This is a genomic window from Algicola sagamiensis DSM 14643, assembly GCF_000374485.1.
Taxonomy (GTDB): Bacteria; Pseudomonadota; Gammaproteobacteria; order Enterobacterales; family Alteromonadaceae; genus Algicola; species Algicola sagamiensis.
In genome coordinates, this window is sequence record NZ_KB894494.1 from 230687 (window position 1) to 288357 (window position 57671).

The window sequence follows — 57671 nt, forward strand, 5'->3', positions numbered from 1 at the left end:
TTTCACCCCACACATACAATTCGCCGAAAGCACTTCGTGCAAACACATGGAACGTATCCACCTCATCAAGTGGCGTTTCTACTAACCAAAGATCCAAGACAAACTCATAGTCTTTTGGGTTGACGAACCAGATCAATCCTTGAGCAAAGGAAGTCTGACCGAATTCCTCCCAAAATTTAAGAAGCATCGGGGGCATGACCCCCGAGTAGGCTTCCAAAACTTCTGGCGCAACCTGTTCTGCATGATCTGGTTCGCCGAATTCTTCTAAAAAGCAATTGATTTCTTCAATCTGCATCAATTTGGTCCTCTGGACACTTCTAATTTGACATTCATTCTTGCACCGCCCTGGCCATTTTTCATCGCGTTTGCAACCGTTTGATCAATGTCTGGCAGTCGAGATCGCCAGCTAGAACCAATTGCTGAATTAATCGCGGCTTCTATGTTTATTCCTCTCATTTTATAGGTTGTGCGTGTTTATTGGAACACTGTAACGATCAGACCATTGATTGTCGTTTGCTGATTTTAGAACTGAGGTTGATATCCATGCAAAAATCAATACTTTGAGTATTAAGGAATCAGATTCAACTGAAGTGATTAAAAATGAAGGTTTTTCAAAGAGAGAAGCGCACACTATGTTTGTTCAGGTGCGCTTATTTTGTGACTCAATTCAAGGCTTAATCGCTAAAATATCCGTTTTGAGTAAGCCTAAAATTTCTTCTGCGGTGTTGCCTATCACTGAGCCTTCCAGACCACGGCGTCCCATCATGCCAAGCACGAGAATGCCAATTTTATGTTTTGCGGCATTACTGAGCAGTACTTTGTCTGGCTCACCGACCGTAATATGGAAGTTTGCCATATCAATACCGAATTCTTTAGAAATTGCTTCGAGTTTGGGTTGGATCTCTTGCTTGACTTCTCTTTCTTTTTCATCTGGATACACAATCCCGAGATCACGTAACAACCTTGGCACGGTGATGGTATAACAAGCGTGCAGATCAACCCCCAGGACTTTGGCGATCTGCTGTGCCTCAGTCAGGATTTTTTGATTGAGCCCTTCTTTTTCTTTATTTGTGGTTTCCAAGTCAATCGCAGCCATCACATGTTTTGCTTTGCGCCATTGCTCTTCCACAGCAATAAAGACTGGCGCGCCGCATTCTCGCAACAAATGCCAATCTGTTGGAGTATACGTCATTGACTCTGAACGATGACCTGTCTTGACGACCATACTCACATCATGAATGTCGACATAATGATTGACCCAGTTGTGAATATGTTTTTCCCAAACCAACTCATGAGTGACCTTGATGTCTTTTGTAATTGTTTTGGTGAGGATCTCGCTCGATTTATCTTCCAGTCCTTTGAGCACCTGCTCTTTGATGGCCGCAGCGTTACTGCCCCACTCTCGCAATCTGGCATAACAAAAGAAGACAACATGGATCGGCACCTGATAGGCCAAAGCGAGTTGCTCAGCGTGTTGAATAGCAATAGGGTTATGATCAATTTCATCTGCGATAACAAGTATGTGTTGCACGCCGCTTTCCTCGCTTCTTGGTCGAAAAATCTAGGTATCGTTTTAAGTGTAACCAAAGATGACTGCACTATTGGTGATATTCATCAAACTTGGCTCAATCTCTCTTCATTAAGAATCAATTGCTTAGCATCAACATGCAATCCATTAACTCGCTGAATTTTAGAAAATTTCTTCAAAAATACCCAACTAAAGACTGAAATTAAGCAAAAACAATCCATAGTTTGTTGACAAACGTAAAAGTAAGCGTTAAGGATAGTATCAATTGAACAAACTACGGGCAGTCCGCCGTGGAACAACTGGAGATCTTTCCTGTGCCAAGTCCATGTAAAGGAATATGCCAAACAGATAATCAAGGGTACTGTATCGGGTGTTTCCGCTCCCGAGACGAGCGTTTTCATTGGCAAACGCTCAGTGACCCGGAAAAACATCAAGTTTTGATGCGCTGCCAACGCCGTGCAAAGACAAAAACACGTCAGGTCAAAGCACAACCGATCTCTCTTACACCACAACCGGTTCAAGCTAGTTTATTCGATTAGAATAAACTTATCTGACCCCCAGCATTTTCTGCACTTGGCTGCCATAGTAATCCATGACCAGCTTGTTAAATTGCTTCATAAAGTCTGGGTTATTCTTTAAATAATCCTTAGAAATATAAACACCAAAGGGTTTGGCCCGTTGCACATGAAAATTAAACCACTTTTCATCAAATCCCTGCTTCCGGTTTGCTTCTAAAAATACACCTTCCGATAAAAACACCGCATCCAGCCGTCCGCGCTTTAATAGTTTCACTAACGTCATCGAATCTGAGTTACCTTCTACATTCGCATAGCCTTTCTTTTTTAACCACAAATATGTATTCGCTTTCAGATGACTGGCAACGCGGATCCCTTTGTCTTTGAGATCAATGACCTTACGACCTTCTTGCGGAGGAAGAAAAAACCAGTTCCAGCGATTGACGGTGACAGGTGCAGAAAATACAGCGACTTTGTCCCGCTCATCATTCTGTGTCGCCAGAAAAAATCCATCAGAACGTCCTTTCTCAATCTCATTGAGCGCTTTGCCGTAATTCGGGACAACCCTAAAATCAAAAACGACCTTCATTTCCTTCAATACTCTAGAAACCTCTTCAACACCTTCCCCGATGATTTCCCCTTTGTCATTCAGGTAGGAGTAAGGCGGGAAGTTCGGCAGCGCAAAATGCAACTCCTGATTTGCAGCGCAATTTCCGCTTAATAATAGAAGTAATAAAAGCAGTCTTCTCATCATTCATATCAATTGATGGCAATATCCTCAGACTAGCACAAAAACAAAATTCTCCTTGATTGTGAGCATGTTGACAAAATATTCGTTCCGAAAGAAGAAAACAGGTTAACTTCCTTAATGATAATGGTTATCATTAGCATTATTTTCTAAGGACCACAAAAGGAAACGCGTTTTGCAACGTTCGTATTTGGCTCTCGTTGTGCTTAGCAACTTGGCGCTCACCCCGTTTTATTCATCCGCAAATGATAATAAAGAAGAACCGACAGAAGTCATCGTCGTCACTGGGACCAGAACCGAGAAGCCACTGTTGGAAACCCCGGTTCGTACAGAAGTGATCACACAGCAAGAGCTGCAAAAGATCCACGCCGCGAACTTGGAAGAGGCACTGAGATTTTCACCCGGCGTCGTGTTAAGAACGCTTCGTGGAAAAACCAGCTCCGAGGTCTTGCTACAAGGCTTTAGCGGAAACCGCGTGTTGATCCTTATTGATGGTGAACCTGTCATTGGCACCGATGGTGGTGCGGTCGATCTCGGCCAAATCCCAACTTCCACAATTTCGCATATCGAAATCGTCAAAGGCGCCTCCTCAGCCCTCTACGGCAGCGCTGCAATGGGCGGTGTGATTAATGTCATCACAAAACGCCCAGAAGATAACCCAGCAGCCATCGTCAACCTCACGGGCGGACGATTCGATAATAATGTCGCTTATAAAGAACGTTTTGGCGCACACAAATGGCGTGGCTTTACCCAGTTGTCCGGCAGCGTTGGCGCACACCAAGCTTCTATTTCCTTTGATTACAAAGATATCGGTGGGTTTGATTATTTGCACCGAGATAACATCAAGCTGCCAGAAAACCATCCTTTGTATAATCACTATCGCACCATGACGTTTGGAAATAATGGCGAATATGGCAACAAACGTCAGTGGTCTGGAAAATACTATTACACACACAGCGAACAATTCGAGTGGTTTGTGAAGTCTTCCTATTATGACCAACAATTAAGAACCGATTATGCCCGTCAGGTCCCAGGTTTTGGTATCTTCCGTGTTCGTCAAAAGACATTCGATATGGAGCGGACACACTTTACTGTCGGGAATAACTTTGACGCTGGTGACTGGAACGCACAATCAAAAATCATTTGGGAACAAGCGAAAGACCATCAGCCGGATGATGATATTCAAACCGCATTTATTGATTTATCGAATGACGCAACCCACGAGACTAAAAAGCTCGAGACAAACTGGAGCTACTTTGGTTTCAAGAATTTCGAAGTCGTTTATGGCCTGAGCTGGCAAGAAAAAACGCTCAAAACGACCAAATCAACATTGGATACGGTCAACCAAACCATCAAGTCGAAGAGTCAGCTCTCTGATAAAGCAAACCGTTCAACAGAAGGTTATGTCCAAGTCGAATGGGATATTTTGCCAGAATTTACCCTACTTACTGGTGGGCGTTACCAACATGACAGTCAGTTTGGTTCACATTTCAGCCCGAAGCTCAGCCTACAATACCGCTTAGAAGATGTCGCCGGAGCATTATGGAACTTCCGCCAAAGCATCGCGCAGGGCTATCGTACCGCAACACTGCGTGAGCAATACTATCTATTCGATCACCGTGAAGCAGGCTACTTAATTGCAGGGAACAAAAACCTTGAGCCGGAAGAGAGCCTGAACTTTCAACTCGGTGCAGAGGTGATTTGGGGTGCAGTCACTGTTGATGTGAACTACTTCTATAACGAGATAGAAAAGCTGATTTCCGCTGAGTTTGATGCCAACTTATCCGCAAATTCCGTTAATTTGTATCATACAGATACCCCTGTCACGGTATACCATTACAAGAATATTGACGAAGCAACGACACAAGGTGTTGAAGCAAATATCACTTGGCGGATCACCGATAAGCACAAACTGCGTGTCGGACAAAGCTATCTAGACAGCGAAGACAAGTCCACAGGCAAGCCACTGAAGAACCGACCAAAACATCAAATCCAGGTCGCATTCGATACAGAGCCGTTTTCCTTTCCGCTCAACTTGAGTTTGCGATACACCGCAGAGAAAGACTCATTTGATAGCGCAAGGACAAAAAACAACGGCATGCAAAACTGGAACCGCCTCGACTTCAAAGCAAATTACCAACTCGATGATGCGTGGCGCGTGTACGGCGGCATTGATAATGTCGGCGATCAACACAGAGACTACCTGGATTCTACCGATATTCGTCCAGCCCAAGGTCGTTACTACTACCTTGGTGTGGAATTTAAATGGCTTTAGGGGAAAAGCAAATGAAAAACGTACTTCTATTTTCCATCTTGTCATGCAGCCTGCTTAGCGGCTGCGGCCAAAGTGGCGGAGACTCAGCAGGAGATCTCCTCAATGATTCACCAACAGCGCCAGATCATAAGGCGGATGAGAATGGGGTGTATACAGTCTCAGCCAAGCCTCAAGGTGAAGATTTTGTTTATTTTAACTTTGAGACTGGAGAACAGTGGCCAAATGAGCCAACCGATCAAGATTGGCACATGAAAATTCTTGGTACTAATGTCCTATTAAACGTCGACTCAAATGTATCAGGTGCATTTATCATGCAGCCAGATGGTTTTTATGATGAAGATGGAAAAGAAGTTGATTACACCTTCGCAACAGAAACAGCCCAATCTCAAGAAGAAAGCTTTCTTGCAACAACGATCGACTCAAAAAATTTAAAATTCCAACGTGACCAGCTTGAGCCAATACTGAGCACACACTATTGGCAAAACAACCTAGAGCAATACCCTAATGCGTCTGTTAACCCTGATCATTGGTTTATGGTCACCACACCGCTCAATAACTCAGGAAACCATTCTGACTATGGAATAAAATTTCATGTTAGCGAATTTGATTTCATTTCAGCAGACAAGTCATTGACGATTGAAGGCTATCACACATTAGAAGACAAGAATTTCGATCATTCAAATATTAAAGAAATTACCTTCAATTGGTCTGGGGAATCAACATCTCAATGTGTCAATATCCAAACATGGCAAATTGTTGATTGTAATGAAGCAGATGCTATTTGGCATATTCAGATGAAAGCAACACCAGAGAGAGCCGACTTCTGGCTTGGTAGGCCTGACAGCACTATTGCAAAAAATACTATCACAGGAGTGTTAGGGACCTATTTACCAGGTCACCAAGGAGGCTATCCAAACATTACTGAAAGCCAAGACACGAAGTTAAGCTCTTTCCTCAGACAGGATAAAATGAAAAGTGTCTTTGGCTCACACTCATGGTATTGGTATACAGGCTCTTACACTTCTGAATATATCAAAGCTGGTATTCGTATTTTTTCTAATTTCAGTCTTTACGCTGTAAAAACAGAAAATGCCATCTATAAAGTTCAGGTGTTATCTTATTTCAATGCTGAAAACCAGCCTGCACACCCAACATTCCGCTACCAAAAAGTTGCTGATCTAAAGGACGAATAATATATGAACATTAGACAAACACTATGTGTCCTAGCATCGGTGACGCTCCTTGCTGCCTGCAATGGCTCCACCCCCGATGTCGGCAGTGAGCAAGATCAGCAAACACAAACGCTTGAAAAATTTAATGTTTCGGTGTCACTTAAAGATGTTGAAATAGTTGAGCAACATAGCCTTGAACTTAATCCTGTTATTGCAAAGGATGAACGTATTCAAGGATATTCTTGGAAACAGCTTGGTGATAACCCCACAGTAAAGCTCATACTTGAAAATACAGACCAGCTCAATGTAAAAATCTCAGCACCTGAGATCGACTTTCTTACTGCAGTACCGGTTCAATTACAACTCACCGTAAAGGGACCAAGAAACTCTGAGGTCAAAAAGAAAGTCAACGTTGTCGTTCATCCAATATATCAAATTTCGGTAAAGGTAAACGAAGATACAATCACTTATGTCGATCTGAAAAATCAGAAAACATACGCTCCTAGCGATATTAACCCTGATGAAACCAAGTGGCATATTGCTTTTCGAGGTAATAACATCATTATGAATGGTGGAACATCAGGTTCTGGACAAGTAAAAGGAGAATTGATACCTAACTCTGCACAACGTCCTAAAAACTCATTTTTAAATATTGACCAAGACACAATCAATCAATTAGAAATGAAGGAAGATCGCTATTTACCAGCACTCAGAATGGATCAGCTGTTATTAGGTGACTGGTGGATGCTCTATGGAAATACAAATCACATCGTCGCTCCTGATATTGATAACAATGGTGTCCGTATAACGAACTACACAGCGACTCAGCTCTCCCAAGACATAGGAGTCCATATTGGAGACTTATCAGGTCAAGATCTTGGAGAGTTTCCTCAAGCAGTAACCCCTTTATTCTCTCAAAAGACTGAACTTATACCAAACTTAACTTTATTTCGTATAAAATCACTTAATGAAGCTGAGCAAACACTATCCATTGAATCAAAATCACAGATTTTTTCTCCAGATCCTGGGTATATTGAGCAATTAAAAGGCATTTTTCATGGCCATTTAACTTTTTTCTCTCAATACGACCATGTTTCTAATCAACGGCTTCCTTTTAGCCAAATTGAAAGCAAACCTTTCAACATCAAACTTCCTACACGAGGCAATAAATTGTGTTATTCACTCGCCTATCAGATTGAAGTGGATTGTGAAACTGATCGTTCAGTTTCAGCTCAGGATAGGCTCTCTGTTGATATCAATGGTCAACAAGGACTCAATTCTACTCAAGAAAAAGAATACCTTTTACCTTTATTAGAAGAAGGTCGGTATCCATTCCTTCATGGGTATGGTTGGGATTTTGTCATCTCAAACGAAGAAGGGAATTATCAGATATGGCTCAATTCAGGTGGTTCTTACCTTGCCTATCAATACCAAAAGATATCAACTGAGCCAGAGATCGGTAAATTCTTTCCATGGGGAGCACCACATGGCAATGGTACTGTACGAGTACTCGGCCCAATTCAGGACGAAGCACTTTCAGAATATGATGCAGGCCTAACGAATAAAGAAATCTTTATTCAAAATAAAGCCTCAAAAGAGGATAACTTCTTTATTAAAATGACAAGTGATAAGTCTGGGTACCTCGACAAATATGCCGTACAAGCATTCAATACCTATCTATTCAAGGATGAAAACAACCTGTACAAGCTTCAGATCACACATATCGATAAAAAATCCAATATTTCATTCCGATATAGTAAAGCTGGGGCCAGCTTATGATGCGCCTTCTCGTTATTGCGGGCTTACTTCTCACTATCTTAGGCCTCATTATGCTCAATCAAAGCCAAGATCCCGAGAAGAGTCCAGTTCTTCATGACAAGGTGAAACCAAAAACTTTTTCACATAATGATACTGTTCAAGCTCAAGCAGAAGAAATTCTTTCCAACAGTAATTCAGAAGGGGCTAATCCTACTATAGTGAGCAACCCAGAGCCTGTTCTTATTGACTTTCGAAACGACAAAAATCGTAAAGAGCAACTGACACTCATAAAATATGCAGTAGTCCATGAACACAAAGATATGACTCAGTGGCTTGACTTAAGGGCTGACATGGATCATGGCCAACTCAATGGCATGATTGTCGACTATGGCATTGAAAAGAAATGGCTCTACTGGCTTGGATTCCAACCAGGTGATCGGATTATTGAAGTCAATCATATGCCCTTAAATGATCTAGGTACAGCAGAACAAATCTTGATGGAATTGGTTCAGCAACAAGAAATACAGTTATCAGTTCAAAGAAAAGGGAAACAAATCCAGATTCTCTTTGCTCTGAACAATCTACCTGCCGATTTATCTTCGGCACAACAACAATAAAGGAAATACGCATGTTAAAAATGACACTATCTGCGATTGCGCTTTCTGTTCTTTCAGCCACATCAACTGCAGCAACAATGACAATTGATGCAACTGATGCGGATGAGTTTGCCTATGTCAATCTTTCTTCTGGGCAGGAAACAAATGCAAATGGTACATGGCATGTTGCGTTTAGCAAAACTAAAGTAAAAATCAACGACCCTCTGAATGGAAATGGAAATGTAAAAGCTGCACTCGCTGCAACACCAAGCGGTTTTTATTCAAACGGGCAGGCAAACCAGTCTCGCTTCGTAAATGCAACACCTTCTTCAGAGTCAGGGGTTTATAATAGCATCACCTCAGGCAACGGCTTGAACTATGTACAAAGTGTGCCTACACCTGCGATTAAAACAAACGATTGGCTATCAAATGGGCGTATTAACTCACAAAACTGGTGGGTTGTTCGGTCAAGCGATGGCACCGATCAAGGAAGTGCAAGCTCTGGAAGACGTTTTGCTAAATTTCATGTAACACAGCTAAGCAGTAATTCAGTCACTCTAGAGTATGCTTGGCACTCCAATCCAAATGGGAACAGTTTTGGCTCATTAAAGTCAATTTCTGCAACGGTGAATAACGCTGGAACATGTATTGATTTTGATGGAAGAAAGCCTTTTTGGGGAAGCTACCCAGGAACAGCTAGAACTGTCGCTTGTACTGACTCTACATGGGATCTCAAGTTAACCAAGAAAAATGGCCAATTCCAACTATGGACAAATAGTGGTGTTGAGAATGCAGGTTCAGGTTTAGGTAAAGCACTTGGTCCTATCGATAACGCAAAGGCACTTGCGATGACGAATGGTAAGCAAGATGCAAACACTGGGCGTGATATTACAAGTTATTACAAAGCTGATAGTGTGGAAGCGAGCCTTTTCACTACAAATAAATGGTATCACTACACTGCATTTAACACGAGCGGCGGCGCAAGCATGCACTCTGTTTACTCTAACTACCGTGTTTTTGTGATCCGTGATGCAGCCAAAGGGAAAGATTATAAGTTGCAAATCATGAGCTACTATAATGGCACACCAAGCATGTTTAATGGCACGGCTGGTACCATTACTTTCCGCTACGATGCGTTGAACTAATCTCAAAAGTGATTGCTTAGACTCAATCCATTCTTCTCTTTGAGAGAACAAGGCCGGAAGTTGCAGTTCCGGCCTTCTTTGGCTGCATCATCGCAGTGTAACAAACCCGCTTAATAAAAATCCAGACACATGAGCTGGCTGGGTTGATTGTCTTTATTCACTTCCTTCTCAATACGCCAGCCAAATCGTTGATAATATTCAACATGCTCCATTGTTGCTAAGTACAAGGTTTGTGTGCCTATATCTGCTGCGTGATCGGTGGCGATCTGTAATAGTGCTGCGCCGATCCCCTGCCCGCGCATCTCATCTGTCACATATAAACCACCAAGCACGAGGATCTCGCCTGTTTCTTCATCCAGCGTGTCTCTTTGCAGTGCAACACTTCCTATAACTTTGCCACCAGCTAAGGCCAGCCACATGATGGGAACTGTATTCTCCACCGCAAAATATTGCTGAAAGTAAGACTGGTATTGAGATAACGGCGTCTCAGACGCTATTCCCCATTGTTGATAATGCCACAGCGCTACTGTGTTTAAATAGCTGGAAGCTTGAAATGCTGGTCGAATAATCAGGTCCATGAAATCGCTCTTTACTTGTACACCTTCACGAATACATCTTCACGAATACGTCTTTTATTTAGCCGAATTCTGCCATGAAAATCAAATCGATTCTTTTTTGTTCAGCCAAAGTTTGGTATATTCCTCGCTCATTTGCGAGAGATGAGAAGATATTGTGGAGTGTCGTTTAGGTTGTGGTGCCTGTTGTATTGCACCAAGTATTTCCAGCCCAATCCCTGGTATGCCTGAAGGGAAAAAAGCGGGTGAGCGGTGTATTCAACTGGATGAAAACAATTTATGTAAGCTTTTTGGAAAGCCGGAACGACCCAAAGTATGCGGATTATTTAAGCCTTGCCCGGATGTTTGTGGGCATACGCAACAAGAAGCCATCACGCTCATCACAGAGCTGGAGCAGCTCACTTAGCTGCCCCATAGAGTCCACAAAGCCAGTTACTCTGGCGTATGGTACGCTTGGCTCAGGTCATGAACTGCGTCAATAAAGACTTTCGCATGCTCCGGATCAACATCAGGTGTGATCCCGTGGCCGAGGTTAAAGACATGGCCAGTGCCATAGCCGTACCCATCTAAGATCATCTGGACTTCTTGTTGAATGCGCTCAGGTGGTGCATGTAGAACCGCAGGATCCATATTGCCTTGCAACGCAACCTTATCCCCAACGCGTTTGCGTGCGTCATGGATATTCATCGTCCAGTCGAGGCCAATCGCATCACAGCCTGTATCCGCAATTGCTTCCAGCCATAGACCACCATTTTTGGTAAACAGTGTGACCGGAACTTTGCGGCCATCCGCTTCACGGGTTAAGCCTTCAACGATTTGCTGCATATACCCTAACGAATACTCTTTATAGTCGCGGTGAGACAGCACACCACCCCATGTATCAAAGATCATAACAGACTGAGCACCCGCAGCAATCTGCGCATTTAAGTAAAGCGTCACAGCGTCAGCAAGTTTGCTCAGTAGTAGATGCAGTGCTTCTGGCTCTTGATAGGCCATCGTCTTAATTTTGGTGAACGTCTTGCTGCTGCCCCCTTCAACCATATAAGTTGCAAGCGTCCAAGGGCTGCCTGAGAATCCAATTAAAGGCACATCACCATTGAGGGCTTTGCGGATGGTTCTAACTGCATCCATGACGTAACCAAGCTCTTGCTCTGGATCGGGCACTGGTAATGCAGCAATATCCATAAAGTCTTTGAGTGGTCTTTCAAAACGAGGCCCTTCGCCCTCTTCGAAATAGAGACCCAAGCCCATCGCATCCGGGATTGTCAAAATATCACTAAACAGGATTGCTGCGTCCAAAGGATAACGACGCAATGGTTGAAGCGTCACTTCACATGCCAGCTCCGGATTTTTACATAGCGACATAAAATCACCCGCCTGGGCACGCACTTCACGATATTCTGGAAGATAGCGACCAGCCTGACGCATCATCCAGATTGGCGTACGGTCAACAGGTTCCTTGAGTAATGCTCTAAGATAGCGATCATTCTTCAATTCGGCCATTGGGATTCCTCGTTTTATTCATCATTCAGCAAAACACGGCAAGCTTTGGGTGAGATACGCTGAATATAGCCATTTTTTTCGGGCGTTTATTGTAGCATAGAGTGTTGTCCTCTGATGTCACTCAAATCAAACAAATCCTGTTGAAAATCGGCAAGATGCATATTTATTTATTTTTTTGAATGGCACGTATTTTCTGGGGTGTACCGAAAAGATAGAGTTCCAACACTAAAATAGGTGTTGCAACCTTTTTTCGTATTTGCTATAACTTCTTTCGCGCTAGTGAAGAACTACAACACAAAGAAGCTCGGTACACGGGCCCTCTATGCACTTAAACACCTTCGGCCACTCCTTGGAGTGGCCTTTTATTTTCTGAATAACCATTCACCTTCTATTCGACCTACACTGACTTTTCTTTTTGATTTCATGAATGATCCGTCCCGAAATGCTCACATTTGAAGGGTGATTTGGCAGGTCATTTAATGCAAACCAGGCCGCTTCTTCAATTTCACCCGGCTGAGGAACGATCTCTCCAGAGACATAGTCTGCGGTAAATCCAATCATTAATGAATGAGGGAAAGGCCAAGGCTGAGAGCCAAAGTAACGAATATTCCTGACCGTCACGCCGACTTCTTCCATGACTTCTCGCTCTACGGCCTGCTCCAGCGTCTCTCCAGATTCAACAAAGCCAGCCAGTACTGAGAATCGATCTTTCGGGCTATGCGGACCACGCGCCAGTAATATGTCTTTGCCTTTTTGGATCCCGACAATAATGCAAGGTGAGATCCGTGGATAACAGCGATGGTGGCAATGCTCACACAGCGTTGCTAACTCTTCTTCAACCAATGCCATCGCTTGGCCGCATTGTCCACAATACTGATGGGTCAACAAGAATTTATTGACCTGACATGCTCTGGCTGCAAGAAAAAAGAGCTGGTCATCAACTGCGCCTAATAACTGGCGAATATTGACAAAGTGATCGGCCTCATTGGGGGCATGTTGATATTGAATGAGGACACAGGGTAAATCTTCATGATGACCAATGACATGGTGGGGCATATCTTCAAGGCCATCAAGGGGAAGCATATCAATGGAACAACACGGCACACCAGTTGTGCTCTCCCACATCCATATTCGATGATCAATACAGACAAACCACCAAGCTTCCTGACCTTCTGCAACAGATTGACTATGCTGGATCATACTTTCTTCCCTCTTGCTTTCGTCTTGTATTTCAAGGATTTTACTATTTCATGAGCAGAAGAGCTATAATAGCAATACGCCTTTTTAGGACGTTCCTATTTGCGGTGAATTAGGATATGATAATTCAGCAATGAGCATCCCAGGCAGGAGACTACATATGCTTTCAAAATTAGAAAAAGCACAGCAACGGTGGGGAGGCGCAAATGCCACCATTGATGCTTGGCTCACTGAGAGGCAGGACGTACTCGTCCGATATTGTCAGCTTGCTGGCATCTCCAAAAACGGACAATCCCTGCACTCTGCACCGACACAATCCGATATACAAGCTTTTTGCCAAATCCTTGTTGATTATATCTCCGCAGGTCACTTCGAGGTCTATGATCAAATGCTTGAGCAGTCTAAACCTGACAAAATCTGCGATCTCAAACAGGACATTTACCCCAAGATATCTGCAACAACTGACTTGGCCTTAGACTTTAACGACAAATATGCGGAGTTAAAGCAAGAGGATGTGCTGGAAAACTTCGATCTCGATCTTTCCCAGTTAGGACAAACTTTAGAGCTGCGGTTTTCACTGGAAGATCAACTGATTGACTCGTTAATGACAAAACAATCCGAGCCCCAGTAATCAGACATCCCCTGGGATCAACAACACGACTGGAGTAATAAGGATCTTTACTTCAGCTGTGCGGGCGATAAAACCGCTTCAATCTGCCTGCCTTGCACAAGAAATGCCTCAGCATATCCAGCCACCTGCTCGATAGACAATCCTTCCACCCGCTGAGGGTATTGATTGAGCTGCTGCCAGTCTGCGCCAAGCAAGTCTAACGTTAATAAACTATTGAGCCACCAGTCCGGGCGTTGTTTTAAGGCTTCACGCTCCAATACCGCTCTTTTCTTTTCATCATCCAAAACAATCATCGGGAAAGAAGCAGAGCGAATATTTGAAATCACCGTTTTAGCCGCTTGGATCAATTCCTGCTGCCGTGCTGGATCACAGACAAACGAGATATGAAACTGGACGTGCGGCTCAGGAATAAGACTCACCTGATAGGTTACATCGTGGCTGTAAATTCCTTTTCGCTTATCACGCAGCTCTGTTCTGAGCTGCCTGATCAGGATGTGTTCTAAGTGATCCATCCCTTCGATATCTTTCAAAGACAATTGCTCTGGGCTGACGCTAAAGTACAATAGAATAGATGCTTTATCTTCTGTCGCATAATCACGATAAAACTGAAATTGCCCTGACTCAGAAGCTCTCAATATTGGGTCGGGTGTTTTTTCGACATGTCCTTTTGGTAACGGTGCCCAATAGGCAGAAACACTTTCTTTAAGTTTATCCTTATCAATATCACCCACAACCCAGAAAGTCGTTTTATCAGCACCTGCAAAATAGTCGCGGTGCAACGACGAAAAGTCTTTCACCGTCAGTTTTTTCAGTTGCTTTAAATCAATATCTTCGATACCCACTTTTGCGAATTGATTAAATTCATGCATAAAACGCATATGCGGGTTTTGCTTACTTTGCTTATCAAAATACAACATCCGCGTCTTTGCCTGATTCAGCTTTCGCTCTTCAAAACGTGGATTCATCATGGAAAGGTAAGACAGTTGCATTAAAGAATCGAACGAATAACGACTCGCTTGTCCCATAAAGCCACGCATATCCTGATGGAAAAAATACGCAAAATTGAGCTGATGTTTTGCAAGTGCTGCTTTGAGTTCTGTATGTGTTAAATCGCCAACACCGGACTCAAAAGCAAAAGTTGACATATAACTGGCACCAAGGCTCGTCCGCTTATCCAGCGCAGCGCTGCCGCCACGCTTTTCGATTCTGACGTAAATGTAATTTTTATGGCCTTTCTGCTGTTTAAAGAAAACACGGCCGCCGTTACTCATCATCCATTCCCAGGTATCGATTTCTGAATGAAATGTTTCCGAGAGGATCGTGCCGCCTTTTGGTTTTTTCTGGAGAAGCGGTTTTACCGTTGTCGCAGCAATTGCTTTAGTCTCAATCGAAATCGGTTGTTTTGCTGCTCTTGAATACATGCCAATCAAGACACTTTCCGGTACTGGTTTTGCGCTAAAGTGGGCAAGATAAGGTGTAGGCCGAGCTGTCATTTCACGAAATTTCTTATCGATATCTGATTTTTCAAGCCGACGAAAAAACTCCGTCTGTAACTGAAATAACTGTAGCGGGTCTAAATACTGCTGAAGTGAGAGTGAATCCCAAACAAGATTTTGTGCTAATAAAGCAGAGGTGCGGTCTCCCCGGGAATTATAAGCACCAATAATATGCAATAAACTCGCTTGTAAATACTGGGTGATATCCCGCTCTTCAAACCCTTGGCCTTGTATATGGGTGAGCAAAGACACCACATGCTGCAATGCAACTTCCTGCTTCCCTTCCAAAGCTGACAGATCAATACGCAAAAACTTCTGACCGCTTTGGAGCTGATGAATTTGTGAATGCAATGAAATAATACTCTCTGGGTGGTGCTCAGCGAGCTGATTCAAACGGTTTTGAAGGAGTTGCTGTACCACAGTTTGCAAAAACAGCTGCTGGTATCCGCCAAATGTAAATAAATCAGGTCCAGACAAGGGATACAGCAATTGGAAGAACTCGCCCACAATGAGTGGATCAGCAATATTCAATGCAGGTGTGTCACTCAGTGCCTTTATATCACTTTGCTGCTTGCGAGGAGAAGAAGCTGTGTTCTTCATTGATGAAAATGTTCCCCTTACTTTCTCAAACATCTTGTCGGCCTGAATATCACCAACAATCATCAAATGCATATTCTGCGGTTGATACCAGGTTTGATAAAAGGCTTTTAATTTCTCAGGTGTTGCTTGTGCAATGCTGTGACCTGTACCAAGGGGGGTTTTCTGGGTGTATAACGAATCCGGTTGCAGCCAGTGAAGATAAGCTCGTTGAACACGATCCTGAAGTGTATTACGAAAACGCCTTTCTTCCATGATGGTCGCTTTCTCTGATTCAACTCTATCAGGTGCGAATGTAATTTCAGTCGCCCAGTCACGTAAGATGGCAATTGCGGTTTCTAGAAGTTCATCCTCGGCAGAAATCGATAAATGATAGATCGTATGTTCGTAACCCGTGAAAGCATTCGTGTGTGTCCCAAAGTCACCGCCGATCTGGTGAATAAACTCAGTGATTTTATCTTGTGGGAAGTGAGTCGTCCCCTGAAACGCCAGATGCTCAATGAAATGGGCATACCCAGCATGGGCGAGATCTTCTTGATTCGCGCCAACTTTGACGAGCAACCGCAACTCAACGAAGTCCGAAGGTTTCTCATGGGGGGCCAATGAGATATTCATACCATTCTCCAGCTGGTGATGAATAATATCCTTCGATTTTGGCAACGGCGACTGTTGGGTCAGATGTGTAAAAGGTTGATTTACCTGACGCTCCTGAAGCGTCGTACAGCTTGTGATTAAAAATAAGATCCCACAAAACAAACAACGGAATAACGACATCTACAATACTTCATGAAAATACGACTATCTACCTACACTAGTCTTGGATGTCTACTTTCACAAGCGAGTGAGATAGAAAAGTACCGGTTTCATATTTGGAATATTGGCTTGACTCAAGAATGAAAAAGAGCTGCCGAAGCAGCTCTTGTTGAGGGTAATAGATTGGTTGGTTCTATCTTTTTTATGAACCGAATAAACCAGAGAAAAAGTCATTAATTTTATCTGTAATCGATTTTTTCACTTTTACAGCAAGTGATTGCTCCGATGTATTCCCTTCTTCATCAGACACAGAGACGATAACACGATATTGACCTGCTTCAGGCTTTCTCGTCAGAGTGATATTTCCGCTTGCATCGATTGCGAATAAATCACTACCTGATAAGCTAAACGTTAATGCTGGGGCATCAGCAAGTTTTGATTCAGCTGTGACTGTAGCAACATGCTGGCCTGCTTTTGCATTTGTTTTTAGCTCAGCAAGAACAGGGAGATCAACCGTCGGTGTTTCATCGATATCCTTCACTGTCACCGTCACTTGAGCGGCTGCTTCCAAGTTAAGGCTATCCACTACGGTTACATTGAGCGTGTGTGTTTCTTCTGTCTCGAAATCAAGACGAGATTTCAGTGACAATGTACCGTCTTTAGCCAATGAGAACAACGCATGGTCAGCCATCTTGAAAGATACGATTGTCGCCCCCCTCTCAGAAGCCTTCGCCGTTAGCTGTGCAACCACTGCGCCTTGGCCAACAACGGCTTCTTTGACTTCAAATTTAAGCTCGCTTGTGAATTCTGGTTTCTCGTCATCCGCATTGGATACTTCGACTTCGATCATCGCCGCTCGAGAAGCCACGCCATTATTGTGTGCAATCACACCAGCATGTAGCTTTTTCGTTGTATCCGCGTCCAATTCACCTGTGACATAGATTTTACCTGATGTATTGATGCCCAGCCCTTTCACTTCATCAACAAATGAGAACACGGCACCATCAACATCATTTTCATTGGCCAATTCAACCTGGCCAACTAAAGTACCTTTTGCTGCTGCTTCAGAAACTGTGAACTTCTGGCCTGATGTGATTTGCGGTTGTGTTGGATTGTTTTCGAACGCAATCACTTGAGTTGCCTGACTTTTCGATGCCAAGATCACGCCGTTTGCAACACCATCCGTATCCATCGTCATTGTTTCGTTCGCGCCTAAGCTACGAATACCGCGTCCAGTGTCATTCGCTGAAGCTGATTGTGTTGCAACCTTGCCTTTCGTCGGCGCAATCACTGCTGTTGCAACCACTTCATCCGCTTTACCCGTTGGACGGAAGTGACCAAACTCATGCTCAGCACGGTAGCGTAAGTCAATCGACTTATTCAGATCAGAGACAGACATATTGATGCTGCTCAGACACTGAACCAATGTGATCACATTGTTGCCCGTCGCATGGATAAACTCCCCTTTCCCATCAATTGATAACTTATCGAATGGACGGCTGATGGTGATTGGGTAAGTCACATCTTCATCTTTTTCATGCTCATCTTGATAATATTGCCATGTGTAGTCATACGCGCCATCACGGTTTGTATCGATATCCACAGAGAAGTGCGCCAGGTGTGGGTGAATGACAGATTTGTCCATCACAAAGCTTGCCTGAGCAACCAAGGAAGAGCCACCACAAACAGGTGCTGCCGGATCATCTGCGTATACATCGAATGCAACGGCACGAATATCCTGTTCTTGCATGATGTCCTGCGGATCAGCAGAAAGTAAATTTAGCGGCACAAACTGAGCATCAAGGCCATTTGTATTCTTCAAGGTGATCTGATGTGCATTCGCAGCCGTTTCAACCGTATTCACGTCAATCAGCGCTTTTGGTTGTGGTAATGCGTGATACACTAGGTGAATTGCTTCTTTCTGTTCACCTGATGCTTTTAGGATGATTGCACCATCAAGCTCTGAGTCTGTCAGATTTGCATGGTAGCCATCAAATACATCAGTCGCATTTTTGGTCGAATCCAGTTTCCACTCCGGGAGTTTTGTTGGATCGATGACGAATGTCACTTCAAATTCAGCTTCACCTTTCGCAGGAATCGTGATTTCTGAAGTGTTGAACGTCACCTGGACGCGGTCTTTATCATTGGCAAATCGATGTTCTGAAGATAAGTCATATACTTTGTCAGTATTGGCGTAGTTTTTCACAACAACCGTACGTGTCAGCGTCTTCGTATCAGAAACAGCAAAGTGACCGAGTGAAATCGCAGCTTGCTCATTCGATTTATCCCATGCAACAATCTCAGACGCAATGGCTTTATCAACGTCAATCAAACCACTACCGATCAGGGATATAGGCGCAAGTTCTGCATTTGGATTTTTCTCAAGTGGTTCTGCGTGGATATTTAAGTTTGCTGTATTCATGAGAACAGCTTTGAGTTCCATCGCTTTTCGGCTTGGGTATTTTTCACGAAGTAAGCTTATTGCGCCGGAGACAATTGGCGTCGCCATAGACGTACCATTCTTACGCACCAACTCGTCACCAGAGCCAACTTTCGCTGCCAAAATATTACTGCCGGGTGCTGCAATTTCTGGCTTCAGCATGCCATCGGTTGAAGGGCCACGCGATGTAAAGTCTGACGCTGCACCAACGGTATTGTAAGCATCGAACTCAAATGCGTAAGTTAAAGCTTCATTGTTCCATGCCGCTAAGCGTAATTTATCACCGTCTTCTTTAGAAATACCGACAGAAGGGATTGTAATACCCGCAGAGTCACCACTCATCACAACAAAACCATCATCAGCTTTATTATTCGAAATAATGACAAATGCAGCACCTTTATCTTGTGCATGTTTTACTTTATCAACAAACGCACAAACGCCACGATCAAGTAGAACTGCTTTTCCTGTAAAATCAATATCATCTGCGAAAGGTACACAAGCCGTGTTATTGTCAGATGGGATCACAAGTGGTGCATCAACATCTGAAATTGTTAATGCTTTGACTGGATTGAAACTCGCTGGGTAATACTCAGCTTTTGCACCAATGACTTCCCCTTTGACACGGTTGGCTTCTTCATAGTTCGGGTGTGTTAAGGAGGCTACAGACAACGCACTTGGAATGGTCGAAGGTGCAGAAACGATAAATGGAACATTCGCACTGTTACCAGCAGCAATGACCGTATTGATACCAATTTGTTTCCCTAAATCAACCGCGGATTTGATCTGAGGTGAGTAAATACCGTAGTTAATACCAAGGGACATGTTGATGACATTCACGTGGTCAGTAATCGACTTATCTTGATTCGGATCCATTGAACGCAAAATTGCTTTGAACTGCTCAAAAGTACCGCAACCTTGATTACAAACACGATATGCATATAGTTCTACTTCGGGTGCGATACCTGTTACATCATGCGCGACATGGGTACCATGACCACCCAGATCAATCGGGTCTGGGTCAGGTGTATCAATGACCTTGTTATCGCCAGCGAAGTCATATCCATCAACGACTTGCCCAATTGGCCAAGCTGGGATATCAGCTAAGTCTGATTTGGCGTCTTTATATGCTGCAACAGTACCTGCTCCGCCAAAAACTTTGTGTGTGTAGTCAATACCAGAGTCAAGAACCGCAACTTTAACACCATTCCCTTTTAGATCTTGGTCATTTCTGACTTTTGTTGCATTGATATATTCAGAGCTTTCTTCAACAAAGATTTTTGCATCAAAAAGCGGATGCAACTTTTTCACAAGTGGGTGATTATTGAGTGACTGAAGTTTTTGGTAATCAGATTTAACAAGCAGGCCATTCGTCAATACATTTGTTCTCGTGAGAACACGTGCATCAGCGTCTAGTTCTTTAATTGCTTGTTCAACTTGTAACTGAGAGTTTTCAACCATAGAAAGTGAGTTTAAATCACTTCCACTCATTATCATTGCTACGCTTAAAGACTCACCATCGATCTCAACGAAATATCCTGCAGGCTCCATTTGTGCATTCTCAGCGGCTGTTGCCGGGCGTTTTGAGACTGGTTTTGCATCAAAGAGTTTCGTTAAAGAAGAGGTTTCAAATTGCTCATTTTCGCTTGCTGATACTTGGGTTGTCATCGCAGTTGCTACTGCTGTCGCTAGCACAGATTTATAAAAATAGTTTTTATTCACTTCGATTACTCCACATTCCTATATGTTATCTTTTTAATTCTTTTTTTAGAATGAATATGCTTTTTCTCCAGCACTTGCCGGACACATTATTACCACATAATTTATTAAATATGTAATATTTCTCATTAGAAATGACTAAAAAAACTCATGGATGAACCTTTTTTAGGGAATGATTCAATAAAAAGAATGAAACATAATGAGCTATACAAGATCTATGAAAGCAAATACAAAAAATTAAACCAATTCACTAATTTATTGAAATGTTCTGAATAAATAACACAAAGTACAGCGACAAATACTCCTGTCAAAAAACATGCAAAAGCACGTTATTCCTACATTATGGGACCCATAATAGAAACAAACCCAGTTTATATAAGTATTCAAAGTGTTTTATGGAACAATATGAATAGAGTATTCATAAAAAGATATGATAAAAATGCTTTATTTAAGCAAAATGGATGATATTGAATATTTAAGAAGAAAAAAATCAGCTAGCATACAAGATGAAGTGTTTTCAGCTTAAAATATTTGTGAGTATGTCATGAAGTCACACGACTAGAGCAATGAAACCCATAATCGTGTGATCAGATTGATTAAAGGCAGTTTGACTGGGGCTGTGCTTCAGAATATTGTTCGACAATCTTGAGGCGCCCCTGTGCATTCGGCTCAACAACCAAAAAATATCCATTATCCCAATAACACTTACTCTCTGAGTATCGTTTCGCTTTGATCTTATACTTTTTACCCTGAGGTTGAACTTTCACCTCAGTATAGGTAAAGGTGTCTTTATGCTTCTTCTTTAAAGGAAGTAGCTTGTGCATTCGCTTTTTCCACTTTTGTCCACTCAACTTTGTTGAACGCACAAGCCCATGCGGATAACGGCGATAAGACATGATCATCGCTTTATCTTCATACATATCCAGTAGCGCCGGATCAAAACGATTCGACAACTTTACTAATTGTTGGAAAAAGGCCTCAGGTGTTTCTTTTGCACTAGCTAACCCTATGGGAGGTAGTATGAAAAACACACAAAATAATAAATTTCTAAACATTCTAACTACAAAATAATTATTTACATTACTTATACACTTCTTCAGCATTCTATCACGTTACATATCAATTTCTGTATTCTCTTTTCGTATAGGTTTTGGCTAAATAAGAACAAAATATATGTTTTAAAATCGGTACTCAAATATGCCTCCGCGTCATTAAAACTGTACAAGACATTGAAATATAATGACTATATGATTATTTTTTGTCTCGAATACTGAGAAATCAGAATTGATTTCTCAGTAGATTTTAGTAAAATTCCTGATCCGACTTTCTAAGTAAAAAGTCGTTAGACTGTTTTAGTACATTCATCATGGACCAACCAACATGTCCCGATGATTGAGATTAGTAAACAGGGGATGGATATCATTTGATACACCCTTCCAAACTTCATGGGTCAGTTGACTGACTTGATTTTCATAGAAAAGATAGATAACGGACTCTATGTGTCATCCTTCGGCAACGCTGTACTTAAAAGTTGGGGAACACCTATTTGACCCGGACGCTGGTCAGCTTTTGCTTTTCCAGTCGGGAGAAATTGAACCTGAGGTGAAGGTTCTGGAGCCTTTGATCCTTGAGCTATTACAGTATTTTATTCACCACCGCGGTGAAGTGGTATCCAAGGATCAGCTTGCAAAAGATGTATGGAAAGAAGGCGTCGCCTCTGACGCAGCAATTATGCGTGCGATTGGCTTTTTGCGAAAAGTACTGGGTGACTCACATAAGACGTCTGAATATTTAAAAACTATCCCCAAAAAAGGTTACTGTTTTATTGCGCCCGTTCTTCAGACACCAGAAATGTTGCAGATGGGTCCAAAACAAGAAAGAGAGACGCAGAAAACACAAGCAATACAATCAACCCAGCCACCTTTTTCCCTTCAAAAAACAAATGCCAATCAATCACCACGTATTCCCAACCATTTACGTTTTCGGCTCACAACGGCAACCCTCATACCTCTTGGCATATGCTTGTGTTTATTTGTTTTATTTCAAATACACCACACATTGACGTCATCTCATTTATTGAAAACTAAACCAACACAGTTGACCGCAAAACAAGGCCTTATTCGATATCCTGCCATTTCTCCGAACGGCAGAGAGCTCCTGTATTGTTTTCAAATGAAATCTCAAGATTCCTATAGTTTGTTTCATACACGTATGGATGGCATGACAAACGAATTAATCACACGCTATGGTGCTGCCCCACAATGGCGAGATGCAGACAGCTTCGCTTATTTTCAGTCCCACCCCAAAAAAGGATGTCAAATCATGCTCGCCCAGCGCAATGCTGAACATTGGCAAATCCATCCGATTACCCCTTGTGCTTTGAGCTCCTCTGAAGCAAGTATGGACTGGACGGAGGATAAAGATTCTCTTTACTTTGTCAGTCACCCAGATGGTTTATCTCACAAACCAATTGCAATCTATCAGTACGATATGGATGAAAATGAAACGAAACAACTGACAAAGCCTCCAGAACATTCTATGGGTGACGTTTTGTTTCAAAAGCATCCGCAGAACAATGATTTCATCTTTATTCGTCAACTGGATAATAACCATACAAAAATATTTGCTTATCATGCGACATTACAACAGGCACGATTCATTCAGCATCACCTCGGGCAGCCAATAAAGAGTTTACAATGGTTGAATGACAATGAAGTTGTGCTGATACTCAAGTCCGGCGTCGTCAAAAAATTAGACATCAACCAAGGGCACTGGCTGGATATTGAGACTATTGCTCACCCTTATCTTGAGTTTTCCACACACGATAAACATTTAATCGCAATCCGGGCATTAAAGCATTCCAGCCAGATCTTGCAGCTCCAAAATCCATTTGAGGAAGATGCGCATCATATGAGCCCGATGATTGCAACAACACGCTGGTTGCAAAGCCCTGTTCTATCCTCGGATCGAGATAACCTGCTCTACCTTTCGAGCCAAAACGGTGTGCCGCAGTTATGGCGAAATACAGGTTCGCATTATCAAAAAATATCAAGCTGGGAGAATGCTCACGAGGTTCTAGATTTGATTTGGTATGACGAAGATACCGTCCTGATTAATATGGATGGCAATCTGCGCTTATTTGATCTCAAGACCGAACAATTCACCAATCAACCTTGGCAAACGACACTGGCGGTTCACCCGACCTGGCTCCCTGATTCTCAGCAATTATATTATCAACAGTGGCAAGAGAATCAGTGGCAACTCATTCAATATGATGTGTCAAATAATCAGATCAACACGCTCTATGAAGACATTTCATCATATGCAATCTCTTCTTCAGGAAAAGAAGTATTTATCACATACCCAGGTGAAGCACATATCCATCGCTTCAAAATCGGTCAACGCTCTCCTTCAACAATCATGGATATCAAGTTACCGATTCAATTCGGTGACAATGCACATATCACCCAAAACCACCTGTATTATTTAGACACACAAGCTGAATTCAGTACTTTATATCAATTGGATCTCAACAATGGAAAGACAAAAGCACGCAAAATTGTACAGCGACAATTACACGAAGGATTTTTCATTTCTCGTGATGAAAAAACGTTGATATTTACTCGAAATGAATTAGAAGAAAGTGAGCTCGTGCGCTTAAGCCGAAACGGCTTAACCCATTTAAAGTAAACAGGTTGAGAGTAAGCTGGCTGACGGAAAGCCAACCAACTTACCTGAGTACAAATTACAACTTGGCAAAACAGCGATGTGCTGCTTCGATGGTTTTTTCGATATCTTCATCTGAATGCGCTTGTGAAACAAAACCCGCCTCAAAGGCTGATGGTGCAAGATATACTCCCTCTTCCAACATCAAATGGAAGAATGTTTTGAAACGCTCAACATCACACTCCGTCACTTGCGAATAGCGCGACACATTGTCTTCTGTCGTAAAGAAAAAGCCAAACATACCGCCGACAACGCTGGTTGAGAGTGGAATACCAGTTTCTTTCGCAGCGGATTGAAAACCTTCGCACAACTTCGTCGCTTTTCTTTCTAGCTCATCATACATACCTGGGTTATCAGCAAGGATCGTCAACGCCTTTAAGCCCGCAGCCATCGCGACTGGGTTTCCAGAAAGGGTTCCCGCTTGATATACAGGTCCAACAGGCGCAAGATAATCCATGATCTCAGACTTTCCACCAAATGCCCCCACAGGCATGCCAGCACCAATCACCTTTCCAAGGCAAGTCATATCCGGCTGAATATTGTAATACCCCTGTGCGCCACCAAGCGAAACTCGGAATCCCGTCATGACTTCATCAAAAATCAGTACTGCGCCGAATTCATCACATAACGCACGAAGTCCTTCTAAAAATCCAGGTACTGGTGGAATACAGTTCATATTCCCAGCGACAGGCTCCACAATGATACAAGCAACATCTTCTGGATGTGCTTCAAACAGATGGCGAACACTCTCTAAATTGTTAAATTCTGCTGTCAATGTGTGCTTCGCGACATCTTCTGGGATCCCCGGCGAGCTCGGGACACCCATCGTCAATGCACCAGAACCCGCTTTCACTAACAAACTATCCGCATGACCATGATAACAACCTTCAAACTTCAGCAATTTTTGTCTGCCCGTATAGCCTCGCGCTAGACGGATGGCAGACATGGTTGCTTCTGTTCCAGAGTTGACCATGCGTACTTTTTCGATTGACGGTACAATTTCTCGGACCTTGTTCGCCATCGCAACTTCGATCTCAGTTGGCGCACCATAGCTTAGCCCTTTTTCAACCGCTTCAATCACAGCATTTTTGATTTCTGAGTGGTTGTGACCGAGGATCATCGGTCCCCAGGAGCCAACATAATCGATATAAGAATTGTCATCCGCGTCAATAATGGTTGCACCTTGCGCATGTTTAATAAATTTCGGCGTGCCACCTACACCGTTAAAAGCACGAACAGGTGAATTGACACCACCAGGGATCGACGCTTTCGCTTGTTCAAATAATTGATTAGACTGGCTCATTTTATTACTCTTCAATTAGTCAATTCGGTTATTTTTGTGAATACCAAGGCACATCATATTCGTAATCTGCAACCTTATTTTCAACCCCAAGTGTCATCGCGAACAACGCCATCCGGATCAAGACACCATTATCTGCCTGACGGAAAATTGCCAGATTTGGGTGTTCATTCAAATCATTATCTAGCTCATTCGCCTCACTACGAGAATCACGAGGTAGCGGATGCATGATCACAGTGTTTGATTTGAAGTGCGTTGAGAAAATTTCATGATTTAAGCGGAATTGGCCACGATACCGATCGGCTTCTTCCTGCGTTGGAAAACGCTCTTCCTGGATCCGGGTTTGATACACGATATCTGCCCCAATTTGTCCATCAATTTTATTTTTGATTTCAATTTGAGCATGATGATCGGTAAGTAAATCTACAATCTCTTTTGGCATGGATAATTCATCTGGTGCGACGAGTGTCACTTTCAAATCACGATATAAACAAAGTAACTTGGATAATGAATGAACCGTACGGCCATACTTGAGATCTCCGACCATCGCAATATGCATTCCATCAATAGATCGGTCATACACAGCTAACTCTTTCTGAATGGTAAACAGATCCAATAATGCTTGTGTTGGATGCTCATTCGCACCATCTCCACCATTGATCACAGGAACACGACTTCCTGTTGCAAACTCTGCCACTGAGCCACTCTCCGGGTGACGCATCGCAATCACATCCGAATAAGAAGAAATCATGCGGCCGGTATCATATAGCGACTCTCCCTTAGCAAGGGCTGACATTTGCATCCCAGTTGTTCCGCGTACCTGCCCACCCAATAGATTAAAAGCACAGCCAAAACTGACCCGAGTTCGCGTGCTTGGCTCAAAAAATAAGTTTCCTAAGATTGCACCATCAAGTACTTTTGTTCTTTTTTGACGCTGTGCATAAGGGGCCATCCGGTGTGCAACTTCGAAAATGCGTTCTACAGCATCGCGATCAAACTGTTTGACCGACAGAATATGAGAACCGAGAAAATCAGTCATGAGCGTTACCTTGAGGAATGCAGAAAAATTCGCGGGGAATAATAGCAAAAAAAGTGGACAGGATCATGGTTGATCATCCTTAGAAAACTATTGTCCAACTCGACCACCCGTGTAGGGGAACTTAGCCCCTACCACGATCAATTGCTTATATAGCGATCACAGGTTTCATGACTGCAAGTAACACGATTGCGAGTAATAGCAACACAGGCAGTTCATTAAATATCCGATAAAATCTGGATGAACGCTTATTTCTATTTTCTTTGAAGTCTTTCAATAATTTAAAACAATAGCCATGGTAAACATACAGGAGGATCACAAAAACAAACTTCACATGGAGCCAGAGGCTAAATCGAAACCAATCTCGCCCGTATATCATGATAACCAACAAGCCAAACACAATGGTCAGAATGGCAAATGGCGTGACAAAATAAAGCAACCGCCGTTCCATAATTTTAAACTGTTCAGACACTGCGGCTTCTGCAGTTTCTGCGTGGTATACAAATAGTCTTGGTAAATAAAATATCCCTGCAAACCAGGCTACCATGAAAAAAATATGGAGCGCTTTAAACAATAATACCCAACTCATCGCCATGCTCTTTTTTTATAGGAAAGAATGATGTTTTGTGATCCGGTTACGGAGTTGATCCCAGCGGATCAAACCAACAAAGTTTTCTATCTCTTGGTCATAGATATAGACGGCACCGTCTCGCTTTTGCTGAAGTAACTCAAAGGCTTCTGCCAATGTGGATTGAACACTGATCCCAATGAGCGGCCAGTATTTGATCCCATGTTCACCCGAAATACTCGATGAGACATCATAATACGCCAAACGATACTCGCTGCCCACTTCATATCGGTCTTTGATAATCAAATATTGATTTTCCCCCAGTGAATCAAGGTTACGCTTGATTTGTGCTTCAATCGGGTTTTCAAGAATTTTAACATTTTCTTCCATCTCAGCGATCACGCAAATACGCTGCAGCGCGTCTTTCACGGGAGGCACTTCATAAGAGAGTTTCTGATAATCCAATTGCTGCAAAAAAATCGAACGATTTTTAAAAACCTGAGCCGCACAAACATAGGCACTGACGATCACAATCATTGCTGGTACAGTCAGCTCCGGGTTATAAGTCAGCTCAATCACCGCCACTAAGGCTGCCAATGGTGCATGCAACGTAGCTGCCATTAAACCAGCTAACCCCAATAATGCGTAAGAACCCGCAACTTCAACTGGCACATCAAATCCCAGCACAAGCACGGTTGATAATAGAGTGCCAATAAGAACGCCAATCCCGAAGAGTGGCCCTAATAATCCGCCCGGAACACCAAGCCCAATCGCAAAGAGGGTCGCAATTAATTTCCCGCCCAAAATCATCAATAAAAAGGAGATATCTGTTGGAGAACTCACGGCAAAATGAATTGCACTTGCTTCTGCACCCATTGCATGTGGGATCACAATCCCAACCACTGCGGTGATCACAGCAGCAAGCATTAAGCGAGGAAACATCCCAAGCCACCGAAAACCTTGAATGATCGCCATGAGTGTCCGGTTAAAGCCATAAGCAATCGCGCCAATCACTAAGCCACAAATGGCGATATATGGATAGTGCCAAAATGAAAGATCATAAAAGGTGATCCGTGCCATCTCATGGAGATCGCCAAAAACGAGTTGTGTTGCCAATGCACCAACCACGGATGCAAGCATAATTGGTACGAAGACATGGATCTTATATTCTCTCAGTACCACTTCCATCACAAAAACAACCGCCGCAAGCGGTGTATTAAATGAAGCAGAAATACCCGCAGCGATACCACATCCAGACAGTGTCCGAATCGCATTATAAGGAAGTTGTAACTTCAGGCCGAGATAGCTGCTTCCTGCTGCACCAATGTGAACCGACGGCCCTTCTCGGCCCACAGAAAACCCAGATGATAACGAAATAACACTTCCGAAAAACTGGTTCAACGTATTACGGATTGGCATTAATCCATAACGTGTTTTCATCCGATGGATGACAAGGGGTATCCCCATCCGATAATGTCGAAAGCCCGTGAAGTAAGCAAACAAACCAATCAAGAGCGCTCCGGTAATGGGTAGCACAAATCGCACCCAAGCGTTCATTTCAACAAAATTATCAAATTGAGGCGTGAATAATGATTGGGTTTTGATTATGATGAGCCGCAATAATATAATCAGCGTCGCTGCAAACAGACCACCCAACATGCCTAACAGACACATCTGAAAGGTTGTTCTCGGCTCAGCTAATACACGTTGTAATGATTCTCGCTTCATTTTTTAACGCTTTAACCTTTCATGTTGATTGCGCAACAGGCGAGACTGATAGAGATTAGTTACGGAAATTTTTATGAAGTCAGTGCAAACAAATTTGCACCTATTGTTTTCAAAAATAGGATTATCACGAGACAGCTTAACACGAATAGGAAAAATTGATCCAAGCGCTTTGATTTTTATTTGTGTTGTTTTTAGCATCGGTGTTTGCGTGGGCCTTTTCGATATTTTTCGTCAATCTGTACCAGTCTACCAACAACAGGAAGAATTTGAAGCACTGCAACAGCGATTGCAGGAAAAAAGCAATATGCTGGCTTTTATCAAAACTGAGCTTGAAGTTGAGCGAATGACATCGATGGCGTTGAAAAACAAAATGAGCGAACTGATTGCAGAAAACCAGCAACAAATCAAAGAACTCAGTATCTACCAAAAAGTCATGGCCCCTGAGCTGGAAAAGGAAGGGATCTTTGTCGAATCATTTTTGATTACCCCAATTGATCAATCAAAAAGAAATTATCGATACGAATTGGTATTGATGCAAAAAGCTAAACGCCGCCGATTCCAATCTGGTAAGGTCATATTGACACTATCTGGCAAGCGTGATGACAAACCTATCCGCTACCGACTCCATGACCTCAACCCGGACTCTACCAAAATCCAAACCTACAAATTTAAATATTTTCAGGCATTCGAAGGCAAAATTAAATTACCTGAATCTTTTGAGGTCGATATGGTTCAAATCCGAATTATGCCAAAAAAGAAAGGTCCAGCTTCTCTGTTTAATTTGAACTGGCAAAATCTACTGACGGAAGTCAACAGTACAATTTAAATCCTGAATACCTTATTGTGAGCTGCTAAAAAGAATCATCAAACGATACTCTATTGAGCGTTCAGGTACTCTTGATACTGTTTATCAACTTCACCATCGGCAATCATTTTCGATAGGGCTTGATTAAAGTCTTTCCTTAATTGCCTATGCTGATGCGCTGATGCTTTAAAGAGGACATGATAAGATTTTTTAAGGATTGGTTTGGTATGGATCTGAATGATTTTTAAATCTGCTCGCGTAAACTCATCCTCTAACAATCGAATACCAACGACTTTATCCATAATGACGGCATCAAGGCGCTTTCGAAGCAATTTTTGAATATTTTGATGCTCACTTTTTACTCTATCAATACGCACTAACCCGGACTTTTCAGCTTTTTCAATATCAACGCCATAGTCATAACCAATATGGCCACCGATTCGGTATTTTTCTAAGTCCTGAATCGTTTCCCAATGAAAGTCGCTGCCAGCAAGATAAAAAAAGACTTCAAAGGTATTTAAAACAGAGTCTGTGAATAAAAACTTACCGGCCCTCTCTGGAGATTGAGACCAAACCAAGGTGCCATCATATTTAGGATTTTGATAAGCTTCTGCGTATGCTCTCGCCCAAGACTTAAAAAATTTATACTTCACTTGATAGCCCATTTTTTCAAAAACATTCGTCACAAGCTTCGAGGTAAGGCCGTTATCCGGAAGGGCTTGGCCTAGAAAAGGGGCCCATTCACCATTCGTGAGTACAATTTGTTTTGCAGAAACAGGACTGAATAGGCAGTAAAGCAGTATACACCCCGATAAAATAGGCTTCACAAATTAACCCTTAAGGTTGATAGAGACCTGTTCGTGAGTCTAGGATCATTGATTCATATTCTCCACTTTCCCTTAAGATATTGAGTCCTTTATTCAGGCTATCTATGAATAGCTTCGCTGTTTTCGGCTTCAGCTCTTTTGTGATCATGACACACATAGGAGTCTTGAGTAATGGCTTTGGATGGTTTGTTGCGAGGTGAGCATGCATCGGTGAAATTTCTCTGCTGATCAGGTAGTACCCAACCTCAATATCCATCGGAAACAAATCAATTCTGCCAGCAAACAGCTTTCGAATATTCAATTCGTCTTTTGTTGCAAATTGAATTTTAAGTGTGCCATCTTTTGTGGCGCGATCAAATTCCGCACCATATGTATATTGATCTGTTGCACCAATGCGGAATCGTTTTAATTCACTGACTTTCTGCCAATCGAAACGCAGAGTTTTCAGGCGAAAAAATACTTTCTGATTCTCTGTTACAGGATCTGAAAAATAAAAGTTCTTTCTGCGCTCGACTGTTGGGGCCCAAATAATCGAGCCATCATACTGGCCATTCTGAGCAAGTCGATAGCTTCGCTTCCAAGGCATATATGTATATTCAACATGGATGCCTTGTGTCTCGTATGCTTTTGTCACAAGGTGCGATAAGACACCACCATGTTTAAATTCAGCAGAAGTAAATGGTGGCCACTCTCCATTGGTGAGACGCACGGTAGTTTTTGCATAGGAAGAAGGACATGAAAGCAAAAGTAAGTTCGCAATATATAGCAGCAACACAGAACTTCTCATGAATATGACTCACTACGAATCGCAACAGCTTCTTATTTATTTTAGATGGAAGGCGATTGAAGTGGTACATTCATATTTGAGATGTTCATCCCTGAACATCATCCCTTATTCCATATCATCCATGGGCGCTCCGATGGGGTGCTTATCGAAGCTGCCGTCTGGATTCCCTTTAAACACATGCATGAATGTGATTACCTTGGGAGGGCGGCGATCTGGACCACCATTTTCGATTTGATCTTGATTTGGCGGCTCCTGACGTGGCGGACGTTTTTTCAAAATCATTGTACGAACGATTTTATCCGCACGACCATCATTGGTCACATCTGCAAAATGCACCATCTGACGTGCTTTCACACGTTTGGGTAATTTTTTTAGCCGATGCTTGATCCCTTCTTCAGCAAATGAGCCATCGCCATTTCCTAAGAATGTTTTAGAACCTGCGCCGCGAAAGCGCCATTTCACCAAATCAGCAATCTGATCGCCATTCACATCTACAAATGTTACACCAGCTCCCATAGGACCGCGAGGACGATGCCTTGGTGGTGGCGATGTTTCATCATCATCCTGATTTAGGCCAGTCTCCGTTTGCGCAAATGCGCTTGTCGATAAAATCAATGATGCAAAAATTGCACTTAGCGTTAAAGTCTTCACGTTGATGCTCCTATTTGAAGTTCAACACATATTGTTATGTTTTACGTGATGCATGAATTTACGAGCCGAGAAACAACGACCAAGTCATCGCTTCCCTGCAACGAGGTCACGACTCAAACCGGAGAGAACCTCTAGACAGGTGTACGCCATCAAATCAGCGTCCGTTCATGAACATCTGTTGAGGTCATTTCAAAGATTAGTGCGCTCGATAAAAATCACTGTCATATTTGTGTAATTTATCGCAACAAAATGTAAGAATATTGAAATATTAAAAATGGAGTGTTTATTGGAGTGAGTGCTTACCCACTCCAGAAAGTTTAAATTTTGTCAGGCTCAATCTCTTTGATATGCCTAAACACAGAAACCCAAGAACCAAGAAGCCCTAACCCAATCGCCATTCCAACTAGAACAAGAAACTCTGAGAATAGCAACCCGGTTAAGGTAAACTGCCCACCATAAATCCCAGCAACATGCCCAATTGCGCTTTCCAACCACCAGAGCATCATCGTGACGACGATAAACGACAACATTCCACCTGCAAGGCCGAACCACATCCCTGTATATAGAAAAGGACGTTGAATAAAGCTCGCTGTTGCACCCACCAGCTTCATGACGATGATTTCTTCTTTTTTGTTCATAATCGACAAACGGATCGTGTTACCAATAATCAGAACAACCGCGCACAACAACAACAGAGCAACTGTATAAACAATTTCTTCCATCAATCGAACCACCGCATTTAAGCGCTCTAGCCACTCGATATCCAGCTTACCAATATCAACTTCGCGGGTTGATTCCAATTTATGCAGTAATCGTTTTGCTGCCTGTGGGCCACGGAACTTCATACTCGGCGTCACCAGAACAACGTTTGGCAAAGGATTACTATCCAGATAATGCAGTGCTTCGCCAAATCCAGAAAGGTCTTTAAACTCTTGCAGCGCATCATCCTTTGCAATAAAGCTAACGGATGAAACCTCTGGCATGATCTCCAAGCGTTTAATAAAGTTTTTAACCTCTCGATTTGAGAGGTTTGACTCTAAAAACAATGAAATTTCTGCTGCTTCATCAAAACTGTGATTAATCGATTGAACATTCTTCACAACAACGTGCAAAGTGACTGGCAGCGTTAAACTGAGTCCCAAAACCGCAACTGTCATCATCGATGCCATTGGTGTTCGCCAAAGTTCACCCAAGCTATGCATCGCCTGACGTACATGATTAATCCAAAAGGCAAAAAACTTTTGGCCCAACGTTAATCGACGAACTTCAACACCAGAACTTCTCGTAGAAAATAATAAGCTCATGAGAAAGCCATCTCCTCTTCATGGATGAGGCCATCGTTGATCATTCGTCCTTCTTTTAATGTTAATGTCCGGTATTTCATCCGAGCAATCAGCCCAAGGTCATGCGTTGCAATCAACACACATACACCCGCTCGGTTAAAGGCTTCAAAGATGGAAATGATTTCTTTCGAAAGCTCAGGGTCTAAGTTTCCCGTTGGCTCATCAGCTAACAAGATGGGTGGCATGTTCACGACAGCTCTCGCGATACCAATCCGTTGCTGCTCACCACCAGACAACATTGTCGGATAGCATCGGACTTTATGCATCAAGCCGACCTTTTCCAGAGCTGCATTGACGCGTTTATCAATTTCACGACGGGAATAGCCCTCAATCACGAGGGGAAGCGCAACATTATCAAAAACGGTTCTGTCCATCAGCAAACAGTGATTCTGAAAGATCATCCCAATATCACGGCGAAGATATGGAATTTGCCCTTTATGAATATCATTGAGATTGTGATTGTTGATGAGGACACGCCCAACACTTGGGCGCTCCATTAGACTTAGCAGTTTAAGCAAGGTACTCTTCCCTGCACCCGAATGGCCTGTTAAAAAAGCCATCTCTCCTGCTTTTAAATGAAAGCTTACCTGGTCGAGTGCCTTCACACCCCCAGCATAGGTTTTACTTACCTGCTCAAACTTGATCATTATTCTACGTTTCTTTTTATCATTTGAATGGGTTAAGCAGCATCTTCCTTGCTAAAAAGCGCTTCAATAAATTCCTGACCATTGAACGTTCGCAGGTCGTCGATGCTCTCGCCTACACCAATATAGCGAATTGGGACTTGGAATTGATCAGCAACCGCAAAAATAACACCACCTTTTGCAGTGCCATCTAACTTGGTCAACGTGATCCCCGTCAATCCAACTGCATCATGGAAAAGCTGTGCCTGGCTGATTGCATTCTGACCTGTACCAGCATCAATCGTCAACATGATCTCGTGTGGTGCATTCGCATCAATTTTTTTCATCACACGAGTGATCTTCTTCAACTCTTCCATCAAATGGTTTTTATTCTGAAGACGACCAGCTGTATCCGCAATAAGTACATCCACCCCACGCGCTTTTGCTGCTTCATATGCATCATAGAGAACAGAAGCACTGTCAGCACCTGTATGCTGAGCAACCACAGGTATATCATTGCGTTCTCCCCAGACTTGGAGCTGCTCAACTGCTGCTGCACGGAAAGTATCCCCAGCAGCTAGCATGACAGATTTTCCTTCTGCTTGGAATTGCTTGGCCATTTTTCCGATCGTCGTTGTTTTACCGACACCATTTACACCAACCATTAGGATCACAAATGGCCCTTCTGAATGCGATACATCAAGTGGTTTGCTGACTGGTTCAAGCATACTCGCCATTTCATCACGAAGCAGGTCATAGAGCGCTTCACCATCTTTCAATTGCTTTCTATCCGCCTGATCCGTTAAAGAATCAATCATCTTCATGGTTGTCTCAACACCGACATCCGCAATCAAAAGCTGTGTTTCCAGTTCTTCAAACAACTCGTCATCGATCTTTTTACCGCGAAACAGAGATGCAAAACCACTACCGATATTCTCTTTGGTTTTCACAAGGCTGCGCTTTAAACGTGCAAAAAAGCCAACTTTTTCTTCTTTCTCGGCTTCTTCAGATACCTCTACTTGAGGTTCTTCTTGATCAACTAATTCTATAGATTCTTCGATTGGTTGGGTAGGTTCTTGCTCAGAAGTAGCGTCAGTTTGTAACTCTTCCTGAATATGCTCTGAATGCGATGATTTATCTGCTTCTGCTTCTGCTTCTGCTTCTGCTTCTGCTTCTGCTTCTGCTTCTGCTTCTGCTTCTGCTTCTGCCAGCATAGGGGTTACTGGTTGCGCTGCAACTTCAATTTGGGTCTCGGATTGAACAGTTGCCTCTTCAATAGGCTCAGGCGTCGGAACTGTCTGTTCTTCGGATGCATCTTGCTCCGAAGTTAAATTTGCTTGGTCTTCAATATCAGCAACAGATGGGTTGATTTCAACAAAAGCCTCAGGCTGAAATGGCGATACATTTACTTCTGAAATACCTTCGACCTGTGGGGTTTCTTGCTCTAAATCTGCTGAGTGAGGCGTCTGTGCATCTTTTGATTGAACATCGACTTGCTGAATTGGTTGCACCACAGGCTCAGGGGTTTGTGGCTCAGTTGATTGGATCTCGTCTTGTTGGGGCTGCTGTTCCACAAGCTCAGGTTGTTGCTGAGCAGGCGTCGACAATTCAGTCGTTTCTTGCGTATCAGCTGCGGTCGATTGTCCTTCATTGACGTCAGTTTGGACTTCAGGCGTTTGCTCTGCTTGTTTATCTTTCTTACCAAAGCCGAGCCAGGATAAAAATTTGCTTTTTTTCGCCATTCTCTTTAAAACCACTCAGTTAAATGTAAAATCCTAAAAATACGATGGGCAATACTACCACTTTCTCATAATGTAGAAAAAGTAAACGCGAAAAAAACCTATGCGAAAACGTGTCGTAAAGCAAAAAAAATCTCAAAATACTTCATCCTCAGGTCAAGTTCGGATTATTGGTGGTCAATGGCGAGGGAGAAAACTCCCTGTTCATGATATCGAAGGGCTCAGACCAACGACTGATCGGGTCAAAGAAACCGTCTTTAACTGGCTCATGCATGATGTTGTCGATGCAACATGCATGGATTGCTTCGCCGGCAGTGGTGGACTCGGCTTCGAAGCACTTTCTCGATACGCTGAAAGTGTGACTTTTTTGGAATATTCTTCCACCGTTGCCAGACAACTCGAAACAAACCTCAAGACGCTCAATGCAAGTCACGGTAAAGTGATCTGCTGCGACACACTGGAGCACTTGGCAAACCCAGACCAGGCCTACGATCTAGTATTCGTCGATCCACCATTTCGAAAAGACATGCTTGAAGCCACTTGCAACCAATTAGAGTCGAACGGATGGCTCAGCGAAAGCGCGAAAATTTATGTGGAATATGAATCCGAAAGCCAACCGATAAACTTTCCTTCCAACTGGCGATGTTTAAAAGAAAAAACAGCGGGACAGGTTGTGTTTGCGTTATATGAAAAGGAATAACATGAGAAGGCCTAGCTACGCTAGACTTCCAAACCCAAATTCGTCAGGCCTTCTTCCATCACATCAGCACGCAGTTGTTGGCAAAAGTCCGCATCTGCTTTTTTGACACTCTCCAGTGCATCAAGTAGCGCTTCGAGAGTATCCATTTCCCACTGCATTAATGGATGCTCGCGTATGATTTGGTTGAGGGCTTTGGGATCGTCATAAGACTCAACTTCAGCTTCGATAAGGCGAGCAACTGATGCTTGCGAGATCTTCGCAACACTCACATAGTCTGCCATTTCTTCATTTTGTACAGATTGTAAGTAAAGTAAAAAGCCTGTCAGTGCATCAACCGCCGGATAGACTGCAAACAGATCAAAATCTTGTGGCTCAGGAACAAGCTCCTCTAGCTTTTCTTCTAAACGGGCATGGTTAATCTTTGCACTTTTGTGAGATACCGCTTCCCAGACAAGATCAAGACAATTTTGCACCGTGTCGTATTCACCAAACTGTGTTGCTTCAGAAAAAAGCTTGTAATTTGGCAGCATACGCTCAAGAAGCGCAAGGCTTAAAAGGCGTTGTTGACGAATTGGAAGGGCACGAATGCGTTGAAAATTGTTACGTTTACTGGCTTGTGTCATGCTTGGATCTCAAATGCATCAAAAGCGCAGCACCTGTTGCTGCGCTCGGAATGCGGTGATTCTAACTCCATTTAAAGTAATGACCAAATGGTTTTTGCCAATTAGAATAAGCATAACAAACCATAACGATCTATATACATCCTTATGAATTAAAAGGATTTTATTGCACTTGATGTAGTTTTCATTTTAAATACAAGTATCACGAAATTACGTGCAATTAACCCTATTTGTGTACCAAACTGTGTACCAAATTCTCTATAATTAGTTCAAATCGTATGACCTAAAAAGCGTGGACACAACATGGCAGTAAGTGCATTATTTTTAAAAAGAATTTACGAAAAGCACGATCAAGAATATGACGGAAAACCTGAAATAACAGATGGAGACAGCTTATCAATCCGCATTTCCAAACACAGAAAAATTATATTTCAACTCCGTTATAGATACAAAGGAAAGCCAATTCGATTGAAAATTGGTGAGTATCCATCTATGAGCCTCAGCGAGGCGCGAAACGTAAGAGATGACTACATATTTTGCCTATCCAAAGGAAAGGATCCGAGACATGAAATCCTGCTACAAAGAAATGAATCTGTCGATTTTACAATAACGGATTGCGTTGATTATTGGTATAAACACCATGTTGCACCGAACAGAGCTAACCCCGAGACTATCTACAATAAGGTCAGAAAACACATCCCAAAAAAATGGCAAAATATGCCGATCATTGATCTTCGTATTCGAGACTTCACCCGATTCTTTGACGATGTAACGCAGTTCTGCCGTGATACTGGCAAGGATGGAAATATAAAAGTGACGTTAACCGAGATTAAGGGCGCATTACGCTTTTGTTCAAAGAGAGGAATTATAGAAAATACAGCATTTGAATTACTCAACCCTAGTGACTTCGCTCCCCCTGTTAATGTCCGAGATCGTGTTCTATCAGATAGAGAAATCGGTTTAATTTGGTTCCAATGTGATAGCTTTTTATTAAAGAGAAACCAAACCATTTTGAAGCTATTATTAATATATGGATGTAGAATCGGGGAGCTATGTAATTCAAAAAAGAAGCATTTTGACCTAAAGGCTCGCTTGTGGACTGTTCCAAAAGAAATCTCCAAATCATCAAAAGCGATCAGGCGTCCAATACCTGATTTTCTGGTTCCACTTATTGAGCAAGCATTACATCTTTACCCTGAATCCGAATGGATGTTTTTGAATAAATCTAAAACGAGACCTGTGTTGACTTCATCATTAAGCAGCATCGCTAGACTATGTGATGAACACCTTGGAATCTCTGAGTTTGTTTTGCATGATATCCGACGAACACTATCCACCAAAATGACAGACCTTGGTTGCCCGATTCACATCACAGAAAAGCTTTTAGGCCATGCTATGGGTGGTGTTCTCGCTGTTTATAACAAATCTGATATGTTGGATGAAATAGAACACTGGATGATTGTCTGGAAAGATCATATTGCAAGTTGCGTTGAAATTGCAAAGCAAGAAGAGAATGAGCTATTTTGAAGTAGATTAAAATAAGGATAACCATCATGAACAAAACAGAACTCATCGACAAAATTGCCCACGAAGCAGATATTCCAAAAGCAACAGCAAGCAAAGCACTTAACGGCATTCTTGAATCCATAAGCTCAGCACTTGAAGAAGGTGATCAGGTGTCACTTGTTGGTTTTGGTACATTCAAAGTGAATGAAAGAAAGGAGCGCCTGGGACGTAATCCGCAGACAGGTGAATCAATGAAAATCGCAGCGGCTAAAGTGCCAAGCTTTTCGGCCGGGAAGTCGTTGAAAGAATTTGTGAATTTGTGAGGTTTGAGCCGCAGGGTTAACTGCGGCCATTGTGAGATCAGCTTAGAGAGTCCAGCCGTTTGGATAAGAGCTGGCCCCCAAAAATCGGACATGACTTTAAGTGATTAATCTGTTTTGATACACACTGGAAATACTGGAACAGATGATGACTAGAAAACGTAGAAACCACTCACCTGAATTTAAAGCGAAAGTGGCCCTTGCCGCTGCGAAAGGCGATAAAACGATTTCTGAATTAGCTCAGAAGTACAATCTACATGCCAACCAAATCACGACTTGGAAAAAAGAACTCCTTGAGAACGCAGCAACGATATTTGCCGCCACTTCTCACACTGGGAAAGACAACGCTGAGGAAGTCGATAAACTTCACGCGAAAATTGGTCAATTGACCATGGAGAATGATTTTTTGGCCAAAGTGCTCGGTCGTTAAAACGAGCACAGCGCAAGGAAGCGCTGGATAAAACCAAATCATTGCCCATCAAGCGACAATGTGAACTCCTGAATATTGCGCGTTCTACCGCTTATTATCAGCCAGTCGGGCTGTCCGAAGATGAGTTGACGTTACGCCGCATGATTGATGAAATTCATATCCAATATCCATTTATGGGAAGCCGACGTATCCGTCATGAATTGATGAAAAAGGGTCAGGTCGTGAACAGGAAACGTATTGTCCGTATGATGCGGGATATCGGTGTTGGTGCGATTTATCCGAAACCAAAAACGACGAAAGCGAACAAAGCACACAAGGTTTACCCGTACTTATTGCGAGATACCGAGGTGACTTATGCCAACCAAGCCTGGGCAATTGATATCACCTATATTCCCATGGCCAAAGGCTCTTTGTATCTTGTGGCGATCATCGATTGGTACAGCCGTAAAGTTCTGTCCTGGCGGCTGTCAAATACGATGGATACAGGGTTTTGCCTGGAAGCGCTTGAGGAGGCATTGCAGCATTATGGCCCACCAGATATCTTTAACTCGGACCAAGGGAGCCAATTTACAAGCACCGATTTCACTCAAAAGCTCCTTGAGCATGGGATACGTATCAGTATGGATGGAAAAGGTCGCTGGATTGATAATGTATTTATCGAGCGTTTCTGGCGAAGCTTAAAATACGAGGAGGTTTATCTAAAAGCTTATGCGACTCCCCAAGAAGCAGAGGTTGAAATTGGCAACTATTTGTTGTTTTATAATGAGGAGCGAAACCATCAAGGGCTGAACAACCTGACACCTGATGAGGTTTACTTCGCAAAGCAGAGATATGCTGCATGAACTGGATTAACCACTTAAAAAACTAAATTGCGTGTCCAAACTATGGGGTCCAGTTCTAATATCTAAATGATCACAGCAAACTACTTTATAAAATCCTCAATCCAATCTTCAACTTTTCTTAACCAAATTACACTCTGGCTATTTGGTAAAAGTAGCTTCTCTTTTCGTTTCATTATCTTCTTAAGCTCCAAAATACTTGGGTCAGCACCTCTTTTCAATAATTCATATACGATATCAAACCTTGCTAGATGAGCTGCAGTTATCAAAGGTGTGCTACCAAGTTTATCTTTTTGGTTAAGATCAGCATGATGCTTTATCAACACTTTAAAAGATTCCGGAATCCCTAACCGAATATCCAAGTGAATCGTTTCACTTAATGGAGGGCCTTCAAGCATACCTGCTTTGAGATTGGGGTTTCCTCCATTTTGAAGGGCCAATTCTAATAAGGTGGCATCTTCCATTCTCGCGGCCCAATGTATAACCGACCCCCCGTCATCAAACACTACATTTGGATCTGCTCCTAACTTTAGAAGCGCTTTAAAGCCACTTTCGTTTTTCATCGCCCAAAACAAAGCTGTAGCATTACGATGCCCACGAGCATTCACATCAACGCCACTCTTCACGAGCTCATTTACTCTTTGAATCTTACCCCTCGCCGCTGCATCAGCTAAAGATCTGAGCTTAGGTTCAGGAAACATCGTTTCTATATCCATAAAAGCCAAAATTTTATTAGATTGATGTTGATTAAACTTATCCTGAGATTTACTCATATCCATGAAGAAATTATTAGAAGAGCAGCCTATTAGACTACTCGCAATAAATACAATTAATTTCATCTTTATCATAAATACATTACCTCTTTTATTTACTCGATATAGAAGCATCCATTTCTTCTTGGATAGAGTCTGACTAAAGTGGAGCACACTTTGCTCCCATTGTTTGACAAATATCCCCCATACCATGCGCACCTGCAGAGCCAAGATTATATCTTTTTCCAGGTACGCTAGAAGGCGTTAAGTTGTTGCCAAGTCTCAATAAATCATGTGAACTATAGTAATATTTTACAGAACCATTGCTACGTTTATAATCTCTTATTGTGTTGTTATGGACTCCAGCAGCATTAAACACTGTAGCGTTACCACCCGTAATTATTGCTGCTGCGGCTGCTATACCTCCTCCTAATGAGTGCCCTGTAAAATGTATATTTCCATTGGTTTTGGCATAATATTTTTCTGCTAAGCCAAGAGCAGACCTATGTTGTGGACTACTAAAACCAAAAGCCTGTAAAAGATTTGATTTCCAATTTGCCCAAGAAGTCGGACTAGTTCCAGCAAAAGCTAAAACATACGAGTCATCACCACCAATAAACAAAGCAGCTTTTAAACCATTGTCATCAGTGAAAATGTCGTCAACTGTATAATCACCTACAATGCTTCCTTTTTTAAGGTTTTCATCATAAACCGAGTTAGATAATTCTGCATATTGAACATCTTCTGGATCGGCTTTTATTTCTGAGTGTCTGTCTCCCATTTCAGCTAATGAAGCAGAAAAAGCAGCGCTCCAAGCACCGTTGGCGAACTTCCCACCAGTAAGCTCTGATATGGTTCCACCTGTGACTGCTTTAGCAACTATTCTTCCCGTTGCTGATTTTAATCCTTTTATACTGCCACCAAGAGTATTTCCAATTCCTGCTGACCAGAAACCATGCCCAAATTTACCACCCATAAGCTTATTTGACATACCCCCCACTACGCCATTAGATAAAAAGCCCGTTAACCCGTTGAGTCCTCCAAATGTAGAACCAAGCGCCCCCGTAAAACCTCCTATAATAGCCCCTTTTAATGATCCTGTACTCAAATAACCTGCTAACATTCCCCCAAGCACAGGACCAAAAACAGGTAGGGCTGCTATAGAAACTATTTGCCTCCAATACTTTTTAACTTTTTTGACAATTGTTTTTATAAAGAAACCACTTGGATCCGTAAATTTCAGCGGGTTATTTTGTACATACGCATAGCGGTTATAACCTTGCGTATCACTCGGATATTGAATGAACGGATCAGCCTGCATAAAGCGTCCAACATCCATATCGTAAATCCGACCATTCATATGAATGATACCCGTGCGATTGATTTCCTCATGGCCAGTAAAGCCACGGTTCTCTTCCATCGGTTGGTATTGGTCGATTTTACTGGATGACGCAATCACATCCTGGCGTTTGCCAAATGGGTCAAACAGGCTTTGTGATACCATAATCCCGTTTTCATCCGTGACTGCTGTCGTAGAGCCAAGCGCATCACTGTGCATCACTCGGATAGTATCATCACGACCATCTGCGAATTTCTTGATGGCAATCGAGCCGACATAGTAGGTTTCCCAACCTAAATCAGGCAGGGTCTTTCCTGTTTTGTCCTTCAGTCCGGTTGCCCAAACTTTCTCATAAGATTTACCCACATAATAAGTGGTTTGGCTGCCATACACGCCACCATGGTCACTGAAGATATCTCTTCGGTAGTAACGACTGTTGCCCAAACCATAACGGAACATCGAATTCACGCCATTCGCAATCAAGTGTCTGAGCTTGTGGCGCGTGCTGTAATAGAAGTGCTTTTCGCCTTCACCTGACTGCCAGCTAATATTACCTGACGCGTCATAGTAAAACCTTCTCAGCTTCGTCGGGTCTTGTTCCTTGCGAATAAATGCTAAACGGTGGGGTTTGTCGCTATCGTATACGTACTCTCCCGCCCCCGTCATAGAGGTCATATTCCCAAAGCCGTCGTAACGGAATTCCTGTGCTTGCGCGACTGCATCACCCAAGTTCAAGATATCCGTCTTGAAGTTCACCGTTCTTTTCGTCAGACGGTCGAATGGTTTATCAAAGGTGAAGTTTTCTTCGACGGATAAGAATGGTGTGGTGTTATCACTCGCACCTGTATTATCGAAGTACTCGCTGGAACGGGTTTTTGTACTGCCGTTTTCGTAATGCTCATAGCGGACATGGTATACATCACCATGAGCATTCGAGCTAATTCGAATGTCCTTCACCCAACCGCGCTGGGCATCAAAGTCTTTACTTCGTGTGACCCCACCAAGGACGGTCTCTTTGGTGACACGCCCTAAGGCATCGACAGCATCAACACGCTGGTACAACTCACCACTTTGGGCATTGTAAATCGATTTAAGCTGACCATTGTCCGCGTATTCATTGCGAACCGTGAATCCATTAGGATAAATCTGCGTCGCAACACGGCCAAACTCATCATAAGTCACGCCCGTAATAAACGCTTTCGTCTTATCCAAAGTCGTGGTCGTTTGTGTTGCACGGCCGAAGTGGTCGAATTGATACGCTCTATGCTCATAAGCATCTGACTTTTTGATATCCGCACACGTCTTGCCTGCCTCTACTTCACTGATAGACTCTTCAACAACAGAGCCAACCCAAGGTGTTTGGCTATCTTCGTAACGTTGACACGTGAGGATGGTTTTCCCTTCCCAATTTGGAATGGTGCTTTGAACCAAACGACCGTATGGGTCATAAGTCAGGGTTTTGACATTTCCATTGGCATCGGTCTGGGTTTTCAGCATCCCGGATGCATCATAGGTATACGTCCAAGTGCCCTTCTCTGGGTCTGTTGTGGTGAGCTTACGACCATAGTTGTCATACGTCACCGACACCACAGAGGACTTCATCGTGCCTTCTGCATTTTTGGCGTAGGTCGTTGCATCTAATAACTGACCATAGGCATCATACCGCTTGGTCACACGAGCACGTGAAGCGACTGTGCCCAGTGAACGACCTTTTGATGAAGTCGTCGGGGCAAACGTCGCAATCGTATGACCGAGGGCACTTTTGACATTCTGGACATAGATATGCTCAGACTGGGTTTGGCCCAGTGCTGAGACTTCCGTGATATAGCCGTAGTAACCGAATTGCTTGATAGCACCGTTGCTGTGTTCTTGCTTGATCACACGGCCTTGTGAGTCGTAATGGTTTTTGGTCCAAATTGAACTCAAACCATTGCGCGAAGGTTGGTATTGGTACACTACACGGCTGTCTGCATCATATTGGGTATGCTGGCGGGTGATGGTGCCATCGAACAACGTCGTCTCAGTCATCACTGTTCGACCATGTCGGTCAAGATAAGCGACATTATCCGCGGCACCCGTTTTTGACTCTGTCACCTTAAACAGCGCTTTACCCCAGCAATTCGTAGCACAGTACTGCTTCGTCGTGCGCTTCTCTGTGCCATCTGGATAGACAGTTCTGATCTCCAGCCCGTAGTTACTAAAATACGTGGTGGTGATCAGCTTCGCTGGGGTCACCACAGACTTGCTGTAAATCGGCCCTGACATCTCATCCGCGGAGCGTCCGTTGTAGAAGTGATAGGTTTTATGGCCTAATAAGTCCTGCGTCCAGGATAGATAACGCCCATTGTTGCTAAATTCAGCACGCGTTGTTTTGGTACTCTCAGCATTTTGGGTAGACGTATACACCTTATTCCCATAAACATCGTAGTCATAGGTCAGGGTTTCTTCTTTATCCGTGCCTGGCTCTTGGGTCTCAGACTTCAACATCCCTTTCTTATCCCCCGATGCGTAATAGGTAAACGCGGTTTTCCGGGTGATGGTACTGGCTGGTTGAGCCACACCTGCCACCGTATGTGCTTTTTGTGTTTTGGTCACTTTCGAGTCAGATAACCGACCATAACGCTGTGCTTCTGCCGTATCACCATAGGTATGTGTGGTGCGGGTCTCATGAACCGTCTCACCGCTTTGGTCTAGGGTGATCTCCGCAGTACGAACCGTATTCCCGTCTTTATCAACCACATTCTCAATGATACGTTTCCCTAGACGATGGATTTGACCTTGAGAGTCAATGGAGCTCCCTTCTTCTTCTGACTTATCCAAAAATACCTGATGAATACCACGGCCCAGTGATTTCACCTGGTAGGCATTCTGGCCTTGCTTCACTATCGTGTGACCTCGCTTTTGCGTGGTCCGCATCGGCATCCCCTGGGTATACCGGGCTTGAGAATATTCTGTTGTTGTCCGGATATTTTGACGGTGATCTGTCGATGTAATTTTCGCAAAACCTAGATTGCCAAGGCCCTGGCGATGGATCTGCATCCCTTCGTACCGATAAGACACCTTATCCTCAACCGCTTTTCCTAACACCATATCCTCGGTTTTGGAACTCACTGAGGCAACCAGATAAGAAGCGCTATAAGGGCTCAACAGATCCGGATCAATCCGGTATGAACCATCGATATTCCTAAAAGCAATTTTTCGACGATAAACCGCAGGATCTGTCATCGGTAAATACGTGATATGGGTCTTTAAGTTCACCCCTTTTTGCCATGAATAACCTGTGGTGATTGTTTTCAATTTCGGTGTCGTTGACACCTGTTGCGCTCGGTTATCCAAGATCAAACGTTTCCCTGTATGGGCATCTTGAATGCTTAATTCCGGTAAACCATCATGATTTGTATCGATCAACTGCACAGATAAATAGAAGCGATCTGCCCGGTCATTGTTGTAAACTTTTTTCTCATTCGATAACTTCAATCGATCATGAGAACCAGCCCTTTCAACAATTTCTGAATGCGTGACATATCGAAAGTGATCGATAATACTGTAAGGGTCGTGACCCGGGCCACTCCGTACCGAGGTTGTCTTCTTGATATTCAGAATGAGTTCTTTTTTACCGTCGAGATCAAAATCAGCAAAAATAGCGTCAAGAATTTCTTCGCCTTTTTTTATTGCTCTTAATGAATAGCGAGACCCAAATGCCCCATTTCCTTTGCTTAATTGGTAACTTAATGAGTTCTTCTTGAGTTGATAAACAACATCCGATAACCCATCACTATTGATATCCTCAAAATACACATCCCCTGAGGTCGGGAAGGCATCTAACCCATACTGTTTGTAATGATCTTTTCCATCTTTGACTAAGACGATCAACTGAGCATTGAGTCGGCGGCTGCCTTTTTTGATCGTCACATCTTGGTTCGGCCTTGTTGACTGAACGCCTGGCTTTGGTGGAATAACACCGGATTCATAGGAGAATTCTTCATCACAAATACGACCGCCTTTGTAGAAGTAACAATCCTGTATTTTATCCCCAGAGCGAACATTGTTCGTACAGGCTTGACCATAACTGTCTCGACCCGTCTTCACCCGGTAACACACTTTGCCAAGATAAATCCCGACATCAAAGGTCTTACATGTGCCTGGGATGCTGATACGATTATTGGAAACACCCTTTGTACACACCTTCATCGTTGAACCAGCGGCTGAGATATCAGGGTTGGCATCTTCGGGGACTACCCATTGAACACCGGAGACCTTGCGATAGGTTTCGACACTTAAAGCAATATCACTGATCCCATCGCCATTGATATCACCGCCGGATGGGGAGAGTTTGACAATTTTTTTGACATTCTCTAGGTTGCTTGCAATCGTCTTACTGGATGAAGAAAAACGACCTTGATGGTTTAGATAAGCCCTGAGCTCATGGTCACCATGGATATAGACCAGATCCAGATCACCATCCCCTTCTACATCAAGCATGGCAATACGATCTTTTTTGAAGTGTTCATTCACCGGGATCGGCTGCTTTGTAGAGTGAAATGCATATTCAATCGCAACATCATTACACTGCAACTTGGTCCATGGATCAGGGTTGTTGCATTGTGATTCGATATCGATATTCGGCTCATATTTGGCCAGGTACCATTGCTTCCCGCGCCCTTGGTAAAGGATATCCATGGTACCATCGAGGTTTGCATCCAAAAACTGTATCGTGTCTGATTTTTCGATATAAGCAAGTCGTGTCCGTTGATTGCCATTTTTGCTATCGATAAAATAGGTGTATCCAGACCGATGTGGGATCTCAATCCCATCCAGTTGGTGGTCGCCATTCAAATCATATTCTAAATAACTGTATTTTTTGGCATCGAAGCTGCCAAGTTCACGGACTTGACTTTTCAACCCGGCACTTTTTTTGGGGGTCATATCAAACTTCACGGGCAAGCGGCATTGGTAATTCTTGTTGATACATTCGCGAACCGTGTAAACAACATTTTTATCCGCAAAACTCGATCGAAACTTGATTTCGTAAAAGCGGTATGGCGCACCGTCTTTTTCGATTTTCACGTTTTCTAAGACCCGGGTGGATGAAACGCGCTTTCCAAAGCGATAACCGTGAGATTGTTTCTTGCGCGCCATATAGTGATATGTCACTTTGATGTTTGGCGCAACACCTTGCTTGTAGTTACCACCATATTCGATGGTTTTAATTTGTGACGACCCGCCTACGCTTGAATATTGAAAGGTGACATAATTGCCGAATGGATCCGTGAAGCCTTGTAGTGCATAGGAAGAGAGATAGTTTGCACGTGGGTAGGCATGCGGATATGGTGTTTGCGTATTCCCATAATAACGCGTCTCTTTGGCTTTGGTTTCAACCCGAAAGCCATTACCCACTTTATAGATACGAGAATAGTCCGTGACTTCTTTCTCATAATAGCCTTTACCAGTGTCGATAAGGCGCTGACCATCAAGACAGTAGTGGTCTTTATCATCCATCATGACACCACGTTGGAAACCATCGCGTGTAAAATCAGAACCACAACGCGTGATCGCACTTAATCCCGTGACATTCCAACCCCAACCCGCAGTACCAGCACCACCAGATGAAGAGTAAGAGAGGCCTAGTTGTGGTTTCACACCTGCAATGCCATCCGGCAGTGAAAACGGGATAGAATAAGTAGCCTGCCCCATCTCATTGACACGGAATTGACCTTGGGTGGCTTCTAGAGAATTGTAATTATCAGCAGTCGCATCAGCATCAGTAGGAATGATTTCATCCAAGGCTTTACCTTGAAGAGATTTGTTTTTACTTATACATTTTTCTAATCGCTGTTTGTTGAGATCCGCTGCATTTGCCAGAAAAGGTTTTTTATATTTATTAGAAATTTTTGAAAGACCTATTTTTCTTGGCGATAAAAATCCACATATAGCTCGGGCATATACCCACAAATTAGGATCTACTCCAGGAACAAATAGTTGGCCATTTTCTTCATTTACGAACAATAATTCAGTGTTTTCAAGGTCGGATAAACTGGGGAGTTCAGGGTGATTTAAATCAAGTGGCTTAACTTCTATTTGATCTGGATCCATATAAGCCAAATATAAAGACTTTATTTCTTCTTCTGACAACGGACGGTCAAACATAACTATTCGTTGCAATCTTCCGCGAGAAAAATTACCAACGAACCTATCTCTATCAATGATTTTAGGTGTTTGATTAAGAGAAACAATTTGATCAAGGTCTAACTGGAGTGTCATTTTTTCATTGTCACTGCGAATGATCATCATCTTTCGATTACTGACCTTTTCAGACTTTCCAAGTCTGTTATCTTCTCCATCAACATATACATTTAGTAAGGCTCTACTTACCCCCTTAAAAGGGTTATGCTGAAACCTAAGAAAGTTGCTAATTCTTGCGTTTCCATTCCAAGCCTTAAAAGTTTCCAATGCCAAAGAAGTTAAATTTTTATTAAGTCTGAAAAGATCTTCTTTTGTATAATACTTATCCAAATCTTCTTGACTAAAGCCGTCAGACCATACGACCCAAGTAAACCCATTGGAAATCTCACTAGCTGGTAATTCTCCATAGTTGATCGATAATGAGCCCGGTTGAGTAGTAACAAAGGCTTTCTTAGAAATATTGTCATTTACTTCAATAATATCTTTTTCACTTATCGGTTTTAACCCATTCTGCGCATATCGTAAGGATATATTCCTACCTGTTGCCCCACCGACCCTATCAGGAAGCCTTCTCTTTTTATGATATTCTCCTTTAAAATCATCCATCACATAGTGATGAATAGGCTCAAGTGAATCAATTACATATTCAAGAGTGTCTGAGTTTGACGCAAATGTATACGAAGTAGAAAAAAAACAAAGCACCCCAAACATGAGGGTGACACAGGATGTAAATGGCTTAAATTTACCCACGGACAACGACCTTTATATCGATGGTTAATACGACAAAAGTCGTGGATTATACGCAAGTGAGATTGTTTTTTAAACAGGTCAGAACCGCCTTTTTTGAGCCTGATATCGGAATTTTCTTGTGTGACGTGCAGTTACGTGAAAATATTTTTTCAATTGGAGGGAACTTTTTTAAAGTTTGGGTTTTGGCAGGCTTATATTAAAAAGGGGTTGAGAGGCTTAAAAGTAACTATTTTGTTAAAATCTCAACATCCACCCGACACCGATACCCACTCCCGCTGATCTCATGCTCCACCCGCTTCACGATATATTCACCATCTACAAATCCCGTCACGCCTTCGATGTTCAATACACCTTCAGCGACTAGCTTGGGTTTGGTCTCGGTGATGCGAACAGCGATGTAGACGGTGATGGAAACCAATTCGTCCTGAACATCCGCTTCCCAGGTCAATACCTCGATAGCGAAACAGGCAACTACTACAACTACTTCCGCTACTACGACCCAAGCACAGGCCGTTACATTACCAGCGACCCGATTGGCTTGAACGGTGGTCTGAATACGTTTGCTTATGTGAGCGGGAATCCGGTTATCAGTTCAGATATTCTGGGATTGAGTACAACTTTCGACACCAAAATAAAAGCGTTGATAGCAAGAGGGGATATGAGCAGCCTACAGACATTATATGAAACTATGCTGCTAAACCCTGCTCAAAAAGCAATGATAAGAAATGCACTTGCTAGGCTCAATAAAATGAAACATATTTTTGATAAGAAAGCTCATAAGTTAGATGATTATTTAAAAGCATGTGGCAATAGAGACAACGCTCTTGATAAAATGGAAGACGCCTTTAGGAATGCCACTAAAGGGCGCTCCAATGGTCCTGTCGAACTTGAAGTAGATATTGATGGGTTCAAGATAACGATACGAGGGGCTGTTGTGGACGGTAAAGTTAAAATAGGAACCGCCTTTATACCATGATTTCTTTGACTGAGCTTGAAGCACTTGTTTTTAATAAACTAGTTGAAAGTGATGTAACACATCTTCAACTTTTAAAGCAACAACATCAGTGTATCCAAAAGATACAAATAGATAAATCACCTTCTGGCGTGTTCTTTCATTACGATTTAACTCCAGAAGGTTACAGCCTATTTGATGAGGATACCCAATTTGGCGATTTAACCCTTAAAATAAACGGTATAGATATGTTTGCTGGTGTTATTCTTTTTATCTCAAAAGGAAGAATTAATACTTTAGAAATATATAGCTTTGATGGGTTTTGGCCTGAAAACATAGAGTCTTGCGAAGTTAAGCTTGGATGAAGCTGATAATTGAGCTATGAGTCACTTATAAGCTACCAGCCTAGCTGGTAGCTTTCCCCAACTCTACATCCACCCGACACCGATACCCACTCCCGCTGATTTCATGCTCCACTCGCTTCACGATATATTTTCCATTCACAAAGCCCGTCACGCCTTCAATGTTCAAGACACCTTCAGCCACCAATTTGGGATTGCCTATTAAAGTCAAACTACCGTGTAATTTACCGCGCGTCAGTGCTTTCAGCTCAGCTGTTGCCGCTTGCGTGGCTTCGGTTGGTGTGGCGTAAGTTTTACGCAGTGTTTTGGTGGGTTCGCCCTGCCCGACTTTCACGGACTCCCGTTCACCAGTTTGAGTATTGTCCCAATGGGCCAAGACGCTTTTGTATTTACCCCGCTCTGCCTGGGTCATTCGGTAGTTGATGAGGTCAGTTTTGGTGATGGTGGTTTGAGCAATTGCTTGACCGGATTGACTTTTCGCTTGGCCTTTTGGCGCAAGCACCAGATAGCCATTGACGGGTTTTGCGATGGCATCAAATTCTTTGGATAATCGCGTGAGAAAATGCAAATCTGATTCTTGGGTCTGCTCTGCACTTACCACGATGATGTTACCCAGTTCATCGAATACTTTTGGGATAAGACCGTGGTCGGTGGCGATTTGCTCGGTGATATCCTTGAGGGTCTTCTGTCGATGACTTTTGGTTTGTTGGGACTTAAGGCGCTGTTTCATATCCGCCGCTTTCGCCCGAATAATGAGGGTATCCGGCGGGCCTGTCAGTTCCACTTCATCCACGATAAAGGTTCCTTTGTTCACAAGGCTGGTTTCTTCATAGCCGATGGCGACTTTGAGTTCTGCCCCTGTCGGTGGGATTTGGATGGCATATCCTTTGTTATCCAAATGAATGGCGAGGGAGTCACTCTGCAATCCGGTGTTATCAAGGAGACGTAACCGAAGCAGCCTTTCTTTGATTGCTTGGGTGATATCCTGGTTATTGGCCGTGATTTGGAACGTTGGTTTCATTTAGGACCACAGGTTGATGAGGTGTTCGACTTGGTGCGGTTTGGATAACGCAGGCAGTTCAAGGGTGACGCCTGCGGGGAGAATTGGGCCGTATTGCGCCAATCCTGCATTGACCGCTAACACTTGCTCAACGGTTTTATGGCTGGAGCCATAGACTTGATAGCAAATGGTATCCAGGCGTTCGCCTGCTTTGGTGATGTAGTGCATCATGCATGCTCCATAAAACGAAGGGTGAGCGCGAATTCAATTTTTCGGGCTTGGCCTTGGCGTAAGAACTCACCCTGTTTGGCTTCAATTTTGGTGATCACCCAATTACCGTGAACCGTGCCTAAGCCATCGGTGAGCAGGAGTCCTTTGCCATGATTGGCCTGTTGGCGCATGGTCTCGATTTGTTTCAGACCGCCCCAGTAATGGGGATAAATGACGCCCTCTAACTGGATTTCATCCTTGCCCGGCCCCACATATTGCACCATCGGATGCATGCCAAACCGCGCTTGTTCGGCCCAGCGATATTCCGTGGTTCTTTTGAGGGATTTATAGGCCGCGGTTGCAATGGAAAACTCAAACTGGCCCAAGGTCATCATCACGGTTTTATCCGACATCGGCGAGCGCCTCCCTCAGTTGCAAACGCTGGCGATTGGCACTTGCTTCAAGAATGTCTTCAATCAATGTGTCTTTATCGAAGTCCTGTTTCGCGATATTCACCACAGGTTGGCTGTCGATGTTCACGTTGATGTGCTGTGTTGTCTTGTGCTGTTGGTTCAGCGTTTGAGCCGTCGTATTCAACTCTTTTTGAATGGCTTGGACCTCAGGTGTGGGTTCAGGCTCGCCCTTGATCGCATCTCCGATCAAGCCACCCAGGGCGCCACCGGAGAGTGCGCCAACAATACCGCCGATCAACGCGCCAATCCCTGAGCCAAGTCCAGGCATGACCGCAGTCCCTGCCACCGCGCCGAGTTTTCCGCCTGCCAGTGCACCACCGATCGCGCCTGTATCTTCAGCGATATTGGCCGCTTTTTCTTTGCCGGAGAGTTCTCCATCAAAGAGCGTACTGCCAATGGCTGCGACACCCGCAACAGTGCCAATGGCACCGAGCGCTTTGCCTTTGGAGAACCTAAAACGTCCGCGCTTTCCCTTTCTTCCTTTGCCACCGTCCATTTCATCCGACAAGGCAGACATGGCCAGCTTCCCTTTGGTGCGGTCTGCCATATAAGACAGTGCCGCAATCGCCATGGTCAACGAGGATACTGCGATCACCGCAGGCGCTGCCACGGAAGCGACCAAACCCACCACACCAACACCTTGTAAGAGTGTGCTGGTCAGCCCTTGGTTTTTCTCGATGGTCCGCGTGAGCCATCCGGTCAGCGATTCAATACTTGGCATCAGACGCTCTAAGGTAGGAATGAGCGCATAACCGATCCGCTCTTTCACCCCATCCCAGCGTTGTTGCATCACAGATAGCTTGGCATCCATATTTCGGTCCATCAGCCGCGCCATGCTTTGGGTGAACTGCTTGCCTTGCTTCATCGCATCCGACACAGCGCTTTGGTTTTCCCGAAAGACGTCTTGCTGGCCCCACAAGGCTTTAAAGAACTTCACCGCTTCTTCTGAGCCAAACGCCTTTTGGATATCTGCCCCGATTTTTGAGGTGTATCGCTGGCCGTAATGCTGTTGTAGCTCAGAAAGGAGTTGTGGCAGTGAATTGAGATTGCCCTGGGCGTTGAGTATCTGAACGTCAGCGCCTTGTTTTTGGTAGTTCTCTTGGGCCTTGGCGGCATTGCGCTCCAGCGATGCCATGACCGTCCCCGAAGAGCCCGCCACATCGGTGCGTTGGAGCATCCCCAATGCGGTAAATTGTTCAGATAGTGGAACATTCGCCACCGCCAATCCTGCACCCATCGACTGAAAGCCTTGCTGCATTTGGGCACCATCAGTCCGAAACTGCTGCACAGACTTAGCAAGACCCGCCGAGAACAAGGCCCCGAATTCATCATCGGTTTTCTGTTTGTAGAGCGTGTCTTTAAAGGTGCCATACCCAGCTGCAAACAAACTGGTCATTTGTCCTACTTCTGCCTTGGTGGCTTTGGCGGTCATCGCAGCAAGCCCTGCCCACTCCGCCACCCCTTTATCGGTCAATGATGAAATCCCCGATTTGATATCGTAAGCCGCCGTGACAATATCCGCCGCCTTCATCCCGGCATAACGATTCTGAATACGGCGACCTTCATTAATGGTGCTTTGCGTGTCTGTCATCCCCAGCGATTGCAGTGCGCCTTTGCCTTTTTCCACTTGGCGCATTTCATCCAAAGGGGAACGCGCCATCCCTAAAGTACGATGACCAATGCTTTGCATCCCCTGCCCAATCAGCGCTAAATTGCCCGCTTGTTGCAGGCGACGATCAAAGTTCCGACGTGATTGACGGATGTTGCGCTCATGGGCCGCATAACTCGCCATCCGTTGCTGGCTTTTCTCCAAAGATGCAGCCAAGCGGTTTTGCTCTGTCGCTAACAGTCTTGTATCGACTCCGGCTTGGCGTAGTTCATGACGCAGCGCACTGGCTTTTTGTTTGTGGGATTGATGCGCGTTTTTCAGCTTATCCGACTGGGCTTTGGTTTTTTCAAACTGCTGGCCTAAATCGCGAACATCCGCAGCCGCCTTTTTCTCCTGGGCGCTTCGCTCCGCTAAAACCTTTTTGGCTTTGCGGTGTTGCTCATTGAGAAGCTTTAACTGTTCCCGCTCCTTCTTGATGCGCTCAACAATCTCCTTATCCGTTTTTTTATGCCCGGTCTTCTTTTTCTGAAGCTCGGCAATCAGCGTTTTTTGCTGACCAATGGTCGTGTTTAACTGCGCCACTTCTTTGCGTGACACAGTCACCGATTCAACCAATTGATTTTGCGTGACCTTTGCCGCATGATACGCCCGCCCGGCCTTGGCTGTTTTTGCAGCGCTTTTATCAAACGACTGACCCAGGCTGCCCAACTTGGTTTCCAGCTGGGACAAGCTTTGTGTTTGCTGTCCCAACTTGGAAAACCGTTCCATTTTGGATTGGTGTACTTCCAATTTGGACGCGAGTTTACTTGCACTCGCCCCAATCGTCTTCGCAGGCTGAGAGAATTTATCCTCTAACCCCAGACGGGCGGAGAGGCTGATTTTTTGTTGGTCAGGCATCAGGCGGTCGATTCATTTGGTTGGTGATGTTGAGATAGTCCATGAATTTCGGGATGGACATGGACTCGATTTCAGTCAATGAGAAATGCAGCGTGGCCGCCATCGTCGCTATGGCGGGGCGTAGGTCTTTCGCCCTTATTCCAAAAAATCGAATAATGCAGCTTCGAACGCTTTATAGTCACGAATGGATAATGCCGACACTTCATCCGGGGTCCACTGACAGACATTCGCCATAATATGGATCGTGCGCTTTAATGTGGACTCAATGTCATCCACCAATTCCAGGTCGCGCACCGTCGGCACCCGAAATGTGAGCACTGCAATGCTCTCGCCATGACGCTCAATCGGATCTTGGAGTGTGAGTTCGTTTGTTTTCATGGGACTTTCTCTTTTCTTGTTGCGGTTGAATGTTGCCCGACGCCGCTAAAAACTGGGCATCGGATGGGGGCAGTTCTATGGTTTCAGATACCGCATAGTGCCTGCCCTTGATTTGAAATGGGCGTGAGACCTGATATTTCATTGCGCTATCGTCCTAATGCGGCGCGCATCCCTGCAAGCTGATCCACACCGCCGATCATGCGGATATCGTTGACGATATCAATCGTGATCACCGGGATATTATCGAGGGTCAGCGCATAAAACGTGGGACTCATCTCAATCACCAGGGGTGGTTTGGTTCCTGGCGCCCACTCCCCAAAATCCAGCTCTTTCCAAGACCCGTGCAAGACCACCATCGCTTTCTTTTCCTGCTGACCTTCTTTGAAGTAGCCCCGACAGGTCACATTGACTTCATTACCGGGCACCAGTCCCAAGAGTCCAAACAGCTCTTTTCGGTAAGCATTTAAGGTAAATCGACAATTCAGGGACTCCATCCCCATTTCAACCTCCACAGGGGCATTCATCCCGCCCCCGCGATATTCTTCCGTTTTCATTTTTAGCTTCGGCAGCTGCATTTTTTCAATGGTGCCGCCGTGGGCAAAACCATCGACGAACAATTCCATACCGTACAAGGTTTGAGGAAAACTGCTCATGATAAAGCCTCCTGAATAAATTCGTGGGTCAGGTGCGAGCGAAACGTAATATGCTCCGCACAATAAGCCGGGGTGTATTTGAAATTGAAAAAGACCTTGCCCTGGGCAATGTTCTCAGGCGTATTGAGCGATGCATCCGCTTCACACGTCCCGCCCAATATTGCACCAATGCTCACCAAGTGGCGCAGGTACGCATTCACCCCGGCGGGGACTTCATCGAGATAGGCTTTGGTGATATTCCGATCCACTGCCCATAGGTGGGCGCGCAGAAGTGAATCATGCATCACATCAGACGAGCGCACCACATTCTCAAACGCCCATTTCGGGTCCGACGTGCCACACACCCGCGTCCCCCACGCACGAAACCCACCTTGATGGGTGATGGTGCCGATATGGTTTTCATTGAGAATATTCGCGCGGCAGTTCTTATCCCCAAAGGTGAAATCCACGGGTTGACTTGTGCCTGTAATACCGTTGATCACCTGATTGGAAATCGGCACATGAAAGCCAAGTTCGTTATCGACTCTTGCCCGAACCCCCGCCAATCGTGCCGATGGCGGCTCCATCCGATTGCCCACCATCAGCCAAGGGTCGCACATGTAGACCCGTTTACCTGCGGATTTGGCCAGTTCAATCGCTTTGGCGTCGGTTTCATTTGGCCCATCCACATACGCCATGGCCCGCATCCGATTGGCAATGGTGCCCAGGTTCGCCAACACCGTCGGTTGGTGACTAAAGCCAGGGGCAATGAGAATACGGGGCTTCAGCCCGACTTGAGATTCTGCACCTAAGAGTGCATAAACACCCGTGTACACGTTATTGGCATTGCTGCCCGCGACATTGGCGATCGTGGTGGCATCATTGTCATCGGTTGCCACCCGCACCATCACGACGACTGCACCAATTTGGTCGAAAATGCCTGAGAGGGATTGCGCTAACGTGCCTGTCTCGCCTAACTTGGTTAGGTCGGTATTGGGGCTGACCACAATCGGAAAATCCGTTGGAAACACATCATCGTCCGCATCTGGTGCGGTCCCCACCAAGCCGATAATGGAGGTTTTGACGGTTTGAATAGCACGCACACCGCTATCGACTTCAACAATCTCCGCCCCATGTAAATATTGGTCTGCCATGGTTATTCTCCTTCGATTGGATAACGGGCTTTGATGGCAGCCACAGCGCTTTGCCATGCCTGTTTCTTGGCGTCCGTTTGGTCATACTGCCATTCCATAAACAGCGGGTCTGACTCAGCCTCATAAGCGGCACGCCTCAGTTGCAAGACCTCCGACTGTTCATACTGGAGGGTGTAACTTTGTGGGCTGCCGTAAATCTTCAGCTCATGGGTGCGCAGTGGACGGCCCGAGTAAATAATTTCTTGGTTTTTGATGATTTTCATTGGCGCACCTCCACCCCAACCCCGAAGATCTCCAAGTCACGCTTGCCTAAATTCAAGACGCGCAGCGTGGTCCACGATAGATAGTTTCGCCAATAGAAGTTCGTGATCTTCATTTGGTTTCGGTCCTGATATTTATCACCCCAATCCCGGCCAGAAATATCGTGCATGGGGTTATCATCCTCGCCCAGGAGTAAAAACGGCTCTGTAATGGAATCATGCGGGTGATAAGCCCCTTGGGCCGTATTCAAGCGCAGCATGTGCACCTTGGTATGCATGGTGGCGGCTACACTGCCTGACACATTCACCAACAGATTCAGATAGGCGTGCATGCCCTCAGGCAACGGCACTTGGTTAAACCCATTGGCAAACTCCACAATATCGGCAAAACACACGGTCCCATCGCTTTTCGCGGGCGTGTAATCCGCGGGCATATCGTAGGTGTACTGGGCAATTTCATTATCGGATAAGCCTAAAGCCGGAATAAAGACTTTCTCCGGCAAGGCAACATAGTGGGTAAATCGAAT

Annotated in this window: 49 protein-coding genes and 1 pseudogene (2 of these 50 running past the window's edge); 17 read left to right on the forward strand and 33 right to left on the reverse strand. The window is 43.9% G+C overall.

The genetic code is table 11. The features are described 5' to 3' along the window. From C505_RS21875 to C505_RS21880, 3 genes are all read right to left on the reverse strand, one after another. A protein-coding gene (locus C505_RS21875) for a GAD-like domain-containing protein (RefSeq protein WP_018692225.1) crosses the window boundary here: on the reverse strand, positions 1-295 show its 5' end (the start). It extends 383 nt beyond the left edge of the window; the window shows 295 of its 678 coding nt (coding positions 1-295); the start codon lies at positions 293-295; its stop codon lies beyond the left edge, outside the window. After that, positions 295-456 (reverse strand): polymorphic toxin type 15 domain-containing protein, encoded by a 162-nt coding sequence (locus C505_RS24960; protein ID WP_018692226.1) that lies wholly within the window; start codon positions 454-456, stop codon positions 295-297. Before C505_RS24960 ends, C505_RS21875 begins: the two co-directional genes overlap by 1 nt. 211 nt (positions 457-667) lie before the next feature. Beyond that, on the reverse strand, positions 668-1531 hold the full coding sequence (locus C505_RS21880; RefSeq protein ID WP_018692227.1) for a universal stress protein: 864 nt from the start codon (positions 1529-1531) through the stop codon (positions 668-670). Positions 1532-1818: 287 nt separating this feature from the next. Here C505_RS21880 and C505_RS0108755 point away from each other — a divergent pair, with 287 nt between their 5' ends. Next, the gene (locus C505_RS0108755) at positions 1819-2067 is read left to right on the forward strand and encodes a DUF1289 domain-containing protein (protein WP_018692228.1); all 249 of its coding nucleotides are present in this window, start codon (positions 1819-1821) and stop codon (positions 2065-2067) included. A gap of 7 nt (positions 2068-2074) precedes the next feature. Here C505_RS0108755 and C505_RS0108760 read toward each other — a convergent pair whose 3' ends face one another. Then, positions 2075-2794: a substrate-binding periplasmic protein gene (locus C505_RS0108760; RefSeq protein ID WP_211215066.1), complete on the reverse strand. Its 720-nt coding sequence runs from the start codon at positions 2792-2794 to the stop codon at positions 2075-2077. A gap of 172 nt (positions 2795-2966) precedes the next feature. Here C505_RS0108760 and C505_RS0108765 point away from each other — a divergent pair, with 172 nt between their 5' ends. Genes C505_RS0108765 through C505_RS0108785 form a run of 5 tightly spaced genes read left to right on the forward strand, consistent with a single transcriptional unit; the run spans position 2967 to position 9737 of the window. Further along, complete coding sequence (locus C505_RS0108765; protein ID WP_083938306.1) at positions 2967-5066, forward strand: TonB-dependent receptor plug domain-containing protein; 2100 nt, start codon at positions 2967-2969, stop codon at positions 5064-5066. Between the two features lie 11 nt (positions 5067-5077). After that, the gene (locus C505_RS0108770; RefSeq protein ID WP_157368924.1) at positions 5078-6259 is read left to right on the forward strand and encodes a hypothetical protein; all 1182 of its coding nucleotides are present in this window, start codon (positions 5078-5080) and stop codon (positions 6257-6259) included. 3 nt (positions 6260-6262) lie between these two features. Continuing rightward, on the forward strand, positions 6263-8017 hold the full coding sequence (locus C505_RS0108775; protein ID WP_018692232.1) for an HmuY family protein: 1755 nt from the start codon (positions 6263-6265) through the stop codon (positions 8015-8017). Continuing rightward, a complete protein-coding gene (locus tag C505_RS0108780; protein WP_018692233.1) occupies positions 8014-8613 on the forward strand; it encodes a PDZ domain-containing protein in 600 nt (199 codons plus the stop codon). Before C505_RS0108775 ends, C505_RS0108780 begins: the two co-directional genes overlap by 4 nt. Positions 8614-8624: 11 nt before the next feature. After that, a complete protein-coding gene (locus tag C505_RS0108785; protein ID WP_018692234.1) occupies positions 8625-9737 on the forward strand; it encodes an HmuY family protein in 1113 nt (370 codons plus the stop codon). Positions 9738-9847: 110 nt separating this feature from the next. Here C505_RS0108785 and C505_RS0108790 read toward each other — a convergent pair whose 3' ends face one another. Next, complete coding sequence (locus C505_RS0108790) at positions 9848-10315, reverse strand: GNAT family N-acetyltransferase (protein WP_018692235.1); 468 nt, start codon at positions 10313-10315, stop codon at positions 9848-9850. Between the two features lie 154 nt (positions 10316-10469). Here C505_RS0108790 and C505_RS0108795 point away from each other — a divergent pair, with 154 nt between their 5' ends. Continuing rightward, the gene (locus tag C505_RS0108795) at positions 10470-10718 is read left to right on the forward strand and encodes a YkgJ family cysteine cluster protein (RefSeq protein ID WP_018692236.1); all 249 of its coding nucleotides are present in this window, start codon (positions 10470-10472) and stop codon (positions 10716-10718) included. Positions 10719-10744: 26 nt separating this feature from the next. Here the strand turns inward: C505_RS0108795 and hemE are convergent, their stop codons facing one another. Together hemE and nudC are read right to left on the reverse strand one after the other, a co-directional pair. After that, positions 10745-11815 (reverse strand): uroporphyrinogen decarboxylase, encoded by a 1071-nt coding sequence (hemE, locus tag C505_RS0108800; RefSeq protein WP_018692237.1) that lies wholly within the window; start codon positions 11813-11815, stop codon positions 10745-10747. 381 nt (positions 11816-12196) lie between these two features. After that, entirely contained in the window at positions 12197-13015 is an 819-nt protein-coding gene (gene nudC, locus C505_RS0108805) for an NAD(+) diphosphatase (RefSeq protein ID WP_018692238.1), read from the reverse strand. Positions 13016-13172: 157 nt separating this feature from the next. Here nudC and C505_RS0108810 point away from each other — a divergent pair, with 157 nt between their 5' ends. Then, entirely contained in the window at positions 13173-13643 is a 471-nt protein-coding gene (locus tag C505_RS0108810; protein WP_018692239.1) for an Rsd/AlgQ family anti-sigma factor, read from the forward strand. A 47-nt stretch (positions 13644-13690) separates the two neighbouring features. Here the strand turns inward: C505_RS0108810 and C505_RS0108815 are convergent, their stop codons facing one another. The 3 genes from C505_RS0108815 to C505_RS0108825 form a co-directional block, all read right to left on the reverse strand. After that, positions 13691-16510: a M16 family metallopeptidase gene (locus C505_RS0108815; RefSeq protein ID WP_018692240.1), complete on the reverse strand. Its 2820-nt coding sequence runs from the start codon at positions 16508-16510 to the stop codon at positions 13691-13693. A gap of 181 nt (positions 16511-16691) precedes the next feature. Beyond that, the gene (locus tag C505_RS0108820) at positions 16692-20648 is read right to left on the reverse strand and encodes a S8 family serine peptidase (RefSeq protein ID WP_018692241.1); all 3957 of its coding nucleotides are present in this window, start codon (positions 20646-20648) and stop codon (positions 16692-16694) included. Positions 20649-21241: 593 nt separating this feature from the next. After that, positions 21242-21676, reverse strand: a complete 435-nt coding sequence (locus C505_RS0108825) for a hypothetical protein (protein WP_157368926.1) — start codon at positions 21674-21676, stop codon at positions 21242-21244. Between the two features lie 466 nt (positions 21677-22142). Between C505_RS0108825 and C505_RS0108830 the strand changes: the two genes are divergently transcribed. After that, the gene (locus C505_RS0108830) at positions 22143-24335 is read left to right on the forward strand and encodes a winged helix-turn-helix domain-containing protein (protein ID WP_018692243.1); all 2193 of its coding nucleotides are present in this window, start codon (positions 22143-22145) and stop codon (positions 24333-24335) included. Positions 24336-24390: 55 nt separating this feature from the next. Here the strand turns inward: C505_RS0108830 and hemL are convergent, their stop codons facing one another. From hemL to C505_RS0108850, 4 genes are all read right to left on the reverse strand, one after another. Next, positions 24391-25674 (reverse strand): glutamate-1-semialdehyde 2,1-aminomutase, encoded by a 1284-nt coding sequence (gene hemL / locus C505_RS0108835; RefSeq protein WP_018692244.1) that lies wholly within the window; start codon positions 25672-25674, stop codon positions 24391-24393. 28 nt (positions 25675-25702) lie between these two features. Then, positions 25703-26710, reverse strand: a complete 1008-nt coding sequence (locus C505_RS0108840; RefSeq protein WP_018692245.1) for an aspartate carbamoyltransferase — start codon at positions 26708-26710, stop codon at positions 25703-25705. Positions 26711-26855: 145 nt separating this feature from the next. Next, on the reverse strand, positions 26856-27296 hold the full coding sequence (locus C505_RS0108845; RefSeq protein ID WP_026317841.1) for a CopD family protein: 441 nt from the start codon (positions 27294-27296) through the stop codon (positions 26856-26858). Between the two features lie 15 nt (positions 27297-27311). Next, positions 27312-29003, reverse strand: coding sequence for a chloride channel protein (locus C505_RS0108850; RefSeq protein WP_018692247.1), 1692 nt, complete (start codon positions 29001-29003; stop codon positions 27312-27314). Positions 29004-29076: 73 nt separating this feature from the next. Between C505_RS0108850 and C505_RS0108855 the strand changes: the two genes are divergently transcribed. Beyond that, entirely contained in the window at positions 29077-29829 is a 753-nt protein-coding gene (locus tag C505_RS0108855; RefSeq protein WP_018692248.1) for a DUF6776 family protein, read from the forward strand. Positions 29830-29879: 50 nt separating this feature from the next. On the opposite strand, the gene C505_RS0108860 is transcribed toward C505_RS0108855, so the two are convergent. The 6 genes from C505_RS0108860 to ftsY form a co-directional block, all read right to left on the reverse strand. After that, the gene (locus tag C505_RS0108860) at positions 29880-30635 is read right to left on the reverse strand and encodes a substrate-binding periplasmic protein (protein ID WP_018692249.1); all 756 of its coding nucleotides are present in this window, start codon (positions 30633-30635) and stop codon (positions 29880-29882) included. 10 nt (positions 30636-30645) lie between these two features. Further along, positions 30646-31410 carry a substrate-binding periplasmic protein gene (locus C505_RS0108865; protein WP_018692250.1) on the reverse strand — a complete coding sequence of 255 codons (765 nt, stop codon included), beginning with the start codon at positions 31408-31410 and terminating at the stop codon, positions 30646-30648. 117 nt (positions 31411-31527) lie between these two features. Beyond that, on the reverse strand, positions 31528-32073 hold the full coding sequence (locus C505_RS0108870) for an FG-GAP repeat domain-containing protein (protein WP_018692251.1): 546 nt from the start codon (positions 32071-32073) through the stop codon (positions 31528-31530). A gap of 317 nt (positions 32074-32390) precedes the next feature. Continuing rightward, positions 32391-33377, reverse strand: a complete 987-nt coding sequence (gene ftsX / locus C505_RS0108875; protein ID WP_018692252.1) for a permease-like cell division protein FtsX — start codon at positions 33375-33377, stop codon at positions 32391-32393. Beyond that, positions 33374-34063: a cell division ATP-binding protein FtsE gene (ftsE, locus tag C505_RS0108880; RefSeq protein WP_018692253.1), complete on the reverse strand. Its 690-nt coding sequence runs from the start codon at positions 34061-34063 to the stop codon at positions 33374-33376. The genes ftsX and ftsE overlap by 4 nt, the downstream gene beginning before the upstream one ends. A 32-nt stretch (positions 34064-34095) precedes the next feature. Further along, the gene (ftsY, locus tag C505_RS0108885; protein WP_018692254.1) at positions 34096-35781 is read right to left on the reverse strand and encodes a signal recognition particle-docking protein FtsY; all 1686 of its coding nucleotides are present in this window, start codon (positions 35779-35781) and stop codon (positions 34096-34098) included. A gap of 100 nt (positions 35782-35881) precedes the next feature. Between ftsY and rsmD the strand changes: the two genes are divergently transcribed. Continuing rightward, positions 35882-36478, forward strand: a complete 597-nt coding sequence (rsmD, locus tag C505_RS0108890) for a 16S rRNA (guanine(966)-N(2))-methyltransferase RsmD (RefSeq protein ID WP_018692255.1) — start codon at positions 35882-35884, stop codon at positions 36476-36478. A gap of 20 nt (positions 36479-36498) precedes the next feature. Here rsmD and C505_RS0108895 read toward each other — a convergent pair whose 3' ends face one another. After that, positions 36499-37101, reverse strand: a complete 603-nt coding sequence (locus C505_RS0108895) for a YjaG family protein (protein WP_018692256.1) — start codon at positions 37099-37101, stop codon at positions 36499-36501. Between the two features lie 300 nt (positions 37102-37401). Between C505_RS0108895 and C505_RS0108900 the strand changes: the two genes are divergently transcribed. The 3 genes from C505_RS0108900 (at position 37402) to C505_RS0108915 (ending at position 40196) form a co-directional block, all read left to right on the forward strand. Then, the gene (locus tag C505_RS0108900; RefSeq protein WP_018692257.1) at positions 37402-38625 is read left to right on the forward strand and encodes a tyrosine-type recombinase/integrase; all 1224 of its coding nucleotides are present in this window, start codon (positions 37402-37404) and stop codon (positions 38623-38625) included. A 26-nt stretch (positions 38626-38651) separates the two neighbouring features. Then, on the forward strand, positions 38652-38927 hold the full coding sequence (locus C505_RS0108905) for an HU family DNA-binding protein (protein ID WP_018692258.1): 276 nt from the start codon (positions 38652-38654) through the stop codon (positions 38925-38927). Positions 38928-39072: 145 nt separating this feature from the next. Beyond that, a protein-coding gene (locus C505_RS0108915) for an IS3 family transposase (protein ID WP_157368942.1) occupies positions 39073-40196 on the forward strand; the annotation gives its coding sequence in 2 pieces (ribosomal slippage) (positions 39073-39325 and positions 39325-40196; 1125 coding nt in all). 80 nt (positions 40197-40276) lie between these two features. Here C505_RS0108915 and C505_RS0108920 read toward each other — a convergent pair. From C505_RS0108920 to C505_RS0108935, 3 genes are all read right to left on the reverse strand, one after another. Then, entirely contained in the window at positions 40277-41041 is a 765-nt protein-coding gene (locus C505_RS0108920) for an ankyrin repeat domain-containing protein (protein WP_169337025.1), read from the reverse strand. Between the two features lie 64 nt (positions 41042-41105). Beyond that, positions 41106-48431: an FG-GAP-like repeat-containing protein gene (locus C505_RS0108925; protein WP_211215067.1), complete on the reverse strand. Its 7326-nt coding sequence runs from the start codon at positions 48429-48431 to the stop codon at positions 41106-41108. Positions 48432-49443: 1012 nt separating this feature from the next. After that, positions 49444-49635: a hypothetical protein gene (locus C505_RS0108935; RefSeq protein WP_157368932.1), complete on the reverse strand. Its 192-nt coding sequence runs from the start codon at positions 49633-49635 to the stop codon at positions 49444-49446. 12 nt (positions 49636-49647) lie between these two features. Between C505_RS0108935 and C505_RS24720 the strand changes: the two are divergent. The 3 genes and pseudogenes from C505_RS24720 to C505_RS0108945 all read left to right on the forward strand — a co-directional run. Then, positions 49648-49815: pseudogene (locus C505_RS24720) on the forward strand (RHS repeat-associated core domain-containing protein); the annotation flags it as partial. A gap of 60 nt (positions 49816-49875) precedes the next feature. Continuing rightward, positions 49876-50193 (forward strand): hypothetical protein, encoded by a 318-nt coding sequence (locus tag C505_RS24725; protein ID WP_245556341.1) that lies wholly within the window; start codon positions 49876-49878, stop codon positions 50191-50193. Next, a complete protein-coding gene (locus C505_RS0108945) occupies positions 50190-50534 on the forward strand; it encodes a hypothetical protein (RefSeq protein WP_018692266.1) in 345 nt (114 codons plus the stop codon). The genes C505_RS24725 and C505_RS0108945 overlap by 4 nt, the downstream gene beginning before the upstream one ends. A 40-nt stretch (positions 50535-50574) precedes the next feature. On the opposite strand, the gene C505_RS0108950 is transcribed toward C505_RS0108945, so the two are convergent. The 9 genes from C505_RS0108950 to C505_RS0108990 all read right to left on the reverse strand — a co-directional run. Further along, the gene (locus tag C505_RS0108950) at positions 50575-51552 is read right to left on the reverse strand and encodes a contractile injection system protein, VgrG/Pvc8 family (RefSeq protein WP_018692267.1); all 978 of its coding nucleotides are present in this window, start codon (positions 51550-51552) and stop codon (positions 50575-50577) included. Continuing rightward, positions 51553-51762, reverse strand: coding sequence for a tail protein X (locus tag C505_RS0108955; RefSeq protein WP_245556342.1), 210 nt, complete (start codon positions 51760-51762; stop codon positions 51553-51555). After that, positions 51759-52154: a phage tail protein gene (locus C505_RS0108960; protein ID WP_018692269.1), complete on the reverse strand. Its 396-nt coding sequence runs from the start codon at positions 52152-52154 to the stop codon at positions 51759-51761. The genes C505_RS0108955 and C505_RS0108960 overlap by 4 nt, the downstream gene beginning before the upstream one ends. Then, positions 52144-54720, reverse strand: a complete 2577-nt coding sequence (locus tag C505_RS0108965) for a phage tail tape measure protein (protein WP_018692270.1) — start codon at positions 54718-54720, stop codon at positions 52144-52146. The genes C505_RS0108960 and C505_RS0108965 overlap by 11 nt, the downstream gene beginning before the upstream one ends. Positions 54721-54855: 135 nt before the next feature. Beyond that, positions 54856-55098, reverse strand: a complete 243-nt coding sequence (locus C505_RS0108970; protein ID WP_018692271.1) for a phage tail assembly protein — start codon at positions 55096-55098, stop codon at positions 54856-54858. Positions 55099-55244: 146 nt separating this feature from the next. Continuing rightward, complete coding sequence (locus C505_RS0108975; protein ID WP_018692272.1) at positions 55245-55751, reverse strand: phage major tail tube protein; 507 nt, start codon at positions 55749-55751, stop codon at positions 55245-55247. Continuing rightward, positions 55748-56884 carry a phage tail sheath C-terminal domain-containing protein gene (locus C505_RS0108980; protein WP_018692273.1) on the reverse strand — a complete coding sequence of 379 codons (1137 nt, stop codon included), beginning with the start codon at positions 56882-56884 and terminating at the stop codon, positions 55748-55750. The genes C505_RS0108975 and C505_RS0108980 overlap by 4 nt, the downstream gene beginning before the upstream one ends. A gap of 2 nt (positions 56885-56886) precedes the next feature. After that, positions 56887-57147 carry a hypothetical protein gene (locus C505_RS21885; RefSeq protein ID WP_018692274.1) on the reverse strand — a complete coding sequence of 87 codons (261 nt, stop codon included), beginning with the start codon at positions 57145-57147 and terminating at the stop codon, positions 56887-56889. Beyond that, positions 57144-57671 carry the 3' portion of a hypothetical protein gene (locus C505_RS0108990; protein WP_018692275.1) on the reverse strand. It continues 150 nt past the right edge of the window, so 528 of the gene's 678 nt are visible here — the last part of the coding sequence; its start codon lies off the right edge, out of view; it ends in the stop codon at positions 57144-57146. Before C505_RS0108990 ends, C505_RS21885 begins: the two co-directional genes overlap by 4 nt.

What these genes read in the sequence shown, in the direction of transcription:
- C505_RS24960 (WP_018692226.1), bottom strand. Translation starts at nt 456, where the DNA reads ATGAGAGGAATAAACATAGAAGCCGCGATTAATTCAGCAATTGGTTCT.
- C505_RS0108760 (WP_211215066.1), bottom strand. Translation starts at nt 2,794, where the DNA reads ATGAGAAGACTGCTTTTATTACTTCTATTATTAAGCGGAAATTGCGCT.
- C505_RS0108770 (WP_157368924.1), top strand. Translation starts at nt 5,078, where the DNA reads ATGAAAAACGTACTTCTATTTTCCATCTTGTCATGCAGCCTGCTTAGC.
- C505_RS0108775 (WP_018692232.1), top strand. Translation starts at nt 6,263, where the DNA reads ATGAACATTAGACAAACACTATGTGTCCTAGCATCGGTGACGCTCCTT.
- C505_RS0108780 (WP_018692233.1), top strand. Translation starts at nt 8,014, where the DNA reads ATGATGCGCCTTCTCGTTATTGCGGGCTTACTTCTCACTATCTTAGGC.
- C505_RS0108785 (WP_018692234.1), top strand. Translation starts at nt 8,625, where the DNA reads ATGTTAAAAATGACACTATCTGCGATTGCGCTTTCTGTTCTTTCAGCC.
- C505_RS0108790 (WP_018692235.1), bottom strand. Translation starts at nt 10,315, where the DNA reads ATGGACCTGATTATTCGACCAGCATTTCAAGCTTCCAGCTATTTAAAC.
- hemE (WP_018692237.1), bottom strand. Translation starts at nt 11,815, where the DNA reads ATGGCCGAATTGAAGAATGATCGCTATCTTAGAGCATTACTCAAGGAA.
- nudC (WP_018692238.1), bottom strand. Translation starts at nt 13,015, where the DNA reads ATGATCCAGCATAGTCAATCTGTTGCAGAAGGTCAGGAAGCTTGGTGG.
- C505_RS0108810 (WP_018692239.1), top strand. Translation starts at nt 13,173, where the DNA reads ATGCTTTCAAAATTAGAAAAAGCACAGCAACGGTGGGGAGGCGCAAAT.
- C505_RS0108815 (WP_018692240.1), bottom strand. Translation starts at nt 16,510, where the DNA reads ATGTCGTTATTCCGTTGTTTGTTTTGTGGGATCTTATTTTTAATCACA.
- C505_RS0108830 (WP_018692243.1), top strand. Translation starts at nt 22,143, where the DNA reads ATGTGTCATCCTTCGGCAACGCTGTACTTAAAAGTTGGGGAACACCTA.
- hemL (WP_018692244.1), bottom strand. Translation starts at nt 25,674, where the DNA reads ATGAGCCAGTCTAATCAATTATTTGAACAAGCGAAAGCGTCGATCCCT.
- C505_RS0108840 (WP_018692245.1), bottom strand. Translation starts at nt 26,710, where the DNA reads ATGACTGATTTTCTCGGTTCTCATATTCTGTCGGTCAAACAGTTTGAT.
- C505_RS0108845 (WP_026317841.1), bottom strand. Translation starts at nt 27,296, where the DNA reads ATGAGTTGGGTATTATTGTTTAAAGCGCTCCATATTTTTTTCATGGTA.
- C505_RS0108850 (WP_018692247.1), bottom strand. Translation starts at nt 29,003, where the DNA reads ATGAAGCGAGAATCATTACAACGTGTATTAGCTGAGCCGAGAACAACC.
- C505_RS0108855 (WP_018692248.1), top strand. Translation starts at nt 29,077, where the DNA reads ATGAAGTCAGTGCAAACAAATTTGCACCTATTGTTTTCAAAAATAGGA.
- ftsX (WP_018692252.1), bottom strand. Translation starts at nt 33,377, where the DNA reads ATGAGCTTATTATTTTCTACGAGAAGTTCTGGTGTTGAAGTTCGTCGA.
- ftsE (WP_018692253.1), bottom strand. Translation starts at nt 34,063, where the DNA reads ATGATCAAGTTTGAGCAGGTAAGTAAAACCTATGCTGGGGGTGTGAAG.
- ftsY (WP_018692254.1), bottom strand. Translation starts at nt 35,781, where the DNA reads ATGGCGAAAAAAAGCAAATTTTTATCCTGGCTCGGCTTTGGTAAGAAA.
- rsmD (WP_018692255.1), top strand. Translation starts at nt 35,882, where the DNA reads ATGCGAAAACGTGTCGTAAAGCAAAAAAAATCTCAAAATACTTCATCC.
- C505_RS0108895 (WP_018692256.1), bottom strand. Translation starts at nt 37,101, where the DNA reads ATGACACAAGCCAGTAAACGTAACAATTTTCAACGCATTCGTGCCCTT.
- C505_RS0108900 (WP_018692257.1), top strand. Translation starts at nt 37,402, where the DNA reads ATGGCAGTAAGTGCATTATTTTTAAAAAGAATTTACGAAAAGCACGAT.
- C505_RS0108905 (WP_018692258.1), top strand. Translation starts at nt 38,652, where the DNA reads ATGAACAAAACAGAACTCATCGACAAAATTGCCCACGAAGCAGATATT.
- C505_RS0108920 (WP_169337025.1), bottom strand. Translation starts at nt 41,041, where the DNA reads ATGATAAAGATGAAATTAATTGTATTTATTGCGAGTAGTCTAATAGGC.
- C505_RS0108925 (WP_211215067.1), bottom strand. Translation starts at nt 48,431, where the DNA reads ATGTTTGACCGTCCGTTGTCAGAAGAAGAAATAAAGTCTTTATATTTG.
- C505_RS24725 (WP_245556341.1), top strand. Translation starts at nt 49,876, where the DNA reads ATGAGCAGCCTACAGACATTATATGAAACTATGCTGCTAAACCCTGCT.
- C505_RS0108945 (WP_018692266.1), top strand. Translation starts at nt 50,190, where the DNA reads ATGATTTCTTTGACTGAGCTTGAAGCACTTGTTTTTAATAAACTAGTT.
- C505_RS0108950 (WP_018692267.1), bottom strand. Translation starts at nt 51,552, where the DNA reads ATGAAACCAACGTTCCAAATCACGGCCAATAACCAGGATATCACCCAA.
- C505_RS0108955 (WP_245556342.1), bottom strand. Translation starts at nt 51,762, where the DNA reads ATGATGCACTACATCACCAAAGCAGGCGAACGCCTGGATACCATTTGC.
- C505_RS0108960 (WP_018692269.1), bottom strand. Translation starts at nt 52,154, where the DNA reads ATGTCGGATAAAACCGTGATGATGACCTTGGGCCAGTTTGAGTTTTCC.
- C505_RS0108965 (WP_018692270.1), bottom strand. Translation starts at nt 54,720, where the DNA reads ATGCCTGACCAACAAAAAATCAGCCTCTCCGCCCGTCTGGGGTTAGAG.
- C505_RS0108970 (WP_018692271.1), bottom strand. Translation starts at nt 55,098, where the DNA reads ATGAAAACAAACGAACTCACACTCCAAGATCCGATTGAGCGTCATGGC.
- C505_RS0108975 (WP_018692272.1), bottom strand. Translation starts at nt 55,751, where the DNA reads ATGAGCAGTTTTCCTCAAACCTTGTACGGTATGGAATTGTTCGTCGAT.
- C505_RS0108980 (WP_018692273.1), bottom strand. Translation starts at nt 56,884, where the DNA reads ATGGCAGACCAATATTTACATGGGGCGGAGATTGTTGAAGTCGATAGC.
- C505_RS21885 (WP_018692274.1), bottom strand. Translation starts at nt 57,147, where the DNA reads ATGAAAATCATCAAAAACCAAGAAATTATTTACTCGGGCCGTCCACTG.